General features: G+C 61.3%; 52 protein-coding genes (2 of these 52 running past the window's edge). 27 read left to right on the top strand and 25 right to left on the bottom strand.

Features of this window, described 5'->3' with window-relative positions; genetic code table 11:
- Positions 1-654 carry the 3' portion of an NAD(+) diphosphatase gene (gene nudC / locus IGB42_RS16525; RefSeq protein WP_159673675.1) on the top strand. It extends 171 nt beyond the left edge of the window, so the window shows 654 of its 825 coding nt (coding positions 172-825); its start codon lies beyond the left edge, outside the window; its stop codon occupies positions 652-654.
- Between the two features lie 24 nt (positions 655-678).
- On the opposite strand, the gene IGB42_RS16520 is transcribed toward nudC, so the two are convergent.
- Positions 679-1,137 (bottom strand): nuclear transport factor 2 family protein, encoded by a 459-nt coding sequence (locus IGB42_RS16520; protein ID WP_159673673.1) that lies wholly within the window; start codon positions 1,135-1,137, stop codon positions 679-681.
- The gene (locus IGB42_RS16515) at positions 1,134-1,535 is read right to left on the bottom strand and encodes a nuclear transport factor 2 family protein (protein ID WP_159673671.1); all 402 of its coding nucleotides are present in this window, start codon (positions 1,533-1,535) and stop codon (positions 1,134-1,136) included. The genes IGB42_RS16520 and IGB42_RS16515 overlap by 4 nt, the downstream gene beginning before the upstream one ends.
- Before the next feature lie 164 nt (positions 1,536-1,699).
- On the opposite strand from IGB42_RS16515, the gene IGB42_RS16510 reads away from it, so the two are divergent.
- Complete coding sequence (locus tag IGB42_RS16510; protein WP_159673669.1) at positions 1,700-2,656, top strand: LysR family transcriptional regulator; 957 nt, start codon at positions 1,700-1,702, stop codon at positions 2,654-2,656.
- A gap of 125 nt (positions 2,657-2,781) precedes the next feature.
- On the opposite strand, the gene IGB42_RS16505 is transcribed toward IGB42_RS16510, so the two are convergent.
- Positions 2,782-3,975, bottom strand: coding sequence for a benzoate/H(+) symporter BenE family transporter (locus tag IGB42_RS16505; RefSeq protein WP_159673667.1), 1,194 nt, complete (start codon positions 3,973-3,975; stop codon positions 2,782-2,784).
- 289 nt (positions 3,976-4,264) lie between these two features.
- Between IGB42_RS16505 and IGB42_RS16500 the strand changes: the two genes are divergently transcribed.
- The 4 genes from IGB42_RS16500 (at position 4,265) to IGB42_RS22570 (ending at position 7,612) form a co-directional block, all read left to right on the top strand.
- Complete coding sequence (locus tag IGB42_RS16500; RefSeq protein WP_159673665.1) at positions 4,265-5,173, top strand: DMT family transporter; 909 nt, start codon at positions 4,265-4,267, stop codon at positions 5,171-5,173.
- 119 nt (positions 5,174-5,292) lie between these two features.
- On the top strand, positions 5,293-5,421 hold the full coding sequence (locus IGB42_RS22460; RefSeq protein ID WP_255461507.1) for a hypothetical protein: 129 nt from the start codon (positions 5,293-5,295) through the stop codon (positions 5,419-5,421).
- A gap of 21 nt (positions 5,422-5,442) precedes the next feature.
- The gene (locus IGB42_RS22575) at positions 5,443-6,960 is read left to right on the top strand and encodes a methyl-accepting chemotaxis protein (RefSeq protein ID WP_304505766.1); all 1,518 of its coding nucleotides are present in this window, start codon (positions 5,443-5,445) and stop codon (positions 6,958-6,960) included.
- 70 nt (positions 6,961-7,030) lie between these two features.
- On the top strand, positions 7,031-7,612 hold the full coding sequence (locus tag IGB42_RS22570; RefSeq protein ID WP_159673663.1) for a sugar O-acetyltransferase: 582 nt from the start codon (positions 7,031-7,033) through the stop codon (positions 7,610-7,612).
- 34 nt (positions 7,613-7,646) lie between these two features.
- Here IGB42_RS22570 and IGB42_RS16485 read toward each other — a convergent pair whose 3' ends face one another.
- Entirely contained in the window at positions 7,647-8,729 is a 1,083-nt protein-coding gene (locus IGB42_RS16485) for an MCP four helix bundle domain-containing protein (RefSeq protein WP_159673661.1), read from the bottom strand.
- A 306-nt stretch (positions 8,730-9,035) separates the two neighbouring features.
- Here IGB42_RS16485 and purE point away from each other — a divergent pair, with 306 nt between their 5' ends.
- From purE to IGB42_RS16460, 5 genes are all read left to right on the top strand, one after another.
- Positions 9,036-9,521, top strand: a complete 486-nt coding sequence (gene purE / locus IGB42_RS16480) for a 5-(carboxyamino)imidazole ribonucleotide mutase (protein WP_159673659.1) — start codon at positions 9,036-9,038, stop codon at positions 9,519-9,521.
- A 33-nt stretch (positions 9,522-9,554) separates the two neighbouring features.
- Positions 9,555-9,818, top strand: a complete 264-nt coding sequence (locus IGB42_RS16475; protein ID WP_159673657.1) for a hypothetical protein — start codon at positions 9,555-9,557, stop codon at positions 9,816-9,818.
- Entirely contained in the window at positions 9,818-10,960 is a 1,143-nt protein-coding gene (locus IGB42_RS16470; RefSeq protein WP_174764226.1) for a 5-(carboxyamino)imidazole ribonucleotide synthase, read from the top strand. Before IGB42_RS16475 ends, IGB42_RS16470 begins: the two co-directional genes overlap by 1 nt.
- Before the next feature lie 18 nt (positions 10,961-10,978).
- Complete coding sequence (locus IGB42_RS16465; protein WP_159673655.1) at positions 10,979-11,677, top strand: DNA alkylation repair protein; 699 nt, start codon at positions 10,979-10,981, stop codon at positions 11,675-11,677.
- A 79-nt stretch (positions 11,678-11,756) separates the two neighbouring features.
- The gene (locus tag IGB42_RS16460; RefSeq protein ID WP_159673653.1) at positions 11,757-12,482 is read left to right on the top strand and encodes a GNAT family N-acetyltransferase; all 726 of its coding nucleotides are present in this window, start codon (positions 11,757-11,759) and stop codon (positions 12,480-12,482) included.
- A gap of 79 nt (positions 12,483-12,561) precedes the next feature.
- Here IGB42_RS16460 and IGB42_RS16455 read toward each other — a convergent pair whose 3' ends face one another.
- Together IGB42_RS16455 and IGB42_RS16450 are read right to left on the bottom strand one after the other, a co-directional pair.
- Complete coding sequence (locus IGB42_RS16455; RefSeq protein WP_159673651.1) at positions 12,562-15,138, bottom strand: hypothetical protein; 2,577 nt, start codon at positions 15,136-15,138, stop codon at positions 12,562-12,564.
- Between the two features lie 269 nt (positions 15,139-15,407).
- Complete coding sequence (locus IGB42_RS16450; protein WP_159673649.1) at positions 15,408-15,746, bottom strand: DUF2185 domain-containing protein; 339 nt, start codon at positions 15,744-15,746, stop codon at positions 15,408-15,410.
- 117 nt (positions 15,747-15,863) lie between these two features.
- Here IGB42_RS16450 and IGB42_RS16445 point away from each other — a divergent pair, with 117 nt between their 5' ends.
- Positions 15,864-16,742, top strand: a complete 879-nt coding sequence (locus tag IGB42_RS16445; protein ID WP_159673647.1) for a phosphoribosylaminoimidazolesuccinocarboxamide synthase — start codon at positions 15,864-15,866, stop codon at positions 16,740-16,742.
- 84 nt (positions 16,743-16,826) lie between these two features.
- Here the strand turns inward: IGB42_RS16445 and IGB42_RS16440 are convergent, their stop codons facing one another.
- Complete coding sequence (locus IGB42_RS16440; RefSeq protein WP_159673645.1) at positions 16,827-18,053, bottom strand: GGDEF domain-containing protein; 1,227 nt, start codon at positions 18,051-18,053, stop codon at positions 16,827-16,829.
- A gap of 229 nt (positions 18,054-18,282) precedes the next feature.
- On the opposite strand from IGB42_RS16440, the gene IGB42_RS16435 reads away from it, so the two are divergent.
- The gene (locus tag IGB42_RS16435) at positions 18,283-19,224 is read left to right on the top strand and encodes a carbohydrate kinase family protein (protein WP_159673643.1); all 942 of its coding nucleotides are present in this window, start codon (positions 18,283-18,285) and stop codon (positions 19,222-19,224) included.
- A gap of 122 nt (positions 19,225-19,346) precedes the next feature.
- Positions 19,347-19,961, top strand: coding sequence for a hemolysin III family protein (locus IGB42_RS16430; RefSeq protein WP_159673641.1), 615 nt, complete (start codon positions 19,347-19,349; stop codon positions 19,959-19,961).
- A 1-nt stretch (position 19,962) separates the two neighbouring features.
- Here IGB42_RS16430 and IGB42_RS16425 read toward each other — a convergent pair whose 3' ends face one another.
- From IGB42_RS16425 to IGB42_RS16390, 8 genes are all read right to left on the bottom strand, one after another.
- Entirely contained in the window at positions 19,963-20,760 is a 798-nt protein-coding gene (locus tag IGB42_RS16425; RefSeq protein WP_159673639.1) for a sulfite exporter TauE/SafE family protein, read from the bottom strand.
- A complete protein-coding gene (locus IGB42_RS16420; protein WP_236822617.1) occupies positions 20,757-21,740 on the bottom strand; it encodes a bile acid:sodium symporter family protein in 984 nt (327 codons plus the stop codon). The genes IGB42_RS16425 and IGB42_RS16420 overlap by 4 nt, the downstream gene beginning before the upstream one ends.
- A gap of 121 nt (positions 21,741-21,861) precedes the next feature.
- The gene (locus IGB42_RS16415) at positions 21,862-22,326 is read right to left on the bottom strand and encodes an EVE domain-containing protein (protein ID WP_159673637.1); all 465 of its coding nucleotides are present in this window, start codon (positions 22,324-22,326) and stop codon (positions 21,862-21,864) included.
- Complete coding sequence (locus tag IGB42_RS16410; RefSeq protein WP_255461506.1) at positions 22,323-22,628, bottom strand: YkgJ family cysteine cluster protein; 306 nt, start codon at positions 22,626-22,628, stop codon at positions 22,323-22,325. Before IGB42_RS16410 ends, IGB42_RS16415 begins: the two co-directional genes overlap by 4 nt.
- 173 nt (positions 22,629-22,801) lie before the next feature.
- A complete protein-coding gene (locus tag IGB42_RS16405; RefSeq protein WP_159673633.1) occupies positions 22,802-23,566 on the bottom strand; it encodes a TSUP family transporter in 765 nt (254 codons plus the stop codon).
- Between the two features lie 614 nt (positions 23,567-24,180).
- Positions 24,181-24,738, bottom strand: coding sequence for a YbhB/YbcL family Raf kinase inhibitor-like protein (locus tag IGB42_RS16400; RefSeq protein ID WP_159673631.1), 558 nt, complete (start codon positions 24,736-24,738; stop codon positions 24,181-24,183).
- Positions 24,739-24,943: 205 nt separating this feature from the next.
- On the bottom strand, positions 24,944-25,792 hold the full coding sequence (locus IGB42_RS16395) for a helix-turn-helix transcriptional regulator (protein WP_159673629.1): 849 nt from the start codon (positions 25,790-25,792) through the stop codon (positions 24,944-24,946).
- Positions 25,789-27,033, bottom strand: coding sequence for an Hsp70 family protein (locus IGB42_RS16390; protein ID WP_159673627.1), 1,245 nt, complete (start codon positions 27,031-27,033; stop codon positions 25,789-25,791). Before IGB42_RS16390 ends, IGB42_RS16395 begins: the two co-directional genes overlap by 4 nt.
- 254 nt (positions 27,034-27,287) lie before the next feature.
- Here IGB42_RS16390 and IGB42_RS16385 point away from each other — a divergent pair, with 254 nt between their 5' ends.
- From IGB42_RS16385 to IGB42_RS16375, 3 genes are read left to right on the top strand one after another with little or no spacing between them, the layout of a single operon-like run.
- Complete coding sequence (locus IGB42_RS16385) at positions 27,288-28,250, top strand: HlyD family secretion protein (protein ID WP_159673625.1); 963 nt, start codon at positions 27,288-27,290, stop codon at positions 28,248-28,250.
- A complete protein-coding gene (locus IGB42_RS16380; RefSeq protein WP_159673623.1) occupies positions 28,247-29,185 on the top strand; it encodes an ABC transporter ATP-binding protein in 939 nt (312 codons plus the stop codon). Before IGB42_RS16385 ends, IGB42_RS16380 begins: the two co-directional genes overlap by 4 nt.
- A complete protein-coding gene (locus IGB42_RS16375; protein ID WP_236822615.1) occupies positions 29,182-30,324 on the top strand; it encodes an ABC transporter permease in 1,143 nt (380 codons plus the stop codon). The genes IGB42_RS16380 and IGB42_RS16375 overlap by 4 nt, the downstream gene beginning before the upstream one ends.
- Here the strand turns inward: IGB42_RS16375 and IGB42_RS16370 are convergent.
- Together IGB42_RS16370 and IGB42_RS16365 are read right to left on the bottom strand one after the other, a co-directional pair.
- A complete protein-coding gene (locus IGB42_RS16370; RefSeq protein ID WP_159673621.1) occupies positions 30,303-31,001 on the bottom strand; it encodes a hypothetical protein in 699 nt (232 codons plus the stop codon). The genes IGB42_RS16375 and IGB42_RS16370 overlap by 22 nt on opposite strands.
- Before the next feature lie 84 nt (positions 31,002-31,085).
- Positions 31,086-31,265, bottom strand: a complete 180-nt coding sequence (locus IGB42_RS16365; RefSeq protein ID WP_159673619.1) for a hypothetical protein — start codon at positions 31,263-31,265, stop codon at positions 31,086-31,088.
- 314 nt (positions 31,266-31,579) lie between these two features.
- Between IGB42_RS16365 and IGB42_RS16360 the strand changes: the two genes are divergently transcribed.
- Together IGB42_RS16360 and IGB42_RS16355 are read left to right on the top strand one after the other, a co-directional pair.
- The gene (locus IGB42_RS16360; RefSeq protein WP_159673617.1) at positions 31,580-33,706 is read left to right on the top strand and encodes a multicopper oxidase family protein; all 2,127 of its coding nucleotides are present in this window, start codon (positions 31,580-31,582) and stop codon (positions 33,704-33,706) included.
- 131 nt (positions 33,707-33,837) lie between these two features.
- Positions 33,838-34,608, top strand: a complete 771-nt coding sequence (locus IGB42_RS16355; protein ID WP_159673615.1) for a DJ-1/PfpI family protein — start codon at positions 33,838-33,840, stop codon at positions 34,606-34,608.
- A gap of 57 nt (positions 34,609-34,665) precedes the next feature.
- Here the strand turns inward: IGB42_RS16355 and IGB42_RS16350 are convergent, their stop codons facing one another.
- The 6 genes from IGB42_RS16350 to rpmH all read right to left on the bottom strand — a co-directional run bounded on the left by IGB42_RS16350 (position 34,666) and on the right by rpmH (position 40,811).
- Entirely contained in the window at positions 34,666-36,657 is a 1,992-nt protein-coding gene (locus IGB42_RS16350) for a diguanylate cyclase domain-containing protein (protein ID WP_159673613.1), read from the bottom strand.
- A gap of 166 nt (positions 36,658-36,823) precedes the next feature.
- Entirely contained in the window at positions 36,824-38,158 is a 1,335-nt protein-coding gene (gene mnmE, locus IGB42_RS16345) for a tRNA uridine-5-carboxymethylaminomethyl(34) synthesis GTPase MnmE (RefSeq protein WP_159673773.1), read from the bottom strand.
- 145 nt (positions 38,159-38,303) lie between these two features.
- On the bottom strand, positions 38,304-40,073 hold the full coding sequence (gene yidC, locus IGB42_RS16340; protein ID WP_159673611.1) for a membrane protein insertase YidC: 1,770 nt from the start codon (positions 40,071-40,073) through the stop codon (positions 38,304-38,306).
- Positions 40,074-40,096: 23 nt separating this feature from the next.
- Positions 40,097-40,306, bottom strand: a complete 210-nt coding sequence (yidD, locus tag IGB42_RS16335; protein WP_159673609.1) for a membrane protein insertion efficiency factor YidD — start codon at positions 40,304-40,306, stop codon at positions 40,097-40,099.
- Positions 40,291-40,656 carry a ribonuclease P protein component gene (gene rnpA, locus IGB42_RS16330; protein ID WP_159673607.1) on the bottom strand — a complete coding sequence of 122 codons (366 nt, stop codon included), beginning with the start codon at positions 40,654-40,656 and terminating at the stop codon, positions 40,291-40,293. The genes yidD and rnpA overlap by 16 nt, the downstream gene beginning before the upstream one ends.
- Before the next feature lie 20 nt (positions 40,657-40,676).
- Complete coding sequence (gene rpmH / locus IGB42_RS16325; RefSeq protein ID WP_159673605.1) at positions 40,677-40,811, bottom strand: 50S ribosomal protein L34; 135 nt, start codon at positions 40,809-40,811, stop codon at positions 40,677-40,679.
- Between the two features lie 258 nt (positions 40,812-41,069).
- Between rpmH and dnaA the strand changes: the two genes are divergently transcribed.
- The 8 genes from dnaA to IGB42_RS16285 all read left to right on the top strand — a co-directional run bounded on the left by dnaA (position 41,070) and on the right by IGB42_RS16285 (position 53,730).
- Complete coding sequence (gene dnaA, locus IGB42_RS16320) at positions 41,070-42,470, top strand: chromosomal replication initiator protein DnaA (protein WP_159673603.1); 1,401 nt, start codon at positions 41,070-41,072, stop codon at positions 42,468-42,470.
- A 223-nt stretch (positions 42,471-42,693) separates the two neighbouring features.
- Entirely contained in the window at positions 42,694-43,800 is a 1,107-nt protein-coding gene (gene dnaN / locus IGB42_RS16315; RefSeq protein ID WP_159673601.1) for a DNA polymerase III subunit beta, read from the top strand.
- A 62-nt stretch (positions 43,801-43,862) separates the two neighbouring features.
- Positions 43,863-46,286, top strand: a complete 2,424-nt coding sequence (gene gyrB / locus IGB42_RS16310; protein ID WP_159673599.1) for a DNA topoisomerase (ATP-hydrolyzing) subunit B — start codon at positions 43,863-43,865, stop codon at positions 46,284-46,286.
- Positions 46,287-46,936: 650 nt separating this feature from the next.
- Positions 46,937-48,337 (top strand): DEAD/DEAH box helicase, encoded by a 1,401-nt coding sequence (locus IGB42_RS16305; protein WP_159673596.1) that lies wholly within the window; start codon positions 46,937-46,939, stop codon positions 48,335-48,337.
- An 8-nt stretch (positions 48,338-48,345) separates the two neighbouring features.
- Positions 48,346-50,109: an ATP-binding protein gene (locus IGB42_RS16300; protein WP_159673594.1), complete on the top strand. Its 1,764-nt coding sequence runs from the start codon at positions 48,346-48,348 to the stop codon at positions 50,107-50,109.
- A 125-nt stretch (positions 50,110-50,234) separates the two neighbouring features.
- Positions 50,235-51,194 (top strand): hypothetical protein, encoded by a 960-nt coding sequence (locus tag IGB42_RS16295; protein WP_159673591.1) that lies wholly within the window; start codon positions 50,235-50,237, stop codon positions 51,192-51,194.
- 268 nt (positions 51,195-51,462) lie between these two features.
- Positions 51,463-52,824, top strand: a complete 1,362-nt coding sequence (locus IGB42_RS16290; protein ID WP_159673588.1) for a DUF262 domain-containing protein — start codon at positions 51,463-51,465, stop codon at positions 52,822-52,824.
- A gap of 18 nt (positions 52,825-52,842) precedes the next feature.
- Positions 52,843-53,730, top strand: coding sequence for a protein kinase (locus IGB42_RS16285; protein WP_159673586.1), 888 nt, complete (start codon positions 52,843-52,845; stop codon positions 53,728-53,730).
- A 5-nt stretch (positions 53,731-53,735) separates the two neighbouring features.
- Here the strand turns inward: IGB42_RS16285 and IGB42_RS16280 are convergent, their stop codons facing one another.
- Together IGB42_RS16280 and IGB42_RS16275 are read right to left on the bottom strand one after the other, a co-directional pair.
- Complete coding sequence (locus IGB42_RS16280; protein ID WP_159673583.1) at positions 53,736-54,578, bottom strand: phosphoadenosine phosphosulfate reductase family protein; 843 nt, start codon at positions 54,576-54,578, stop codon at positions 53,736-53,738.
- Positions 54,571-57,671 carry the 3' portion of an ATP-binding protein gene (locus IGB42_RS16275; protein ID WP_159673581.1) on the bottom strand. Its footprint extends 235 nt past the window's final position, so only the last 3,101 of its 3,336 coding nucleotides appear in the window; its start codon lies off the right edge, out of view; its stop codon occupies positions 54,571-54,573. The genes IGB42_RS16280 and IGB42_RS16275 overlap by 8 nt, the downstream gene beginning before the upstream one ends.

The raw sequence follows: 57,671 nt of genomic DNA, 5'->3' as shown, positions 1-57,671 counted from the left end.
CTCGATGGTGTGCCGTGCCGCTTGCTGGGCTGGGCCACCGGGGTTGCGGCCGGCGATCACCTGCAGGCCATCAACCTGCGCGCGGTGCATGGCATGATCAGCGACGAACACTTTGCGGTGGCGGTACGCGCCAAGCAGTTGCTGCACTGGGATCGTGATCACCGCCACTGCGGGCGCTGCGGCACCGCTACGCGGATCGAGAACGGCGAAATGGCCAAGGTATGCCCGGCCTGCGCGCACCGTATGTACCCGCGCATCTCGCCGGCGATGATGGTGCTGATCAAGCGCGGCAACGCGCTGCTGCTGGGCCGCTCGCCCCATTTCCGCCCGGGCATGTACAGCGCGCTGGCCGGTTTTGTGGAGCCCGGCGAATCGGTGGAAGATTGCGTGCATCGCGAAGTGCTGGAGGAAGTGGGGCTGAAGGTGACCAACCTGCGCTGGTTCCAGAGCCAGTCGTGGCCATTTCCACACTCGCTGATGCTGGCGTTCTTTGCCGATTACGTATCGGGCGAGATCGTGCCGCAACCGGGCGAGATCGAAGATGCACAGTGGTTTACTGCCGATGCATTGCCGGGGCTGCCCTCCGGTGCCAGCATTGCGTGGCGATTGATCCACGCAGGGCTGGCCGAGCTGGCGGCGGAAAACGCTGGCTGAGCGGCGTTTTCTGCCCCTTGCGGCCTAATGCGCGTGCAGCTCCCACACCACGTTGACGATTTTCCAGCTGCCATTGATGCGCGCCAGCGCCAGGTAATCCACCCAGTCCTGCGCCACCAGCTTTACCGCCGCCATATCGCCGCTGACATCCAGCACGGTGACATCCGCGCGGCGCAGTGAGGGCTCGCGTGTTGCCCCGGTACCTTTGCCGGTGTAGTAGATCAGGCCATCAGCGCCCATTTCATCGATGCGCGTGCTGTTGGTCGCTTGCACCAGGTTGCGCTTGGCCAGCTCGGGGGCCAGTGCATTGCGCATGCGCGTGGCGTTGCCGTCGTACCAGCCGTCGATATAGTCATGCGCAACGGCATCCAGTGCCTTGCAATCAGCGGGGGCGCACGGGGCGGCCTGTGCGCTTTGCGCGCCCAGCACCAGCGTGCTTGCCAGCCATAGCGTGGGGATGAGCCGGTTCACGGTAGCGTTCATGGCTGCGCCCCCTGCAGGATGTTGATGATTTTCCATTGCCCGGCCACGCGGCCCAGCTGCAGGTATTCGGTGCCCCGCGTGCCACGCACGCTGGCAAATGCCACGTTGTGATAGACATCAAGTACGGCAATATCCGTTGCAGCGTTGCTGGCCGATTTGTTGCCGGCCACTGCCGCCGTGAGCGCTGTTGCATCCGCACTTTGCAAGCTGCCTGCCCGCAGTTTGCGCTGCACCGTTTGCGCATGCACGGTGCCGGCCACTTTGGCGGCATCCGCAGTTTGCCAGCCTGTTGCGTAATCACTGGCGACCTGCCGCACCGCTGCGGTGTCGTCCACCATGCCGGCCAACCCCGGCGGGGCAAGCAGCACGCTTGCCCAGATCATCCATGCCTGTTTCATTGCCGCTCCTTCCGGGCTGCGAAGGCAACCCTGCTGTGGCGCATTCTGGAAGGCCCGGCATGCCTTTGCCATGCCGCGGCAGGCATGCAGGTCATGCGTGCGCGGCATGACTGCGCAGCGGTTTATTCGCCTACCATGAATGGATGCGCATACCGGAGGCAAGCATGCAGAACGCGGCGCTAAGCCAGATCGATTTCAACCTGCTGCTGGTGCTCGATCAGTTGCTGCGCCATGGCAGCGTGACTGCGGCGGCCGATGCAGCGGGGGTAACACAATCTGCAATGAGCCGTTCGCTGGCGCGGCTGCGCGCCATTTTCAACGATCCCCTGTTCGTCCGCAGCGGCAACCGCATGGTGCCCACCGCCAGGACCGAGGGCCTGCGCGCGCCGCTCAAGCAGGTGCTGGGGCAGATCAACGCGATGCTGGCACCGGTGGCCTTCAATCCGCAGCAGGCCTGCGGGCATTTCCGGCTGGCAGTCACCAGCAACGCGATCTGCTCGCTGCTGCCCGAAGCCTTGATCCGGCTGGAGCAGCAGGCGCCGGGGCTGACGCTGGAAGTATCCGGCTGGAACCCGTCCACCTTGCAGGACATCGGCGACAACGGTGCCGATCTGGCGTTTGGCGTTGCGCCCGCTGCGCCGCCGGGTGTATTCCAGCGGCTGGTGTTCCGCGATGAGTTTGCTTGCGCGGTGCGGCAGGGTCACCCCTTGCTTGAACACGGCGGCCTGACGTTTGCCAATTACTGCAGCTGGCCGCACGCGGAGCTGTCGATGGGCAGCGATATGCGCGGCCGTATCGACGATGCACTGGCGGCAAGCGGCCGCCAGCGGCGCGTGGGCTTGCTGACGCCGCAATTCTGGGTGGCGCTGGAAGTAGTATCGCGCACCGACCTGATCATCACCGCACCCGCGCACCTGCTCAGCCACTACCAGCCCCATATGGGCTTCGTGATCCTGCCTGCGCCCGGTATCCGGCTGCCGGCACTCAGCTATTCGCTGTTCTGGCATGCACGCCACCAGCACGACTTGCGCCACGCCTGGATACGCCGCTCGCTGTGCGAGCTGTTCCGCGAGCGCATGGGCGAAAAAGCGGTGGATGCCGTCGAGGTGATGGCGGGCTAGGCACGGTGGGCATCACGCAGCGATGCTGACGAGGTGCGGCCGACGATGTGTGGCCGACGAGGTGCGGTACGCCCCGCACTCACACGCCCCCGCACAATGCGCCCCGCAGCGCTTTGTTAACCGCGCTAAGCGGCCTGCCGGCGATACTGCAGCACCACGGTGGCAAGGCCGCCGGCAAGCAGCCCCCAGAATGCCGCGCCGATCCCGAACAGCGTCAGCCCGGATGCGGTAACCAGGAAGGTGATCAGTGCCGGCTCGCGCTGGTGTTCATCGCGCACTGCGGCCAGCAGGCCACCGCCGATGGTGTTGATCAGCGCAAAGCCGGCCACCGCCAGCACCAGTTCCTTGGGAAAGGCGGCGAACAGCGCACCCACGGTGGCCCCGAATATGCCCACCAGCAAGTAGAACACCCCGGCGGATACGGCGGCCAGATAGCGTTTTTTGGCATCTTCGTGCGCTTCCGGCCCCATGCAGATGGCGGCGGTAATGGCGGCAAGATTGAGTGCAAACGCGCCGAATGGCGCCAGCAGCAGGTTGATCACGCCGGTGGTGCCGATCACCGGCGAAATGGGCGGGTGGTAACAGGATGCGCGCAGCACCGCCACGCCGGGGATATTCTGCGATGCCATGGTCACCACGAACAGCGGCAGCGCCACGCCGATCAGCGCATGCCAGGACAACGCCGGCACAGTGAATACGGGCGTGGCCAGCGCGAAATGCACGCCAGAAAGATGCAGCTGCCCCTGCAGCGCAGCGACGACGATACCGGTGGCCAGCACGCCGACGATGGCATAGCGCGGCAGCAGCCGGCGCAGCAGCAGATACATCGCCAGCATGGCGCCTACCATCACGAACTGCGTTTGCAGTGCGCCGAATGCGCCCATGCCGAAACGCAGCAGCACGCCGGCCAGCATGGCGGAGGCCATCCCCAGCGGCACCCGTGCCATCGCTCGCTCGAACACGCCGGAGAACCCGGCCAGCGCGATCAGCAGCGCGGACACCATGAAGGCGCCAACCGCCTCGGCCATCGGCACGCCCGCCACGCTGGTCACCAGCATGGCCGCCCCCGGCGTGGACCACGCGGTGACAATGGGCACCTTGTAGCGCAGCGACAGCCCGATACAGCTCAGCCCCATGGCGAGTCCCAATGCCCACATCCACGATGCCACTTCGGCCGGGCTGGCACCCAGCGCCTGCGCCGCCTGGAAAACGATCACCGCCGAGCTGGTAAAGCCCACCAGCACGGTAACAAAGCCCGCCACCACGGCAGAAAAGGGAAATACGCGCATCACCAGCTTCCGTTCGATTATCGCTTTCATTCTGGGCGGCAAACGCGCCACCGCACAGTTACAGCGGCTTGCCCGTGCAGGCAGCACACCGTGCAGGGCTGTACGTGACGTTACGCAGTGGCCGCCCCCGCAAGCTTGACGCAAAGCACGCCAGCGCGTTACGTTTGTTGCATGACCTGCGCCAATGCACTCCACGCCAAATCCGTCTGGTGGCTAAAAGCCCATCAGCGGTAGCGTGCGCGCACGCCACCGCAATGCTGCGGTGGTATCGAGCAAACCAGCCTTCCATCGCGGCCCGCCCAATCATCAGGAGCCGTGCATGACATCCGCCCCACCCGCCCCCGAACCGCGTAGCAACGAACAGATCGGCGTGATCTTCGCCATCCTGGCCGCCAGTGGTTTTGCCACCAAGGCCGTGTTCGTCAAACTGGCGTATCGCCACGGCGTGGATGCGATCACGCTGCTGACGTTGCGCCTGCTATGCAGCCTGGTGGTACTGGGTGCCTTGCGTCTGCTGTGGCGGCGCCCGGCTGCAACGCCGGTGGCGCAGCGCGATTATGCGTGGCTGCTGTTGCTGGGGTTTCTGGGCTATTACCTGTCGAGCATCACCGATTTCATCGGCCTGCAAACGGTCAGTGCCAGCCTGGAGCGGCTGGTGCTGTACCTCTACCCCACGCTGACGGTGCTGTTCTCCGCGGTGTACCTGCGCACGCGCATCACGCGGCGCACCACGCTGGCACTGGTCATCACCTATGTGGGCATAGCGCTGGTGGTGTGGCCGGGCCTGCATAACGCGCATGCCGATCTGCAGGGGTTGCTGTGGGTGTTCGGCAGCAACGTGGCGTTTGCGCTTTACCTCACGCTGAGCCCGCCGCTGATCGCCCGCGTGGGGTCGATGCGCTTTACCGAAATGGCACTGACGGTATCGGCCGGCGTGATGCTGGCGCATTTCCTGATTGCGCGGCCCATCGCTGACCTGATCCAGCCGTGGCCGGTGTATGCATACGCCAGCGTGATGGCAATGATTTCCACCGTACTGCCCATCTACCTGATGAGCATGGCGATGGCACGCATCGGCGCTGGCCGCACTGCGGTGGTGGGCAGCTTTGGCCCCATCATCACCATCGTGCTCAGCATGGGCATCCTGGATGAACATCTGAGCGTGGTGCAATGGCTGGGTGCGGCGGTGGTGTTTGCCGGCGTCACTCTGGTCAGCCGCAAATCGTGAAGATGCCCGGCCCATGGCAGCATCTGCGTGCTGCGGGCCGGGGTGTGACAAGCAGATTGAGATCACAACGCTTGTCAGCTATAGCTAAGCAATAGTCAATCCGGCCCTTTTCATCACCCATGGAAACAGCAGCATCCACCGCGTTGGCCCGCTGGGGTTTTGCCCTTTGGCTGGCCTATCTGCTTGCCGCTCTCGCCGTCCTTGCCTGGCAGGATGCGCTGCTGGGGCTGATTTGCGGCACGCGCTGATTCCCCTCTTCCGGCAGGCTTATGGCATCCACTTCATCGTTTGACGAGATTCTGCAACAGCGCACGCGCGAAGCGGCCGCGCAGGCAGACCGCACCATGCTGCAGGTGCTGGGCGGGCTGCTGGTGGTATCGCTGGGGCTGGCCGCCTGGCACGGCACCTGGCTGTCGGCGTTGCTGATCGGCCTGCCGGCACTGGTGGGGCCGTTGCTGCTGTACCAGGCACAGCCGGGGGGCCTGCTGGTGCGCCTAGCCAGCAGCGCCGCGCTGATGGCGTTTGCCGCGCTGCAGATCCACCAGAGCCACGGCATGCTGGAATTTCACTTTTCCATTTTCTGTCTGCTGGCCTTTTTGCTGTATTACCGCGACTGGCGGCCCATCGTGTTTGCTGCCGCGCTGATCGCCGTGCACCACGTGGCATTCAGCCTGCTGCAGGCCGCGCAGATGCCGGTGTTTGCCTTCCCCGCCGGGCAGAACAGCCTGGGGCTGGTGGTGATCCACGCAGTGTTCGTGGTGGTGGAAGCCGGCGTGCTGTGCCTGCTGGCCACGCGCATGGGCAGCGAGCGCCAAGTTTCATACCTGGTGGCCGCGCAGGCCGAATTGATCAGCCAGGGCGACCTGGCCACGCGGGTGGCGCATCAGGGCAGTGGCAGCCGGCTGCTGGCGCTGGTCGTTGGCATGCAGGATCAGTTGAGCAAGCTGATCCGCGACATTTCCGCCAACAGCAACCAGATCGACAAGGATTGCGGCGAGCTGAGCCGGCTGGCCGGCGATGCGGCAGCCAATTCGGCACGGCGTGTGGCCGGCGTCACGCAAAGTGCCAGCGATACGCAGCAACTGGCTGCGCATATCAACCAGTTGGCCGGGCATGCCGATGCGGCTGCCGCACTGGCCGGCCATTCGGCCGACGAAGCCGCCAGCGGCAACCAGATCGTTGCCAGCTCTGCGGGCGAAATGCAATCCATCGTCACCCAACTGGCCGATACCTCGGGCCGGGTGGAAAGCCTGATCGAGCAGACGGGGCGCATTGCCGGCATCGTCGGTGTAATCCGCGAGATTGCCGATCAGACCAACCTGCTGGCGCTCAACGCCGCCATCGAAGCGGCGCGGGCCGGCGAGCAGGGCCGTGGCTTTGCGGTGGTCGCCGATGAAGTGCGCAAGCTGGCCGAGCGTACCGGCCAGGCCACCGGCGAAATCCAGGGCATGATCAACGACATGCAAAGCAGCAAGACCATTGCGCTGGAAGGCATGCAGGCGGTGATCAAGCGTGCCGATCATGGATTGCAGCTGGCGGGGGATGCCGGCAGTGCCATCGTGGGCGTGAGCAATGCCACGCGCGATGCCGCGCGCCAGGTCACCGAGATGGCCAGCGCCTTGCGCGATGAGGCAGAAAACAGCAGCCGCATCGAAGCGGCATTGCAGGCACTGGTGCAGGCCGCGCATACCGGTAACGAGATCACCCAGCGTACTGCCGAGCTTGCCGATGACCTCAAGCAGGTGGCTGCCAGCGTGCGCAGCGGCCTGGGGCAATTCCGGCTGTGAATACCCGGCATGCGTGCAATGCCGTGTCATCCTGCGGTAACCTCGCAAGGCGTAATCCGGGAGAAACAGCATGGAATATCATGAAGGCGTGATCCGTTTCAGCTTCGACGACATCAAGCAGGGCGGCGGCAACAACTGGCAGGCCGAACGCGAGTTGCTCAATCGGTTCAATCACGAGGAAATGAGTCGCGAAGAACGCCAGGCAATGCTGAAACAGATGTTTGCCGAAGCCGAGGATGCGTGGGTGACCGCACCGCTGGGCCTGGCTGGCGGGCAGAAAATCCGCCTGGGCCGCCGGGTATTCATCAACAGCAATGTGGTACTGGGCGGTGGCGCCCCCATCACCATCGGCGAGCACACGCTGATCGGCCCCAATGTGCAGATCATGACCGCCACCCACCCGGTAGACCCGACCGAGCGCCAGCGCTGGGCATTCTGGGCGGCGCCCATCACCATTGGCCAGAACGTGTGGATCGGCGCTTCGTCCATCATCTGCGCCGGGGTGACCATTGGCGACCATAGCGTGATCGGCGCAGGCAGCGTAGTGACCAAGGATATACCAGCCTGTGTGCTGGCCGCCGGCAACCCGTGCAAGGTGATCCGCGAGCTGGACCCGCCCGACATGGCCACGTTGTACGAGCTCAATACCTGAGCAGAGCAGACCTGATCGCAGCTGCCGTAGCCACCTAGACAGCCTCGGCCACCAGCCCGGCTGCCTCGTGCACCGGCTCGTGCGGGCGCGCGGGTTCCGGCGGCAGCGGTACTGCGGCGAATTCAGCACGCTCGATGAAGCCCAGCGCTTCGAGTTCGCGCAGTTGCGGCCACGCGGTTTCGCCGAAGACTTCGATCAGTGTCGACAGCGGGCGCTGGCCATCCACCAGCACCAGCAACTGCCGCGTGCGCCCGTCCACCAGTTTGTCGCGGCCGCTGATCGCTGCGGCACCCGCCACAGTCTTGCGGTAACGCCAGTCATCCATCATGCGGTCACGCATCGCCAGCAGCGAATCCATCATGCTGCCCGCGGGGAACGCATTGCGCCGCATGGCAAGGCGCAGGCGCCCGGCAGCAAGGTCAGCAGCCAGGCTGACGGCAGCATCCAGATCGAGGCCGATATCGCGCACCACGGCGCGGGTACTGCGCCATGCGGTCAGCAAGGCGATCAACGCGGTGGCCGCCCCCAGCAGGATCAGCCAGTAGCGGGCCGCCGCCACGCTGGCCGTGCTTTGCTGTACCGCATGCGCGGCCATGGCAGTGCGCTCGGCCAGCATGTGATCCAGCACCGTGAACACGCCGGCACGCTGCTGGCGCAGTTCGATATTCACTTCGGTAGTGGCGCCGTAGCGGTCCTGGATATCGAGCATGTCGCGGATTTGCATCACTTCCGCGTTGTAGCCAGCCAGTGCCTGCAACAGCTGCGCCTTGGCCTGCGCGGTTTCCACGCCACCCAGTTGCTGGCCCAATTGCGCGATGCTGCGGTGCGCAGCATCCACCTGCCTGGCAAGCGCTTGTGCCTTGGCCGGCTGGTCGGCCAGCAGCAATCGCAGCAGATAGCCCTCCTCGGCCAGGATGGCTTCCTTGAGCCGGTGCACGGTTTCGAGCTGGCGGTTGTTTTCGACCACCACGTTGCGCAGCTGGTCTTCCAACTCGCCCATCTGGTGCCAGCTGTAGCCGGTAATCACCGCCAGCAATGCAATCACCGCGGCAAAACCCAGCCCCAGCCGTTGCCCCATGGTCAGCCGCAAGATGGCCATCGCAAACCCCGGATTCATTTAGACGTTCGGAGCTTAATCACCCTCGGTGACACGGCGATTGCAGCAGAATGACAAACGCATGCAGCATGCTGGCAAGCTGGAGCGGGCAAAAAAAAGCCGGGCTAAGCCCGGCTGCAAGCGAGATAGATGGAAACAAAACGTCTTGTCACCCGTAGAGCGACAACAGCTTGATCATCGCGCAGGATTTAACATCAGTCAATGCTAATGTTCTAATTTTCCGGCACAGCCCGTCGGGCGGTCGTCAACGCGCTTTATAGAGCGGCAATTTCTTCGGTAAAATCAACGCTTTTTGGGGTGGTACGCATGATTCAGGTCGGCGTGGTAATGGGCAGCAACAGTGACTGGGATGTCATGCGGCACGCTGCAGAGCAGCTGCAAGCCTACGGTATCGCGTTCGAGTGCAAGGTCGTCTCCGCACACCGTACGCCGGATCTGCTGTTCGAATACGCGGAAACCGCCGCCAGCCGTGGCATCCAGGCCATCATTGCCGGTGCCGGTGGCGCCGCCCACCTGCCGGGCATGCTGGCCGCCAAGACCACCGTGCCGGTGCTGGGCGTACCGGTGCCAAGCAAATACCTGCGTGGCGAGGATTCGCTGCTGTCCATCGTGCAGATGCCCAAGGGCATTCCGGTTGCCACCTTTGCCATTGGCGAAGCCGGTGCCGCCAATGCCGCGCTGTTTGCGGTGGCCATGCTGGCCAACGGCAATGCGGAGCTGGCCGGCAAGCTGGCAGACTTCCGCGAGCGCCAGAAGCAGACCGTGCTGGCGATGGAACTGCCGCCGGTTTGATGCGGCCACCGGCAATCATGCTGAACACCCGTCATGGATGAACTGGAGCGCTGGCAACGCATCGGGCGCGCCGGCTTCTGGCGCTGCCTGCTGGTGCGGGGCGCGCTGGGCTGGGGGCTGCCATTCTGCCTGCTGTACGGCGCGGTGCCCGTGATGCTGAACGACCCCGGCCCGTACTGGCAGCATGTGCTGGCCGGCTGGCCACTGGGGCTGGCAGCCGGCCTGTTCTACGGACTGGGATTATGGGGTTATGCGCAACTGCAACTGGTGCGCGCCCGACACACAAAGGAAGACTGATGGCTGTGAAGCCGATTTTGCCGCCTGCAATGCTGGGCATACTGGGCGGCGGCCAGCTGGGCCGCATGTTCGCCACCGCAGCCAAGACCATGGGCTACCGCGTGACGGTGCTCGACCCGGACCAGAGCGCGCCTGCCGCCGATTTTGCCGATGTGCATATCGCCAGGCCGTATACCGATCCGGATGCACTGGCCGAGCTGGCACGCACGTGTGCTGCCATCACCACCGAGTTTGAAAACGTCAACGCCGACAGCATGCGCTGGCTGGCCGCGCAGGGTGTGCCGGTCAGCCCGTCCGGCGATTGCGTGGCGATCGCACAAGACCGCGTGAGCGAAAAGAACTTCATCCGCAACGCCGGCCTTGCTACCGCGCCGTTCCTGGCCGTGAGCAACGCGGGCGATCTGGAAGGCGATATCAGCGCCTACCTGCCCGGCATCCTCAAGACCGCCAGGCTCGGTTACGACGGCAAGGGCCAGGTACGGGTAAAGACTGCGGAAGAGGCACGCCTGGCGCTGTCCGACCTGAAGCACCAGCCCTGTGTGCTGGAAAAAATGATGCCGCTGGTGGCGGAGGTTTCCGCCATCGTCGCGCGGACCAGCAAGACCGAGATTGCCTGTTTTCCGGTCGCGGAAAACGAGCACGCCAACGGCATCCTCGATGTATCCATCGTACCGGCGCGCGTGGATGCGGCCATTGCCGCACGTGCACGGCAGATGGCGATGCAACTGGCAGAAAAGCTCGATTACGTCGGCGTGCTGGCGGTGGAGTTCTTCGTGCTGGAAGATGATGAGCTCGTGATCAACGAAATGGCGCCGCGCCCGCACAACAGCGGCCACTACACGCTCGATGCCACGCTCACCAGCCAGTTCGAACAGCAGGTGCGTACCATGTGCCACCTGTACCCGGGCAAGACCGATCTGCTGCGCCCGACAGTGATGGTGAACCTGCTGGGCGATGTATGGGGTGAACACGGCGGCGAGCCACGCTGGGATGTATTGCTGACCGCGCCCAACGTGAAGCTGCACCTGTACGGCAAGAAAGAAGCCCGTGCCGGCCGCAAGATGGGCCACTTCAACGTGCTGGCTGCCAGCGCGGATGAAGCGCTGGAGCAGGCCGACGCCATCAAGGACACGCTGCGCTAGCCGCAGCCCGGCACGGCAATGACGGCAACGCCAGCCCTGCTCACCCCGCACGGTTTCGTTGCTGCATTGCAAGCCGGCCTGGCCGCGCATGCGAACCCCGCACATGCAGTGGCGATGGCCGCGTATATACGCGGCCAGTTTGCGTTTGCCGGCGTGAAAGCACCGCAACGCCGCTTGATCTCCACACCGCTGATCCGCGCCGCGCGGGTGCAGTTTGCCGCCAGCGATTACCTGCACACCGCAGAGCTGCTCTGGCAGCTGCCGGAGCGCGAATACCAGATTGCCGCGGTGGATCTGCTGGCAGACCGCCCGGCGCTGCTGGGTGCGGCCGCGCTACCGGTGATCGAACAACTGATCACTGCCAAGGCGTGGTGGGATAGCGTGGACGGGCTGGCCGGCAGCGTGGTGGGCCCGCTGGTGGGCACCCACCCCGACCTGATCGCCATCATGGATGGCTGGGCCGCAGGCGAGCGGCTGTGGGACAAGCGCACCGCCATCCTGCATCAGTTGGGCTACAAGCACGCCACCGACAGCGAGCGGTTGTTCCGCTATTGCACGGACAACGCCGCACATCCCGATTTCTTCATCCGCAAAGCCATCGGCTGGGCGCTGCGCCAGTACGCGCGCACCGATGCAGCTGCGGTACGCAGCTTTCTGGAACGGGAGCGCCATAGCTTGTCACCGTTGTCGCTGCGCGAAGCGGCCAAGCATCTGTAACGCTGCCACGCCGTGCTGACTGCCACTGGGCGAAGTAGCTGACTGCGCGCATTGTCATGGCATATCCATGGAGCGCAAGATGCTGGCAGAAACCAACGAATTCGGACAACCCATTGGCCCGCTGGTCGAGAACTGGGTACCCCCATTGCACCCGCCACGTACGGTGCTGATGGGCTACGGCTGTCGGCTGGAGCCGCTCGATCCTGCCATGCATGCGCGGCCGCTGTTCGATGCCTATGCCACCGACAGTACCGGCACGCTCTGGACCTACCTGCCCAATGGCCCCTGGCCTGAATACGCGCCCTTCCATGCCTGGCTGGCAGAAATCGCCCCGCTGAACGATCCGCAGATGTATGCCATCGTCGATGCCACCAGCGGACTGCCGCTGGGCATGGCCGGCTACCTGCGCATCGCGCCGGCAGCGGGCAGTATCGAGGTGGGCTACCTCAGCTACGCGCCGGCACTGCAGCGCAACCGCCTTGCCACAGCCGCCATGGTGCTGATGATGGAAAATGCGTTCGCGCTGGGCTACCGCCGCTACGAGTGGAAATGCAATGCGCTGAACCAGCCATCGCGCAATGCGGCCGAACGGCTGGGCTTCCTGTTTGAGGGCACCTTCCGCCAGGCCACGGTGAGCAAGGGCCGCTCACGCGATACCGCGTGGTTTTCCATCATCGACGGCGAATGGCCCACACTGCAGGCCGCATACCGGCAATGGCTGGCACCGGAAAATTTCGATACGGCTGGCAGCCAGCGTACGGCGTTGTCCGTGCTGACGCAGGCGGCACTGGCGCTATCGCGATAGCAACTCATCACAATCCGATTCTGGCCTGAGTAAGGTCACATCCCACAAAAAAACCGCGGGATGACGAGATCGCACTTTATCACTCTTTTGGCAGCGTACACGTTTGCTCCATCGAGCCAGCAAGACGGCAGGCCAGCGCTCTGTTATGGCGCTCGGCAGCAACACCGCTCAGGCTATGCACCAGCCCTTGACTGTCCTCCTGGATGATGGAATCCCAGTCTTCTGCAGGCAACCAGTCAAGCAAGCCCATCCAGACCTCCATCCGTTTGTCTTCTGTCTCCACCGCTTGCCAAGCAGGAGACTGCAACGCCCCGTGCAGCAATACAGGGTCTTTCAATAACCAGGCAACGCGGCGACGTTTTTCAGATATGGGCAGGTCAGAGGTGTTGAGCGCGGCCAGCGCATCGATCAGCCAACTGCCAAACACCCCATCGGCCTGTAGTTCAGTCAGCTTGCCGGTATCTCCATCGAGTGCCGCTTGAACGAAGGCTTGATGCTCGACAGGCCAGTATTGATTGGCAAATTCATTCACGTTCATCGTATGGCTCAGGCGGGGGCCGACATCAGCGATGGGGGCACTCACACATTCGGACAGAACAAGGTCGCCGCATTGGATCTGCAATGCCTGCATTGCAGGGTGGGTCAGTGGGAGCGCCTTCAGCGTTTTTGGCGTATCCGGCTGGAGCAACACCGCTGGCGTCAGACCACAGCCACCCGTGGCGATCTGGCCGCCCAGCCAGTAATACGCACCGCTGCTGATATCCTGAATCGCGATCAGATCGCCGGGATAAGGCAGCCCGTTCTCCTGATGTCGCACTTCGATCTGATCACCGTTCAGACTCAACATGGCGATCGCATAGTCGCCATCAACGCAGGGCGTGAAATGCCGCAGGCCATGAAAACCGTCTTCATCAATGAAATCCCTACCGCCACTACTGCCACCCCAAACCAGCAGTGAGCATTCAGCTTGGCCGGGGGAAGTAACTTGAACCACTGCGTCAATGTCGAACACCTGTTCATGACGGTCGCGGCCCAGTTCGGGCATGTCAGCCAGCATACGTCGCCATGCCGGTGTCGGACGAAAATTGCACGTTTGGCTCACGGCGACAAAGCGGTGCGGGCCAACCGCAGGCGGTGGAGTCACCCAGCCTCGCTGTAACAAGAGCTGGCGTGTGGCATCGGATGCGCTCAACCAGCTTCCCGCTTCGATGCGGTACGGATGGCTGGGACCATCTGCTGCAGATGTAAACGGCAGCACCTTGCCGTAGAGATATGACTCAACGATACGGTAATACCCGTCTTGCAACGGCGCGAATAGCAACTCGTAGCTACGCTGCTGCCATTCAGGCCGCTGGGCCAGCAGTACAGGCCAGAATTCGTTGATCACGGCGACATCGTTACGGTCAAACCAATGACGCAACTCCTCGCTATCCGGCCGATACCCCAATTTGAGCAGTGTGAACCGATGCTGCTGCGGTACGAACATCCATAGTTTGCCCTGCACGCTTGGCGGCAGCGGCGTGTGCAAACCAGCCAGCAATTTGCCCCAAGCTGAGGCAACATTATCTTGCTTGTGTTCATCTCCGTAAAACCATGTCGCACCAGATTGCATGCTGGCATTGAGAATGGCTTCGGGGTTGGCCAGCATGGGCTTGCCCCAGCGCATCATGACCGTTGCCTGGTCAGATGCTGGCAAGCGTGTATACCAAGCCCACCAGCGAGCCAACGTATCGGCATCGTGGAAGGCAGCGCCCAACGCGCCAGCAGGCAGGTGCTCGAGCACGCGATATGCAACGGGTCTTGGTGCCATCAAAGCAGCGCGCACCACACGCCCCGCAAAGGCGACTTCGCCAAATGGCCGGCGCAGATGCTGGCGGAACAACAAGTCCACCTCGTCCGGCATGCGAGCATTGGCAATTAGCTCAGGCATTAGCGGCTGTGGCAATCGAGCATCGACCACTTCTGCATCGTCTCGTCGCGGCTTGTCCCGCAATGCGGCATCTGGATCAGGCGAGGTCAAAACGCGCAGTACCCAGAGATTGCCTGCGAGCAAGGCGGCCGTCTTAAGGGTTTGGCGTTGCTGCTCCCCAGCCGGCAGCGGCACTCGCACCCGCGCCAGCTTGCCCGCACCCTGCTTCCACGGTAGCGACAGTGCGGCGTGCCAGGCGAGAGACGTGCCAGATCGCAAGGCATCACGCATACCGGGCATCGTAACCAGGCGCTGAAACACCTTGTCCCGCCGGAACACAAGCGCCAGCTCAAGCGCATCGTGCTCGCCTTCCTTGAGCGGATCAGCACCATTTGCCAGCAGCCATAACGCCGTGTCGTTCATACCAGCACGTATGGCATGGTGCAACAGCGTACCGCCATGCGCCAGCACGTTCAGATCAGCCCCCTGCTGCCGCTGTTGATCCAGCCAGTCGATCAGCGTCGCTTCATCGTGTTCGTCGAGCGGCGCAAAATCCTCTGGCACCGCATGCCCCCAGCCATCGCTATCGGGCGGCACGGTTTGCGGGTACGACAGCAGCGCCGCGACTGCCGCCGCCGTGGCCTGCTGATCATCCGCCCGGGCCAGGTTGCCGGAGAACGACAAAATCACTGCCAGCAGGATACAGAGCAGGCGGGTAACCGGGCTGGAGCTGGCAATCAGGCGCATGAGGCAATTCCGTGGGTGCGCCAAGGGCATGGGCCGGCGACTCATACACCTTAGCTCAATCACCGCGCATCGCCGCAGGCACCGATGACCCGCAGGCGCCATCGCTGCCTGCTCAATGATCAATGCAGGCAGCAGGCGATTGAATGAACGCCAGGCCGTTCCCGTTCCCGTTCCCGTTCCCGTTCCCGTTCACCGTGCCGCGGGAAAACCAGCCTGGCCAGATTGTTGCGACTACGAATCTGCAGCAATGGACGCCAGATGCGTGGCGCTCACTCCCAGTCTTCAACCTCGTAGAACTCATCGCCATCGGGCAGGCGCTCGAAGGCGCTGCCTACGGGCGAATCGAGCAACGCCACGATGGTGGGGTCGTAATTGGCCAGCGTGTTGGTTTTGTACACGCCCAGATACTTGGGGTTATCCATGTATTCGTCGCTTTCATCGCCGGCCAGAAAACGCCAGCCGCTGTCTTCCTTGTCTTCAGGTTCCTCACGGTACATGAAGCCCACCGGCGCGCCGTCGACCAGGATGCGATCGGTGGCAAAGCAATCCCCATAGCCCTCCACCAGCGGCTTGAGTTCATGCGGGGCGAGTTTGAAGTGCTTGGCCATGACGGTCTCCTGAATTGTGTGATCAGCCTGCCAACTCGCGGCGTGCAATGCAAGTCGAACCTTGGGCGGTCCCGTTATACAATTGCACGATTGAGCTACTTACCTGCAGGAGCCGCCATGTCCGGCCTGACCACCACCAATCTGACCAGCCTCAAGAAAATCTACTCCGGCAAGGTCCGTGACCTGTACGAAATCGACGACCAGCGCATGTTGATGATCGCCACCGATCGCCTGTCGGCGTTCGACGTGATCCTGGCCGAGCCGATCCCGGAAAAGGGCAAGATCCTGACCGCGATTTCCAATTTCTGGTTTGAAAAACTCAAGGACGTGGTGCCCAGCCACTTCACCGGTGATCAGCCGGAAGACGTGGTCAGCGCCGCAGACCGCCCGCAGGTGGAAGGCCGCGCCGTCGTGTGCAAGCGCCTGAAGCCGGTGCCGGTGGAAGCCATCGTGCGCGGCTATATCGCCGGTTCCGGCTGGAAGGAATACAAGGCGCAGGGCACCGTGTGCGGCATTGCGCTGCCGGCGGGCCTGAAGGAAGCAGACAAGCTGCCCGAGCCGATCTTCACGCCCAGCACCAAGGCAGCAGTAGGCGACCATGACGAGAACATCTCATACGCACAGTGCGAAGCCATCCTGGGTGCGGCGCTGGCTGCCAAGGTCAGCGCCACCGCAATTGCGCTGTACAAGAAGGCATCCGAATACGCAGCCACGCGCGGCATCATCATCGGTGACACCAAGTTCGAATTCGGCCTGGATGAGAACGGCACGCTGTGCCTGATGGATGAAGCGCTGACGCCCGATTCCAGCCGCTTCTGGCCGGCCGATCAATACCAGCCCGGCACTAATCCGCCCAGTTACGATAAACAGTTCGTGCGCGACTGGCTGGAAAGCACCGGCTGGAACAAAACCCCGCCAGCACCGGCACTACCGCTGGACGTGGCGGAAAAGACCGCCGCCAAGTATCGCGAGGCGCTGGAAAAGCTCACCGGCTGATCAGCCCGCCGTCAGTAACATGCCGCCCGGTTGGCGCCTGCCTGCTCCAATGGGCGCTGTTTGCGGGCATGAAAAAACCGGCGTTTACGCCGGTTTTTTTCTGAGCAGGCTGCCCATCTGGTCCCATTCCTCGGCCCAGTTCACCTCGATGCCGGGTAGCTTGTTGGGCTCGTTGTAGCCTTGCCGCGCACGCGGCGCAGCTGCTTCGACTTCCATGTTCAGCGTGGAAATCAATGCCGCGCCTGGGCCCTGCACCTGTACCAGCTGACGCGTGGCCACGCGGTACAGCGCTTCGAAATCACCGCCTTCGTGCGGATACATGGCAAGGCTGGCACTGGCGGAAACCGGAATCGACATCTCGCCGCAATCCACGCTCCACTCGCGCATCTGTTCGCGCACATCCACCAGCCACTGGCGGGCATCGTGGCCGTCTTCGCACGGGTACAGCACGCCGTAGGAATCGCCACCCACGCGGCCGATCACCGCGCGTTCGTTGTTCAGCATCATGCGCAGGTACTTCACGCCGTGCTGGATGACCAGATCACCGGCGGCATGGCCATAGCGCGCGTTGATGGCGCGGAAGCGGTCGTAATCGATCAGGATCAGCGCGTAGATGCCGTTCTGGCGATTGCCGCGCCGCAGCTCACGGTGCACTGCCTCTTCAAAGCCACGGCGGTTGAGCAGGCCGGTCAGTGCATCGAAGCGTGCCAGCCGGTTGATGCGGTTGCGCAGGCGCAATGAATGCAGTTGCGGCCACAGCAACGCGTGCAGCAGCAGGATTTGTGCCGGTGCACTCAACATCAGCGCCGTACCCAGGCCATCGCCGGTCAGCGGCAATGTCATCGCCACCAGCCAGTACACCGCATACGACAGCTGTACCGCAATCAGTGCCAACCGTGGCGTGCTTTCCTCGCCACCGGCGCGCAGCAGCGTCAGCACCCGCGCCAAGGTCAGCGGCAGGCTGACCACACCCAGGCAGATCAGCTGTGCAGCCGGGCCGAAACCGAAGAACGCCAGTGCAGCGGCTGCCAGCATGGCCAGCAACGGCGGGATGACCACCGGCAACGCATTCTGCTTGATCGCATAGTAATCACGGCCGGCGTAGAACAGCATGGCCTCGGTCAGCGCCCACGCGCCGATGGCCAGCCACAGCGGCGCAAACCCCGAAAGACCGGCGGCCAGCACCCCTGCCACTGCGCTCAGCGTCAGCATGGTCAGGCCCTGCTCGGGATGACTGGTGCTCAGCATTGCAAAGCTGACAAACGCCAGGACGGCCATCACGCAGGTAAGTACTGGTGCTATCTCGAACATGCGTTTTTGTTACACAGATTTACGAAGTGGAAACATTACCAGTGCAGTCATATAACTTTCATCCTATCCGTTCAGCCGGTGATTCTGGCCGATCAGCGGCGCTGCAACATGACAGAATGTGTAGCGAAAATCACAAAACCGGGGTAAATAGCCGCATCGGCTTTTTACTGCATGCCCGTTTGCGGCTTGCAATGCCCGTTTTCCACCATCTTAAACAGAGACTCAGCTCATGTCCGTCCTGATTTGCGGTTCGCTCGCCTACGACAACATCATGGTCTTTCCGGACCGCTTCAAGAACCACATCCTGCCGGACAAGATCCACATGCTGTCGGTGTCGTTCCTGGTGCCGGAAATGCGCCGCGAGTTTGGCGGCTGCGCGGGCAACACCGGTTATTCGCTGCAACTCTTGGGCGATGAACCGGTGATCTACGCCACCGCCGGCAGCGATTTCGCCCCGTACGCGGCGCACCTCGACCAGTTGGGCATCACCCGCGACGGCATCAAGGTGCTGGACGAGCACTTCACCGGCCAGTGCTTCATCACCACCGACCTCGACGACAACCAGATCGCCGCCTTCCACCCGGGCGCGATGAGCTTTGCACACTTCCAGCGCGTGGCCGACGCGCCGCGCGACATCAAGCTGGGCATCGTGATGCCGGACGGCAAGCAGGGCATGGTCGAGCATTCCGAACAGTTTGCCGCCGCCGGCATTCCGTTCATTTTCGATCCGGGCCAGGGCCTGCCGATGTTCGATGGCGCCGAGCTGCTGCGCCTGATCGACCTGGCCGATTACCTGACGCTGAATGATTACGAAGCCGAAATGGTGATGCAGAAGACCGGTCTGACGCTCGAGCAGCTGGCAGGCAGCGTAAAAGCGCTGGTGATCACGCTGGGCGCCGAGGGCGCGCAGATCCACGCGGGCGGCGTACGCCACGATATCCCGGCGGTGCCGGCCGCTGCGGTGATCGATCCCACCGGCTGCGGCGATGCATTCCGCGCCGGCCTGCTGTACGGCATTGCACGCGGCTGGAGCTGGCCGCAGACCGGCCGGCTGGCCAGCCTGCTGGGCTCGCTGAAAATTGCCCAGCGCGGCGCGCAGAACCATACCTTCACCCCCGAATCGATCCGCGCGCAATACGCGGCAGCATTCGGCGAAGCCTGGCCAGCCTGAGCGGGACGGGGATACCCGGCATGGCGGATGTGAATCTTATGCCATGCCAATTATTTCCTTCCGGCAAGGCGGGGGCAGCGGGTAGGCTGGGAGCTCGATAGTCTTGATGCAGGTAAAGCGGCATGTACCGCGGCGAACGCTTGAATACCCTCACCCACCTGATCGGCAGCGTACTGGCGCTGGTCGGGCTGGTATTGCTGATCGTGTACGCCAGCATGCACGGCGGCGCGCTGCGCATCGTCAGCGTGACCGTCTACGGCACCACGCTGTTCCTGCTCTACCTCACCTCCACGCTGTACCACTGGCTGCGTGGGCGCGGCAAGGCGGTATTCCAGCGGCTGGATCATTGCGCCATCTACCTGCTGATTGCCGGCAGCTATACGCCGTTTGCCCTCGTCACGCTGCATGGCGCGTGGGGCTGGACGCTGTTCGGCGTGAACTGGGCGCTGGCGGTGATCGGCATCGTGCAGGAAATCCTCATCGGCAAGAAAACACGCTTCTTCTCGCTGGCAATCTACGTGATCATGGGCTGGCTGATCCTGTTTGCCATGCAGCCACTGATTGCCGCGCTGCCCCCGGCGGGGCTGTGGTGGCTGGCCAGCGGCGGGCTGATCTACACGGTGGGGATCATCTTCTTCATTTTCGACGAGAAGATTCCACACGGGCACGGCATCTGGCACCTGTTCGTACTGGGTGGCAGCATTGCGCAGTTCATCAGCATATTTCGCTACGTGTAGATCACAGCAGCGAATAGAGCATCTTGCTGGACAGCAGGATCAGCAGGCCGGCAAAGCATTTCTTCAGCACCGGCACCGGCAAGCGGTGTGCGGCCGCAGCGCCCACTCTGGCGAGCGGAAAGCTGGCAACCACGATGCCGGCCAATGCCGGCAGGTAGACAAAGCCCGCACTGCCGGCCGGCAAGCCGGCCACGTTCCAGCCACTGACCACGTAGCCGATGCCGCCCGCCAGCGCGATGGGCAGGCCCAGCGCCGCAGACGTGCCAATCGCTTCTTTGAGCGGCACGTTGTGCCACAGCAGATAGGGCACCGACAGCGATCCGCCGCCTATGCCCACCCAGCTCGACAATGCACCGATCACCGTGCCCGCCACGCCGGTAGCCACTGCGCCCGGCAACTGCCGGTGCGCGCGCGGCTTGGCATCCAGCAACATCTGTGCGGCAATCACATAGGCAAACACCACGAAGAACCACTGCAGGCCGGTACTGCTGAACAGGCCGGCCATTTGCGCGCCGGCAAAGGTGCCGATGACGATGCCGGGTGCGATGGTCCTGAATGCCTGCCAGCGCACTGCGCCGCGGCCATGATGGGCTTTCAGGCTGGACACCGACGTGAACACGATGGTGGCCAGCGAGGTGCCCAGCGCCAGGTGCTGCAGATGCGGGCCGCCGATGCCCAGCGTGTGGAATACGAACAGCAGCCCGGGCACGATCACGAGGCCGCCACCCACGCCGAGCAAACCAGCCAGGAAACCCGCAACGCAGCCGAGCGCAATGCACGCGGCAATCGCCGTGATCACGCGCGGCCCTCCGCCCGCGCCGCGTAGCGCCGCGCCAGGACGGAGCACACCACCAGCTGCAACTGGTGATAGAACATGATGGGCAGCACGATCAGCCCCAGCCCCGGATGGCCGGCAAACAGCAGCTTGGCCATGGGGATGCCGCTGGCGAGGCTTTTCTTCGAGCCGCAGAACACGGCGGCCACTTCATCGGGCAGGCTGAAGCCCAGCGCACGGCTGATGCGCGTAGTACCGAACAGGATGGCCGCCAGGAGGATGCCCACCAGCACGAACACGGCGGCCAGCATCCACCATGCATAGTTGTGCCACAGCCCGGCGGCGGTGGAATCGCAGAACGACGAATACACGATCAGCACGATCACCGCGCGATCGAGCTTGCTGATCACCGGCTTGTTGCGGGCCAGCCAGTCGGCCAGCAAGGGGCGCAGCAGTTGGCCGAGCGCAAACGGCAGCAGCAGCTGCAACGCGATATCGAGCACCGCCTTGCCCAGCGGCATATGCGTGCTGCCGGTGCTGACCATCAGCCCGATCAGCAGCGGCGTGGCCAGCATGCCCACCAGGTTGGACAGCGAGGCATTGAAAATCGCCCCCGGCACGTTGCCGCGTCCCAGGCTGGTCATCGCCACCGACGAGGAAATGGTCGATGGCAACGCACACAGGTAGAAAATGCCCAGCACCAGATCAGGCGGCAGGATGCCCTGCACCGCCAGCACGAGGCAGATGCCGATCAGCGGGAAAACGACATAGGTGGTGGTCTGGATGAATGCATGCAGCCGCCAGTTGGATACGCCCGCCCGCATGCTCTGCCGCGATAGCGCCGCGCCATGCAGGAAGAACACCACCGATACGCCCAGCGTGGTGGCCACGCCCAGATGCAGCGGGCCGTCGCTGGTACCGATGGCCGGGTAGACGAGCGCCAGCGCCACCGCGCAAAGCATGGACAGCAAAAAGCCGTCGATTCTGAATGGAAGCTTCAACATAGCCGGCAAGCATAAAGGCTGGAACACATGCCGCCAAGTATGGCCAGCCCTGATGCAGCGCCGGCGAGGCGCCCCCGAACAGTACACCAGCGGGATTTTGTAACGGCTCTTCGCCCGGCTGTTAGCCCAGTAGCGACTGGATGAATGACCACTCGCTGGCCGTCACCGGCGTGATCGACAGCCGGTTGCCTTTTTTCAGCACCTGCATGCCGGCCAGCTCCGGGTAACGGCGCATTTCCTCCAGCGGCAGGATGCGCGTCTTGGCGATGAAGCGCACGTCCACTTGTTGCCAGCGCGGTTTTTCGACGGCGGATTTGGGATCGAAATACTTTGATTCCGCATCGAACTGCGTCGGATCCGGGTAGGCCAGCTTGCTGACCTCGGCAAAGCCGGCCACGCCGGGCTGCGCGCAGCTGGAGTGGTAGAACAGCACGCCATCGCCCACCTGCATGCCGTCGCGCATGAAGTTGCGCGCCTGGTAGTTGCGCACGCCATACCAGCCTATGTGGCCGGTGCGCTGCAGGTCATCGATGCTGACATCGTCGGGTTCGGATTTCATCAACCAGTATAGGTGCTGGGTGGTCATGCCTGCTCCCTCGGCAGCGACAGGATGGGGATGCGTTTGCGTTGCTCCAGGCAATCGTGGTCGCCCAGTTCGTACTCGCGGCAGATCAGCGGGCGCACGGTGTAGATCGAGCACATCATGGTCTTGCGATTGAGCGCCGCACACCAGCCGTCGTCCAGCCTGAGCATCACTTCGCCGCCCCATGCATCCTGTTCGATGAATTGCGGCGGCACGTCATCATCGCCTGCCATCAGCATCACTTCAAGCTGGCAGCAGCACGCACGGCAGCTACTACAGGACAGGGTATCGGTGGCTGGGCTCATGGCCGCAGTGTACGGCATGCATGCGCCAGCGCCCCGGGCAGCTAACAAACGGTGTGGGAGGGTGCGGCCGGCGAGGTGCGGCCGGCGAGGTGTGGCCGACAAGATGCGACCAGCGATAAACAACCTGACTTGGCCGGCTGCACAACGCAGCCAGCATGCGCTACCGGGCCCCCCTACCCCGCCAGCGTCTGCCAGATCAACCTGGCCAGCAGCACCAGCGCCAGTACGATGAACAAGCGCCGTATCCACAGGTTGCCGCCCTTGAGCGCCATGCGGCTGCCCACCTGCGCACCAGCGATATTGGCCACCGCCATCGGGATCGCGTAGCTGAAATACACCATGCCGGCCGGCACGAAGAATGCCAGCGCCGCCAGGTTGGTTGCCAGGTTCACCACCTTGGCCGAGGCGGACGCCCGCAGGAAATCGAAATGGAAAAACCGGATGAACAGGAAAATCAAAAAGGAACCGGTGCCGGGGCCGAAAAACCCGTCGTAGAAACCGATGGCCGCGCCAATGGCCAGCCCCACGTACAGATCGCGCCGCGTCAACGGCCGGCCGGCGTCTTCACTGCCGAAAGCCGGTTTGAACCACGTATACACCAGCATCACCAGCAGCAGGCCGATCACCAGCGGGCGCACTGACGACGCTGGCAGCAGGTGGATCACCCGCGCACCGGCATACGAGCCGCAAAATGCCGCCAGCGCCGACGGCAGCAGGATGTGCCAATCCAGCTTCACCTGCCGTGCATAGCGCACGGTGGCCGATGCAGTGCCCATGATGGCGGCAAACTTGTTGGTGCCCATCAGCGCGGCCGGAGTTTCGCGTGGAAACACCGCAAACAGCCCCGGCACCATGATCAGTCCGCCACCGCCCACGGCGGCATCGACAAGCCCGGCAGCAAAAGCCAGTGGCAACAACAGCAGGAGTTCGTGCGGCATGGGTATTCCGGCATTGATTTGCCGCCAGCATGCCGCGTAACGCGCAAGCCGGCCAGTCGGAGAAACACTCAGGTCAAGTGTTGGCAGACTGCCCAGCCCATCTCTGCCTGCGGTCCCGCTCGTCAGAACAGAAAAAAACCGGCTTGGCCGGTTGCTGATGCCGGATGCTCCGCAGATAACGACCTCGGAGGGCCGACAGCTTCAGGTGGCCCGAGTATCCAAGTCCAGAAAACGCGATTCGAGCCGCTGACGAGCGACAGCGAGGCTCCCTCGCGGCGGCGAGGGCGGGGGGTGTGGAATCGAACAGGTAGCTCGCCAGAACCGGTGAGAACCCGGCTTGGCAGGGTTCGCTGATGCCGGTTGATCAGCGATAATGGCGTCAGAGTAGCAACAGGCCCCGAAGTCCGTCATGTGCAAAGGCTTCCGTTCAACAGGACTCAATTCGTGCCACTGACGAGCGACAGCGCGGCTCCCTCGCGGCGGCGAGGGCGGGGGGTGTGGAATCGAACAGGTAGCGCCGATGTTTCATTCGCCAGAACCGGTGAGAACCCGGCTTGGCCGGGTTCCTGATGCCGATTACCCGACAGGTAACGGAGAAACGTGAAATCAGGCGCTCAACGCCCGTACAGCGCGGTCAGGCTGGCCTTGCCCAAAGTGTTGAAATGCAGGTTGAAGCCCACCTCTGCCGCAGAGCTCTCGGGTTTCACATCCAGCTTGGCAGTCTTGAGCGCATACACGGTGAAGATGTAGCGATGCGGCTTGTCGCCCTTGGGCGGGCAGGCGCCGCCAAAGCCGGGTTGGCCATAATCGGTACGGGTTTGCAGGCTGCCGGCAGGCAGGTCCGCTTTGCCGCTGCCCGCGCCATGCGCCAGGCCACTTGTATCGGCGGGGATGTTCACCACCACCCAGTGCCACCAGCCGCTGCCGGTGGGTGCGTCCGGGTCGTATACGGTGACGGCAAAACCCCTGGTGCCGGCCGGGGCGTTTGTCCAGCTGAGCGCGGGCGAGATATTGACGCCGCTGCAGCCAAAACCGGAAAACTCCTGCTGCACGTTCATGGTTTTGCCATCGGCAACATCCGGGCTGCTCAAGCTGAAATCAGCGGCATGCGCGCAGCCGGCAGCCAGAAAAGTCGCGGCGATGGCATGGCGGATGAATCGGGTCGGTTTCATGGTGGGGCTCCTGTGAAGTAACCCCTCCATGCTAAAAGCGCCGTGGCCGGCCTGTGGCCCCGTAACGCGCAGCGATGGCCCCATTCCGCTCAGCGCCTGTTAACCCCGCAGCCCGCCAGCAGCGGATATGCTCCGGCCAGAACCCGACCATGCCCGCCCCGGCCCAGCTGTCGTCCATTGGTAGCAGCAATCAGCGTTGCTTGCGTCAGATGCCCGGCTGAATGGCCGCCTGCCGGCTATCGCGCAATGCAGACGGCGTCAAGCCGAAGCGCTCGCGGAAACGCGCGGCAAACTTGGAGGCGGATTCATAACCACACGCCGCGGCCACATCGGCCACCGGCCGGTCGCCCATCTGCAGCAGGCCCAGCCCGTGGCTGAGCCGCACTTCATCGAGCAGCGCGCGGAAGCTGCTGCCTTCCGCCGCCAGTTGCCGGCGCAGCGTGGCAGCACTGCGGTGCAGCCGCTGCGCAACGTCATCACTGCGCCAGCCATAGGCCGGATCCAGCCGCAGCAGCACCCGCACCTGCTCGGCCAGCGGCGCAGCGCTGGGCTGGAACAGCAGATGCCCCTGCCCGGCCAGCAGCAGCGCCAGCAACAGGCCTGCCAGGTGATGGGAGAGCAAGGCATCGTCTGCCTGCGCCTGCCAGGCGGCCATCAGCGCCTGCCAGCCAGGCTCCAGCGCTACGCCAGCCTGCAGCACCAATCCGGGGGCATCATTGGCGGGGAGCTGCGCCAGCAGCGCGCCGTGCTGCACGCGGAACTGCCGCAGCAGATCAGGGCCCAGCTCGATGAACGCCGCCGCATAGCGGCCATTGCGTGCATCCGGCTCGTTGACGAGATCGATCTCGGCCCCCGCAGGCACGGCAATCAGTTGTGCCGGGCCGGCGTATTGCTCGCCATGGGCGCTGAACACGCGTTTGCCACCAGCCAGCACGCGCATCAGCGTGGGGCGTACGAAAGGCACGCGGCGTATGGTCTGCACCTGTGCCGCTGTCACCCCGGCAATGGCGCTGCCATCGGCCAGTTGGCGGGCGGCAGCCAGTGCGGCTGTCATGCAAAGCGCCGTGCGGCGTCGATGGCAAGGCCGGTGCCGATACTGCCGAAGCGGTCGCCTTCCACATGCCGCGCATTGGGCAGGCACGCGCCGATCTGGCTACGCAGCAAAGGCACGCCGGAAGCACCACCGGTAAAGTAAACGGTATCGACCTGGTCTGCGGTCACGCCGGCATTGCGCAGTACGTCGGTCACCGCGGTTTCGATGCGGCCGATCAGGCCACCGATGGCATTCTCGAACACGCTGCGTTGCAGCGTGTGCGTCAGCCCTTCTTCGATACGCTCCAGCACCAGCAAGTGCTCGCTGGTATCGGACAGCGCAATCTTGGCGGCCTCCGCCTGCGTGGCCAGCCAGTGCCCGGCGCGGCGCGCGATCAGCTTGAACAGCCGGTCGAGCTTTTCACGCTCCTGCGCATCGCGGAACAGGTCTTGCAGATCGCTCATCACGCGGCGCGTGTACACGAAGTTGATGGTGTGCCAGGTGGCCAGGTTGAAGTAGTAGCTCGACGGCATCTCGGCACCGCTTTTCAGCAGCGTCTTGTAGCCCAGCAAGGGCATCAGTGCGGACAGGCTCAGTGCACGGTCGAAGTCGGTACCGCCGATATGCACGCCGCCCCAGGCCAGGATGTCCGCATGGCGCTCCGCCGCCTTGGCGCGCTCCGGCGACAGGCGCAGCAGCGAAAAATCGGACGTACCGCCGCCGATGTCCACGATCAGCGTCAGCGTTTCGCGGTCCAGCGTCTGTTCGTAATCGAACGCGGCGGCGATGGGCTCGAACTGGAATTCGATATGCCTGAAGCCCGCATCGCGCGCGATGCCGGCCAGCGTATCCTGCGCCAGTTGATCGGCCTTGGGGTCGTCATCGACAAAATGCACCGGCCGGCCCAGCACTGCAGCATCGAACCCGATCCCTGCGCTGGTTTCAGCGCGGGCTTTCAGCTCGTTGATGAAGGTGGAGAGGATGGTCTGGAAGCTGAGCGACTGGCCGGCCACCTCCGTCTGCGCGCTCATCAGCCCGGTGCCGAGGATGCTTTTCAAGGAGCGCATCAAGCGCCCTTCATAGCCATCCATATATTCAGTAAGCGCAGCACGGCCGTAACTGACCGATTCTTCTTCGGCATTGAAGAACAACATCGATGGCAGCGTGGTCTTGCCATCTTCAAGCGCCAACAGGGTTGGCTGGCCGGGCCTTACCCAGCCTACCGTCGAGTTGGACGTACCGAAATCAACGCCACAAGCCATCGTCCACTCCAGAAAAAAGGGCGCGATTCTATCCGGAAGGGCCTGATCGGAACAGGTATTCCTCTGCCTGTACCGCCAAATGATCGCCCCGCCATCTGAATGTTCGCCCCTCATGATGCCAGCGGCGCGGCCATGCGTGTGCGCGGATGTTGAAACTACCATTCTCCTTCAATAAGGTGAGATGACATCATCGTTGTGGCGCACGCGCATCTGCCGCTGCGCCGCCATCCACCACCACCGGGGCGGAGCATGCCATGCGCTTGAAACAGCGGGCTTTTTCAGGCTTGTGCCTTGTTTGCAGTGTCTTGCTGGCCGCCTGCGGCAAGGCGCCGGATACGCACGTGCAAGGCTATGTGGAGGGCGAATTCGTCTACATGGGGTCATCGCAGGCCGGCAGGCTGACCACGCTGAACGTGGCGCGCGGGCAACAGCTGGCTGCGGGCGCCGCGCTGTTTGCACTGGATACCGATAACGAAGCTGCCGCGCAGCGCCAGGCACAGGGCGAACTGGCGGCGGCACAGGCGCAACTGGCCGACCTGCAGACCGGCCAGCGCGTGCCGGAGCTCGACGTGGCGCGCGCGCAACTGGCGGAAGCGCAGATCGATGCCAGGGTGGCCGCCAGCCAGCTGCAGCGGGATGAACTGCAAATGCCCGCCGGTGGCCTGTCGGCCGCGCTGCTCGATCAATCTCGCGCCCGTGCCGCTGCGGCGGCAGCCAGGGTGCGCCAGTTGCGCAGCGCACTCGTCGTTGCCGAATTGCCGGGCCGGCCGGCGCAATTGCGCGCACAGGCGGCGCAGGTGGCCGCGGCCAGTGCGGCGCTGGCGCAGGCAGACTGGAAGCTGCAGCAGAAAACCGTAACTGCCCCGGCAGCGGCACTGGTCACCGATACGCTGTACCGCCAGGGCGAATGGGTGGCGGCCGGCAACCCCATCGTGCGGCTGTTGCCGCCGCAGAACGTGAAAGTGCGCTTCTTCGTGCCGGAAACCCAGCTGGGCCGCTGGCGCAATGGCCAGCCAGTGCGGCTGCATTGCGACGGCTGCAGCAACGATATCGCGGCGACGGTCAGTTTCATCGCCACCGAAGCCGAGTTCACGCCGCCAGTGATCTACAGCGAGGAAAACCGCAGCAAGCTGGTGTTCATGCTGGAAGCACACCCGGCGCTGGCCGATGCCGGCAAATTGCACCCCGGCCAGCCGGTGGAAGTGACCCCGCGATGAGCGACAGCGGATACGCGATCGACGTACACGGGCTCAACAAGCATTTCGGCAGCAAGCACGTGGTGAAAGATCTGTCGCTGCAGGTGCGCAAGGGGGAGATTTTCGGCTTCCTGGGACCCAACGGCAGCGGCAAGACCACGTCGATCCGCATGATGTGCGGACTGCTGACGCCCGATTCCGGCACCGGCCAGTGCCTGGGGTACGAGCTGGTGCGCGACGCGGATGCCATCAAGCGCAATGTCGGCTACATGACGCAGAAATTCTCGTACTGGGATGACCTGACCATACGCGAGAACCTGGATTTCGTTGCCCGCATCTACCAGATGCCGAACCGGCGCGAGGTGGTGGACCGCACGCTGGAGAACCTGGGCCTGACCACGCGTGCCAGCCAGCTTACCGGATCATTGTCCGGCGGCTGGAAGCAGCGGCTGGCGCTGGCCGCCTGCATGCTGCACGAACCGCAGCTGTTGCTGCTGGATGAACCCACCGCCGGCGTGGACCCGAGCGCACGGCGCGATTTCTGGGAAGAGCTGCACCGGCTGGCCGCGCGCGGCATTTCGGTACTGGTTTCCACCCACTATATGGATGAGGCCGAGCGCTGCCACAAGCTGGCGTACATCGCATACGGCCAGTTGCTGGCGCAGGGCACGGCAGCCGAAGTGATCGCCGGGCAGGCGCTCAGCACCTGGGCGATCAGCGGCGACAATCTCAGCAGCCTGTCGCAGGCATTGCACGGGCTGCCGGGCGTGGCGCAAACAGTGGTGTTCGGCGGCGCATTGCACGTGAGCGGCAATGACGACGCACTGCTCGAAACCACGCTGCGCGAGGCTATCGCCGGCAAACCGCTGCAGATGACCCGTGTGGCCACCGGGCTGGAGGACGTGTTCATCTACATGATGAACCGGTCGAGCGACAACTTCGGGCCGCCCCCATGATGCGCTGGCCCGGGTTTTCAGTGGCACGCTGGTGGAGCATCGTGCTCAAGGAGTTCTTGCAGCTGCGGCGCGACCGCATCACCTTCGGCATGATCGTGGGCCTGCCCATCGTGCAGCTGGCGCTGTTCGGCTTTGCCATCAATACCGATCCGCGCCATCTGTCCACCGCGGTGATTGCCGCCGAGCACAGCGAATTCACCCGCAGCTACCTGGCAGCGCTGCGCAATTCCGATTATTTCGACATCGTCGCCACGCTGCCCGACGAAGCCGCCGGCCGGCAGGCACTGGCACAGGGCCGCGTGCAGTTCGTGATCAATATCCCCGCCGGCTTCACCCGCAAGCTGCTGCGCGGCGAGCGCCCCGCCCTGCTGGTGGAGGCCGATGCGACCGACCCTGCGGCCACCGGCATGGCGCTGGGGGCGTTGAACCTGATCGCGCAATCTGCCATGCGCAAGGACCTGACCGGGCCGCTGGCACGGCTGCAGGCCGGCCCGGCCGCATACGACATCACCGTGCACCGGCTGTACAACGCCGAGGGCAATACGCAATACAACGTGGTGCCCGGCCTGATGGGCGTGATCCTGACCATGACCATGGTGATGATGACCGGCCTTGCCATGACGCGCGAACGCGAGCGCGGCACCATGGAAAACCTGCTGGCTACCCCCGTGCGGCCCATCGAGGTGATGACGGGCAAGATCATTCCCTATGTCGCCATCGGCCTGATACAGGCCAGCATCATCCTGCTGGCGGCACGCTTCGTGTTCCATGTGCCGTTCATGGGCAGCATTGCCGCCATCTACATCGCCGCGCTGCTGTTCATTGCCGCCAACCTCACCGTGGGTATCACGCTGTCGTCGCTGGCACAGAACCAGCTGCAGGCGATGCAGCTGACCATGTTCTACTTCCTGCCCAACCTGCTGCTGTCCGGCTTCATGTTTCCGTTCCGCGGCATGCCGCAATGGGCGCAGTTCATTGGCAACCTGCTGCCACTCACGCATTTCAACCGGCTGATCCGCGGCATCCTGCTCAAGGGAAGCGGCCTTGCCGAGCTGTGGCCCAGCCTGTGGCCGCTGCTGCTGTTTACCTGCGTGGTGATGACGGTGGCGGTGAAGTTCTATCGCCGCACGCTGGATTGAGCCGCCGGCGCCGGCTGCCAGCGGCCCAACAACCGCGTGGCAACTGCAGCACGCAGCCACGCATAGGCCAGCATGCCGGTCAGCATCAGGCTGACCATGCCATTGGCGGTCCACGGCCAGCCCAGCATGGCAGCGATGGCCTTGCCTGCGTTCATCCACAACGCCATCACCAGCAGCATGCACGGAAACGCCACCAGCATGCCCAGCACGGCAGCAGACAGCGCCACACTGCGCTGTTCGCGCTGCGCCCGCGGCCGATATGGCACGCAGATCAGCAGCAGCATGGCCAGCATCGTCAGTGGAAACCAGCGCACATGCACCAGCAACGCCGGCACGCCCATGCCGGCCACGCTGCTGCATAGCGACAGCAGCGATGCGGGCGGCACGCGCATAAAATCCAGCACCATGCCGGCACTGACCGCCGCCATGCAAACCAGCATCGCCATATCGCCGCCATGGCAACGTGGCCAGCGCCTTGCCAGTGCTGCCGCCAGCGCGCAGGCCAGCGCACTGAATGCGCTCCACACCCAGCTGGTTGGCGCGCCATGCAGCCAGGCCGGCAGATCGCCGGCAACCAAGCCGGCCAGCGCAAACAGCGCCAGCCGTGCAAGCGGGTGGCGGGCAACGGGCAGGCTGCCCGCTGCAGCAGCGGATGGCTTAGCGTTGCGTGCAGACATCAAGCATCACCGCGAAGCAGGCCAGCCCGGAACCGCGCAGCCCCCCGAGGTAGCCAAACGCAGCGCGGCAGCGCCAACCCGGCATCAGGCCGGGTCATCCAGCACCGCGAACCACGTGCACACCACGCCGGCCGGCGATACGCCGCCCGAACCGCTGGCATGCGGGATGGTACGCACGATGGAGCCGGCCAATGCCGGGCGCTGGTTGATGCCGTTGGGCCACGCCGGGCTCAGGAGGCTGCCTGTTTCGGGGTTGAAGCTCATGGTCAGATCCTTGCGGTAGGCGGCGTGGCCCGTTGCCGGGGCGCTGGCCTGCCGGTGGAACCGGGACAAGCCATCACGGCGATTGATGACAGCTGGCGCTACGGCAACCGGCCGCCACACCCTTCGCGGCATGGCAGCACGTAAACCCGGCACTTGCTTTCTTATGACGAATGAATAATAGATATACCTGCGTCAGAAACAAGCCGAAAGCATTCAATTTTCCAAACAGCAATAGACAGCATCATCAGGCCGCTGGCGACATGCCTTCAATCGGGCATCGTCTGTGCCATTCCCGGCCTTCAGGAGAACCACCCATGACTATCCCTACGCTGCGGCATACCCGCTTGCTGTGCACGCTGGCCGTGCTGGCGGCCGGTGCCGCGCACGCGGCGGAAACGCCCATCGTCAGCAACCCGCCGCTGCTCAACGCCATCAATCCGGCTGCACCCAAATCCACCGAAAAGCTCAAGTTGATGGGGGTGAAGAAGCGCAACTTGCTGGCGCAGGCGCAAGTGGGCGAAGTGGCGCCGGGCGTGCCGCGCGAGGTGTTCTTCGACTTGGCCATCCGCTATGTGAACGGCTGGATACGCAACCCGTCGGTCGAAAAGGCCGGCCAGATCGCTTACGACAAGGTGCAGCTGCGCAGCTATGTGCAGGGCGATGGCAGCAAGGCCAAGCCACTGGCACCGCCCACCACCTGGGGCACGCCGGGGCAAACCGTATACGCCGCGCCGCAGATCGAGGCCTACCCGGGCCAGACCGTGCGCATCACGCTCAATAACGACCTGCCGCTGGACCCGAGCTGCACCGCGCAGGGTGGCAGCGCCAATACGCCGCATTGCTTCAACGGCACCAACCTGCACTCGCACGGCCTGTGGGTGAACCCGGCCGGCAACAGCGACAACGTGCTGCTGTCCATCAACCCCGGCGTGGGTTTCCAGTACGAATACAATATTCCGCCCACCCACCCGGCCGGCACGTTCTGGTACCACACGCACCAGCATGGCTCGACCGCGTTGCAGGTTTCCAGCGGCATGGCCGGCGCACTGGTGGTGCGCGGCACCCGCACCCCCACCCCTACCGAGAACGGCGATCTGGATACGCTGCTCAAGCCGTATGGCAGCACGGTATTTCCCGAGCGTGTGATGGTGTTCCAGCAAATCCAGTATGCGTGCCGCTTTACCGATGGGCCGATGAAAGGCCAGATCAAGACCTATGGCAATGACCCCCTGCCCGGCGAGCCGATCGACCCCAAGGACCAGCGCTACAAGTGCGACGATGGCGATGTCGGCCAGATCAGCGCCTACGACCAGTTCGGCCCCGGCACCTGGCAAGATTCCGGCCGCTATACCAGCATCAACGGCGTGGTGATGGGCACCCTGGCCAAGGCCAAGGCCGGCGTGGTGGAACGCTGGCGCATGATCCATGCCGGCGTGCGCGATACCATCGCGTTCAAGATCCGCCGCCGCGCGCCCGACGCCCCCACGCTGAGCGGGCTGAAAGCGGAAGACACCGACGACTACGTGAAGAAATACTGCACCGGCCCCGAGCTGGACCTGCCGCTGGTGGCCGCGGACGGCCTCACCTTGGCCCGGGCGATGAGCAAGAAAACCACCGTGTTCCAGCCCGGCTACCGCTGGGATGCACTGGTGGTGTTCCCGCAGGCAGGGGATTACTGCGTGATCAACGATGTGGAAGTGACTGCCACCATCGACCGCTCCGCCCCGTCGGCCCGCTTGCTGGGCCTGGTGCAGGTGGAAGCGGGCAGCACGCCGGCCATCGCCAACACCACGCAATACCTGCAGCAGAAGCTGGTGGAAGCGGCCAATGCCAACATGCCGGCCAATGTGCGCCAGAAGGTGGTGGGCGAACTGCAGAACAAACTGCAGCTGACCAGCTTTGTGCCGCATGAAACCATTGCCGACGACGAAGTGACCGGCACACAGACGCTGGCGTTCAATATCGATGTGTCGTCGGTACCCGGTGCCGCGTTCTTCCAGGTGGACGGCAAGCCGTACGACGGCACGCGCATCGACCGCGTGCTGAAGCTGGGCGGCGTGGATGAATGGACACTGACCTCGCACTTCGTCAGCCACCCGTTCCACATCCATGTGAACCCGTTCCAGGTGGTGAAGATTCTTGACCCGAATGGCGTGGATGTCAGCGCGGAAAACGCCATGGATGGCGAGGATGAACAATACCCGGGCCTGAAAGGCGTGTGGAAAGACACGCTGTGGATCAAGAACCTCTACCCGAGCAAGGAAGCGCCCACCATGAAGCAGGGCATGTACACCGTGGTGGTACGCACCCGCTACGAGCGCTATGTGGGTGATTTCGTACTGCATTGCCACATCCTCGATCACGAGGACCAGGGCATGATGCAGAACATCCGCATCGCGCTGCCGGATGGTCAGGGCGGCACCGCACAAGCGCACCACTAACAAGCGCTCATACCTCCGCTGGCGGCGTTGCCCGGCGTACCTTGCCGGCCATGTTGCAGCGGGCAATACAGACCGCCCCGGATCGCACACCGCTCCGGGGCGTTTCCACCTCTCAACCGGCAGGAACCGTGATGAGCCCGACCCAACCCTACCTGATCGGCATTGCCGTGTACGACGGCGTCGATCTGCTCGATGTCTCCGTACCGTATGAACTCTTCAACTGGATGGCACAGCTGGAGCCCGGCATCAACCCGGCAGCGCCTGCGCGTGAAGTGCGGCTGGTATCGCTCGATGGTGCATCGGTAAAAACCCGCGACAAACTCACGCTGGGCGGCGATCTGCCCGGCCTGTGCGTGGACGATGTGTTCGATCTGCTGTGGATACCCGGTGGCGACCCGGACCGGCTGCAAACGCTGATGCGCGATCAGGCCACCATGCAGTTGCTGTGGCAGGCGGGCAGCAGCACGCAGTACACGGCAACCGTATGCGAAGGCGCGCTGCTGGCGGCCGCCGCAGGCTTGCTGGATGGCTACAACGCCACCACGCACTGGGCGTTCATCGCCTGCCTGAAACTGTTTCCGGCCATCAATGTGGCGCCGGAATGGCCGCGCTACGTGATCGACCGCAACCGCATCAGCGGCGGCGGCATTTCATCCGGGCTGGATGAAGCACTGGCGCTGATCGCGCTCATTGCCGGCGATACCGTCGCGCGCAACGTACAGCTGATGGTGCAGTACAACCCCAAGCCGCCGTTCAACGACGGCGATCCATCGGTGGCCCGGCCACCCATCTACACCCCGGGTGAAGACAGCAGCTGCGATATCACCGGCATGGCAGCCACCATCGCCAGCGTGCTGGCCGGTGGGCAGGGGGACATCGCACTGGTTTGCGGCAAGGTCTAGCGCACCGTACCGCCAGCCATGGCGGCAGCAGGTGCGCGGGCAGCCGGCGCAAGGGGCCTAGATGATGGCCGTCTCGTCGCCGGCATACGCATAGCGGTTCTTGCCGGCGCGCTTGGCCGCATAGAGCGCATCGTCTGCCTGCGCCAGCAGCACATCGGCGGAGGCGCCGCTGTGCGGTGCATACAGGCTGATGCCGATGCTGGTGGTCACATGCACGGTCACTTCCGGCAAGGTGAACGGCAGCTTCATCTGCGCGATGATCTTCTGCGCCACCACCGCGGCATCCTGGCCGCCATCGCCCAGCCCTTCCAGCAGCACCACGAACTCGTCGCCACCCAGCCGGCATACCACATCGCATTGGCGCACGCTGCTGATGATGCGGCTGGAAAACTGCCGCAACAGCACATCGCCGGCATCGTGGCCATGCTGGTCGTTCACCGCCTTGAAGCCATCCAGATCGAGGAACATCAGTGCCAGTTCACGGTTGATGCGGTTGGCGCGCGCCAGCCCCTGCGTAACCGCCATGGTGAACGCACGGCGGTTGGGCAGGCCTGTCAGCATGTCGTGATCGGCCATATGGCGCAGCCGTTCTTCCTCGCGCTTGCGCTCGCTGATATCACGCAGGAAAGCGCTGAACAGATAGGTGGGGCCGCTGCGGATCGCGGTGATCGACATCTCGATGGGGATTTCGCCACGCGCCAGCGTCTGGCTCACCAGCTCCATGCGTTGCGACAAGGCCTGCCCTTCCACTGCTTGCAGGAATTGCGCCAGCGCGCCCGCATAGGCATCGCGCAATGCGACAGGGATCAGCACATCGGCCAGCGGCCGGCCCAGTACCTCGGCACGCGTCCAGCCAAACGTCTGCTCGGCCTGGCGATTCCAGTCGGTAATCAGGCCGTCCAGATCCATGGAGAGGAATGCCTCGCCCGAGCTTTCGATGATCAGCCGCGTGCGCTCCTCGCTGGCACGGCGGCGTGCCACCTCCGCCTCCAGCGCGCGCAGCGCGGCAGTGCGTTCTTCCAGCAGCATCTGCTTGGTTTCAAAACTGAGCTGGTGACCCACCGCAGCGCCGATCAGGCCGGCCATCAGCTGCAGCGTATGCGTATCGGCAGGGGAAAACGCGAAGGGTTTATCCGCCAGGATTTTCAGCACGCCCACCACGATGCCGGATTCCACCAGCGGCGTCACCACCATGGACATGGCGTTGATCTTGCGGCACGCAGCCTTGTCCACGCGCGCGTCCAGCATGGTATCCGGGCTTTCCAGGATATTGCCGGTGCGCACGCACAGGCCGGACAGGCTGCCGGCAATCGCCAGCCGCAGGCCCACATAGGGCGCCACCACACCGCTGGCGGCGCGGTAGACCATTTCATCCCCATCGGCCAGCTCCACCACCGCGCCGGTGGCCGGGGTGAGCTTGAGCATGCGCTCCACCACGATGCGCATGAAATCATCCAGGTCGAGCTCGGCCTGCGCCAGCTGCGATTGCGTGGCGATCACTTCACCCAGGTGGGCGGTCTGCTGTTCGTATTTGTCGATGACGGCATCACGCTCACGCAATGTGCCCATCAGGTGGCGGTTGACCGCCGCCAGCTCGCGCGTTTCGTCCACGCCGCCGGTTGGCGGCATGATGCCGGGCTGGATGACCACCACTTCCGTACTGCTGGTGAACCACATCGCCACGGTGGCGGTTTCGTCGTATACCGGCATGCTGCGGCTGCGCACCCAGCGCCATGCCTGGCTGGCGGCATGCCAGCAACGGTACTCCAGCTCCAGCCCTTTGCCGCTTTGCCGTGCCTGCGCCCAGCCTGCGGTACAGCGTTCACGGTCATCGGCGTGCAGCGTGTGCAACCAGGCATCGTCCAGCCCGGCCTCGCGGGCGATGCCGGTGTAATCGAACCAGCTGGCATTGCAGTAATCGATACGGCCATCGGCACCACTCATCCACGCCGGCTGCGGCATCCCGTCGGCCAGCGATTGCATTCGCCGGTCGGATTTGTGCGGGGAAGCGCCGCCGTGGGCGGGGCGCAATGCCGTGGGTTGTGTCATGTCGGAGAAACGCTTACAAACGATGCTTACGGCGAGTATATGTCAGGAATTGCGATAGCCATGTTACGCATGCGACATAAGGTGGCTGCGTTTCCGACAGGCGGATAGAGCGTCATACAGCCGTACAGCCGCAGAAATCAACTGCGGGCTCCGGCGACGCTTTTGCTTACTTCCCGATACAGAAACGGCTGAAAATCACCCCCAGCAAATCATCCGGCGTGAACGCGCCGGTGATCTCGCTCAGTGCGTTCTGTGCCAGCCGCAGCTCCTCGGCAAACAGCTCGATCTGCACATACGCGGCATCAGCCGATAACAGGTTGGCTTGCGCGCGGCGGATGGCATCCAGGTGGCGCTCCCGCGCGATGAACACCCCGTCCTCGCTGCCCTGCCAGCCCACGCGCTCCAGCAGCTTGTGGCGCAGCTCGGCAATGCCGATGCCGCCCTTGGCCGACACATGCACTTCATCGGCGGCCACCTCGCCAGCCACCTCGCCGGTCAGGTCGATCTTGTTGAATACGCGCAGCACTGGCAGTGCAGCGGGCAGGCGCGCCAGGATATCGCTGTCATGCACGGTGACACCCTCGCGGCTATCGAGCAGCAGCAGCGCCAGGTCGGCTTTTTCCACCGCCGCCCAGGTGCGCTCGATGCCGATCTTTTCCACCACGTCATCGGTTTCGCGCAGGCCCGCAGTATCGATGATGTGCACCGGCACGCCGTCGAGCTGGATCAGCTCGCGCACGGTATCGCGGGTGGTGCCGGCAATGTCGGTGACGATGGCGATGTCCTCGCCGGCCAGTGCATTCATCAGGCTGGATTTGCCCACATTGGGCTGGCCGATCAGCACGATGTGCGCGCCCTCGCGCAGCAGCTTGCCCTGCGTGGCGGTGCCGAATACCTGCTGCAACTGCCGCTGCAGCCCATGCAGCTTGCCGCGAGCATCGGCCGCTTCGAGGAAATCGATGTCTTCCTCGGGGAAATCCAGCGTCGCCTCCACCAGCATGCGCAGGTTGATCAGCTGCTCGACCAGCGCATGCACCTCGCGCGAGAACGCGCCGTCCAGCGATTTGAGCGCCGAGCGCGCCGCCGCCTCCGATTGCGCATCGATCAGGTCGGCAATCGCCTCGGCCTGCGCCAGATCGAGCTTGCCGTTGAGGAACGCGCGCTTGCTGAATTCGCCCGGCTCCGCGTGGCGCGCGCCCAGCTCGGTGCAGCGCGCCAGCAACATCTTCAGCACCACCGGCCCGCCGTGCCCCTGCAGCTCCAGCACGTCTTCACCGGTAAACGAATTGGGACCGGGAAAGTACAGCGCGATGCCTTCGTCAATCACTTGGCCATCAGCCGCCTTGAAGCGTGCAAAGTGCGCGTGGCGCGGCGTGAGTGCGCGGCCGATCAGCCCGGCAAGCAGCGCATCCAGCCCGCGCCCGGAAACGCGGATCACCCCTACCCCACCCCGGCCCGGGGCAGTGGCAACAGCGGCAATGGTGGTGGGGGTATAGAGCATGGCGGGGTTACTCTGCGTGGGGCGTGGTGCCAGTTTGATGAGTCCGCCAGCGCGGCACAAGCGGCGCGGGGGAGAAGGCATGGCGGCTTCCGGCCGCCACAAATGCAAACGCCGCCCGGAGGCGGCGCTTTGCAGCAACTACTTCTTACTTCTTGGCCAGCGCGGCCTTGTCGGCCTTGGTGACCACCACCTTGTCGGCATTCTCGATCTGGCGGGTGATGAACCACTGCTGCAGGATGGACAGCGTGTTGTTCACCACGTAGTACAGCACGAGGCCAGCCGGGAAGAAGAAGAACAGCACGCTGAACACCAGCGGCATGATTTTCATCATCTTCGCCTGCATCGGGTCCGGCGGCGGCGGCGACAGGCTTTGCTGGATGAACATGGTGATGGTCATCAGCACCGGCAGCACAAAGTACGGGTCTTTGGCCGACAGGTCATGAATCCACAATGCCCACGGTGCCTGGCGCAGTTCGACCGCGGCAATCAGCGCCCAGTACAGCGCCATGAATACGGGGATCTGCACCAGCATCGGCAAGCAACCGCCCAGCGGGTTGACCTTCTCGGTCTTGTACATCTCCATCACTGCTTGCTGGAATTTCATGCGGTCTTCGCCATGACGCTCTTTCAGCTGTTCCATGCGCGGTGCCAGCTTGCGCATCTTGGCCATCGAGCGGTAGCTGGTGGAAGCCAGCGGGAAAAACACCAGCTTGATCAGCAAGGTCAGCAGGATGATCGCCCAGCCCCAGTTGGACACGATGTGCGCATGGATGAAATCGAGCACCGCGAACAGGGGTTTGGCAAAGATGGTGAAGATGCCGTAGTCCTTGATCAGGTCGAAGCCCGGTGCCACCGCATGCAGGATGCGGGTTTGCTGCGGGCCAACGAACAATTCGACACTGTTTTCATACTTGGCGCCCGGCGCAATCTTCGGCAGGCTTACCGAGATACCGGCCGAATACAGCCCGGTATCCAGGCGGCGTACTTCGTAATCACATGCCTGCGCACCGCAAATGGCGGGCTTGCCTTCCGGCGAGGCGATCCACGCGCTGGCGAAGTAGTGCTGGATCATTGCAACCCAGCCATCCTTGCCCGAACGCGGGTAGGCCGCATCGTTCTTGTCCAGATCCTTGAAGGCGATCTTCTTGAACTTGCTTTCATCGGTGTACACGGCCGGGCCGGTAAAGGCATTGGTGCCGCCAAAGCCGCTATGCTGGCCAACCGGTTCCTTGCCATCGCGCAGCAGGCGGTAGTAGGCCGATGCGGTCAGCGGCTGCGCGCTGCCGTTGACGATTTCGTACTTCACATCCACCACGTACTGATCACGCTTGAAGGTGTAGATCTTGGCAACCTTCACACCGGCCGGGCTGGTGGCTTCCAGGCGCACGTCCAGCGCGTTCTGGCCATCGGCCAGCTGATATTGCGTTTGCGCGGCGGTGAACACCGTCTTGTGCGAGGGCAGGCCCGGCACGTTGTCGGCACGGATGCCGGTTTGCGCCACGTAGATATGGTCACCGCTATCTTGCAGCAGCGTGAACGGCTTGTCCGGCTGTGCCGCCGGCTTGCCGCCGAACAGCGCCTTGAAGCTGTCCAGCGCGCCTGTATCCACCACTTCACCATGCTTGAGCAGCTTCACGCTGCGCAGGTCGGCGCCGTTGACGTCGATCTCGGCGTCCAGCAAATCCGTTTTCACGTGGATACGCTGGCCGTGCACCAGTGCACCAGCTTCTGCAGCCGCAGCCTGGCTACCGGCGGCGGCAGTGCCGTTGGCGCTCCCACTGGCAGAGCCGCTTGCAGTACTGCTGGCAGCCGGCGGGGTTTTCGGCTGCGGATAGTACTTGTCCATCACCTGTTGCCACAGGAACAGGATGCTGAACGAGATCGCAATAAAAACTATGAGACGCTTGATGTCCATGTATGGGCTCGAAGAATCGGGAGTCAGGGGACAGGGTCGTGACCGCAACCACCCCAGGGGTGGCACCGGCAGAGACGGCGAATTGTAAGCCACCCACCCCGTACCGCGCCATATTTGCCTAAGGCTTCAATGGCATAGTGCGAGCAGGACGGCGTAAAGCGGCAACGCGGCCCCAGCAGCGGGCTGATGGCCAGCTGGTAGAACCGCAGCAATGCAATCAGGACGGCGCGCATCGGCGGGCCGCCCGCTTCATCAGCGCAAGCAGGATTTCGCGGTTTTGCATGGCCGCAGCGCGGCCGTAACGCTCGCGCACGCGCACGACGAAATCAAAACCGCCGAACTCGGCAGCATGCAGGCGAAATGCTTCACGCGCGCTACGCTTGAGGTAATTGCGGACAACCGCCCGCTTGTCGGTTCGTTTGCCGACAACCAGGCCCAAGCGCGCATGCGCCAAGCCATTGGGGCGTGCCAGAACCTGGAAAGGCCCCTGGCTGCTGCTGACGCGCAAACTAAAAACGGATGAAAATTCATCCGTTTTTAGCAGGCGCAACGCCCGCGGAAATGCATAGCGGAGAGCGCCCATCGCGGGCGTTCGCGTCGTGATTACGCGGACAGTGTCGCGCGGCCCTTGGAGCGGCGTGCGTTCAGCACTGCACGGCCGCCTTTGGTGGCCATACGTGCGCGAAAGCCGTGGGTACGCTTACGACGGATAACGGAAGGCTGGAAAGTACGCTTCATGATGGATTCCTGACCAGAACTAAAGCAAGTAAACCACTGATTACACAACCAAAGAAACGCCGTGTCAATCTAAATCTGAATTATCGACCACCCATCAGTCCGGGCCGGGGCTGTGGATAAGTCGGCCCGGTACGGGTAGAATCCACCCTCATCCCACAACAACGTCAGCGTTTTGCAGCCCCGACCGCTTGCCCAGCAAGCCGCCGGTAGGGATTCTTTTTCCCGCAAAAACCCTGACTGAAACGCGATCCACACCACATGCCGCTACTGGAAAACTGCTGGTCACACTGCCTGGGCGAGCTTGAAAGGCGCTTGGGCGCGGACCAATTCCGCATCTGGATCAAGCCCTTGGTTGCAGAAACGGCCGACGACGGCCTCAACCTGATCGTGCCCAACCAGATCTTCCTGCAGTTCATCCGTGACCGCTACCTGGGCCTGATCGAAGAAGCTGCTGCCAGCTTCGGCCACGAACCCGCGCCGGCCATTGCGCTTAAAGTGAGCAACCACACCCGCAAGGCCCCGCCGCCGCCCAGTGCGCAGGCACCGCAAACACGCAGCAGCAGCCAGGATGCCGGCCCGGTAGTGCAATCGTCCGCCCCGGTGATGCCCAGCATCGTTACCGCCGGTGCCAACCACGAAACCACGCGCCTCAACCCCAACTTCACCTTCGAATCACTGGTAACCGGTAAAGCCAACCAACTGGCGCGCGCCGCCGCGCAGCAAGTGGCAGAGCACCCGGGCGTGAGTTACAACCCGCTGTTTGTATATGGTGGCGTGGGCCTTGGTAAAACGCACTTGATCCAGGCGATTGGTAATTTTGTACATCAGCGCAATCCCAAGGCGAAGATCCGCTACATCCACGCCGAGAAATACGTGGCCGACGTGGTGCGCGCCTACCAGCACAAGGCGTTTGACGAATTCAAGCGCTACTACCATTCGCTGGATCTATTGCTGATCGACGACATCCAGTTCTTCGTGGGCAAGGACAAGACGCAGGAAGAGTTTTTCTACCTGTTCAATACGCTGGTGGAAAGCCACAAGCAGATCGTACTGACGTCTGACCGCATTCCGCGCGAGATCGACGGCCTGCAAGAGCGGCTGACCTCGCGCTTCTCGTGGGGCCTCACGGTCGCCATCGAGCCGCCAGAGCTGGAAATGCGCGTGGCCATCTTGCTGAACAAGGCCGAGCGCGAGAACTTCAAGCTCGATGCCAACGTGGCGTTCTTCATTGCCAAGCACATCCGCAGCAACGTGCGCGAGCTGGAAGGCGCGCTGAAGCGCGTGCTGGCCTACGCGCGCTTCACCAATCAGGTGATCACGCTGGAAGCGGCCAAAGAGGCATTGAAAGACATCCTGGCATCCGGCAACCGGCAGATCTCGGTAGAAAACATCCAGAAGACGGTGGCGGATTTCTACAAGATCAAGGTGGCGGACATGCACTCGAAGAAGCGCACGCGGGATATTGCCCGCCCGCGCCAGATTGCCATGACGCTGACCAAAGAGCTGACGCAAATGAGCCTGCCCGCCATTGGCGATGCGTTTGGCGGCCGCGACCACACCACGGTGCTGTATGCGTGCCAGACCATAGAAGGCTTCCGCCAGAGCGATGCGGAAATTGCCCACCAGTACGGCGTGCTGCTGCAGATGTTGCGGAGCTGACAGCATACGGCGGCCAAGCCGCTGGCAGCGGGCAAGCGCAACGGCGCGCAAACCCTTGCCAGCCCAGCATGGGCGCCATATGGATCATGCTGCTGGCAGCGCCCATGCCGTCAGCTTGAAGCTGACGTCAGAGCAATGCCACAGCAGCGTAATGTAGTCTCGATAGCCCCTGCCTAATCAGGTAGAATTCAGCCGTTTAACTTCTTTCTGCGGATTCATCGACATGCAACTGCTGCAAGCCGAACGCGATGCACTTCTGAAGCCGCTCGCCACCGTCACCGGTATTGTCGAGCGCCGGCACACGCTGCCGATCCTCTCCAATGTGCTGATCCAGAAAAATGGCGGCCAGCTGAGCTTTACCGGTACCGATCTGGAAATCCAGATTGCCAGCCAGCAAACCGAAGGGTTCTCTGGCAGCGATTTTGCGATCACCGTATCCGCCAAGAAGTTTTCCGACATTTTGCGTGCCATCCCGGACAAAACCGTGGTGACACTGGAAGAGGCCGATAGCCGCCTGACCGTAAAGGCCGGCAAAAGCCGCTTCAACCTGCAAACCCTGCCTGCTGCAGACTTCCCCACGCTGGCAGTGGATACCAACCTGAAAGCCACCGTGCGCCTGTCGCAAGGCCAGCTGAAAGCGCTGCTGGGCCGCGTGCAATATGCCATGGCCCACCAGGACATCCGCTACTACCTGAACGGCCTGTTCCTCGTTACCGAAGGCAACCACCTGAAGCTGGTGGCCACCGACGGCCACCGCCTGGCGTTTGCATCGGCCGAGCTGGAAACCAGCTTCGACAAGAACGAAGTGATCTTGCCGCGCAAGACCATCCTGGAGCTATTCAAGCTGCTGCAGGAAGTGGACGACGAAGTCGCCATCGAGATTGCCGGCAACCAAGTGAAGTTTACCTTCGGCAATGTGGTGATCCACTCCAAGGTGGTGGATGGCAAGTTCCCCGATTACAACCGCGTGATTCCGCAGAACAACGACAAACTGCTGCTGATCGAGCGCACCACGCTGCTGGCATCCCTGCAGCGCGCGGCCATTCTTTCCAACGAGAAATTCCGCGGCGTGCGCCTGGTGCTGACCGACGGCGTGCTGAAAATCCTGTGCAACAACAACGAACAGGAAGAAGCGCAGGAAGAAGTGGAAGTCGATTACGCCGGCGCCCCGCTGGATATCGGCTTCAATATCCAGTACCTGCTGGACGTACTGACCAATAGCTCGGTCGAAAACCTGCACTTCGCCTTTGGCGACGTGAATTCTTCGGTCTTGGTGTCGATTCCGGATAACGAGAACTTCAAATACATCGTGATGCCGATGCGTATCTAAGCAGCCTCATCACGTCAGGCCTGGGCACACCAGGCCTTTTTGCATTTTCAGAGTACCCAGCAATGAGCGATCAGAACACCCCGCAACAACCCGCCAACCCGCAGGAATACGGTGCGGACAGCATCCGCATCCTGAAAGGGCTGGAAGCCGTACGCAAGCGCCCTGGCATGTATATCGGCGATACGCAGGACGGCACAGGCTTGCACCACATGGTGTTCGAAGTGCTGGATAACGCAATCGATGAAGCACTGGCCGGCCATTGCGACACCATCAAGGTGATCATCCACGCGGATAACTCCGTCAGCGTGGAAGACAACGGCCGCGGCATCCCCACCGCCATCAAGGAAGACGACGAATTCAAGCGCTCTGCCGCGGAAATCGTCATGACCGAACTGCATGCCGGCGGCAAGTTCGACCAGAACAGCTACAAGGTATCCGGCGGTTTGCACGGCGTGGGCGTATCGGTGGTGAACGCGCTGAGCGACTGGCTGCGCCTGACCATCCGCCGTGATGGCAAAGTGCACAGCATGGAGTTCCGCCAAGGCGTGGCGGTAGAGCCGCTGAAAGCCATCGGCAACAGCGACAAGCGCGGTACCGAGGTGCACTTTTTTGCCTCGATTGAAACCTTTGGCCTGATCGAATTCCACTTCGACATCCTGGCCAAGCGCATCCGCGAGCTTTCTTTCCTGAACAATGGCGTGAACATTGCGCTGATCGACCGCCGCCATGGCAAGGAAGAAAACTTCAACTACACCGGCGGCGTGAGCGGCTTTGTGGAGTACATGAACCGTAGCAAGACCGTACTGCACCCGCATATCTTCCATACCGTGGGCGAAAAAGACGGCATGACGGTGGAAGTGGCCATGCAGTGGAACGATTCCTACCAGGAATCCGTGCAGTGCTTTACCAACAACATCCCCCAGCGCGACGGCGGCAGCCACCTGACCGCGCTGCGCCAGGTAATGACGCGCACGCTGAACAACTACATTGAAGCCGGCGACTTTGCCAAAAAAGCCAAGGTGGAAACCACCGGCGACGACATGCGCGAAGGCCTGACCTGCGTGCTGAGCGTAAAGCTGCCAGACCCCAAGTTCAGCTCGCAAACCAAGGACAAACTGGTTTCCAGCGAAATTGGCCCGATCGTGAACGAAGTGATCAACAAGGCGCTGACCGAGTTCCTGCAAGAGCAGCCGATCGACGCCAAGATCATCTGTGGCAAGATCGTGGAAGCCGCCCGCGCGCGGGAAGCCGCCCGCAAGGCGCGCGAAATCACCCGCCGCAAGGGCGTGCTGGATGGCCTGGGCCTGCCCGGCAAGCTGGCGGACTGCCAGGAAAAAGACCCGGCGCTATCCGAAATCTACCTGGTGGAGGGTGACTCTGCCGGTGGCTCTGCCAAGCAGGGCCGTGATCGCAAATTCCAGGCCATCTTGCCGCTGCGCGGCAAGGTGCTGAACGTGGAACGCGCGCGGTTCGACAAGCTGATTTCATCCGAACAGATCACCACGCTGATCACCGCGCTGGGTTGCGGCATCGGCAAGGATGATTTCAACATCGAAAAACTGCGCTACCACCGCATCATCATCATGACCGATGCCGACGTGGATGGCAGCCACATCCGCACGTTGCTGCTGACCTTCTTCTACCGCCAGCTGCCAGAGCTGGTGGAACGCGGCTACATCTACATTGCCCAGCCGCCCCTGTTCAAGGTAACCCAGCGCAAGCAGGAAACCTACCTGAAAGACGAGCAGGAAATGAAGCAGTACCTGCTGAAGAGCGCCCTGAACGGCGCCGCGCTGCTGCCGGGCGCCGGCAAGCCCGCCATCGAATCCGATGCGCTGGATGCACTGGCGCGCCAGTACTTCGTGACTGAAGCCATCATCGAGCGCAACGGCCGCTTTATCGACCCGCTGGTGCTGAATGCGCTGCTGCGCCTGGACGCCCCGCTGGACCTGAGCAGCGAAGAAACTACCCGCGACAGCGCCGCCCGCCTGACCGCCGTGGTGGCAGACCCGATCTATACCTTTGAAAGCAACGGCAGCGGCGAAGGCCACGCCATCAAGATCACCCGCAGCCAGCACGGCGTAACGCATATCCAGCATATCGACGACGCCTTTGTACGCTCTGGCGACTACGCCCAGCTGATCAACACCGCCAAACTGCTGGTGGGCCTGATCGAGCCGGATGCGCAAATCAAGCGCGGCGAACAGGTGCAGGGCGTGAAGCACTTCAAGGAAGCGCTGGATTGGCTGCTGAACGAAGTACGCCGCAGCATCAGCATTCAGCGCTATAAAGGCCTGGGTGAAATGAACGCCGAACAGCTATGGGAAACCACCATGGACGTAACCGTGCGCCGCCTGCTGAAGGTAAACATCGACGACGCGATTACCGCGGATGAGATCTTTACCACGCTGATGGGTGACCAGGTGGAACCGCGTAGGCACTTCATTGAGCAGAATGCGTTGATTGCTCGGAATATTGATGCTTGAGGTTGTAGGATCCGATTGAAGTCTGGATTTTTCCCAAATCTCTAGATTTTTGAGATTCGTTTTGAGGCCTCCCCCTTGCGGGAGGCCTTTTATTTTTTGGCCTCACCAAATCAAACAGCTTCACAACTCAAGGCGACACAGGACAGCCATCGTATATTCCTATGCAACTAGGGTCGCCAGCGTAGCTAATTCTGAGTAAACTTCAAGACACGTAAGCTTTTGATAGGAAATCTTGGTGCCTTTCTGACGAAACATATGAAGACATCTACGCAGTCAAAAACTTGCAGTTCAATTTTTAGCACTGCTTTAGGCCAGCACTAATGCCGTACTAGGGATGAGATAGATTGCTACTGCAGTAAAGATAACTTCCATTGATAATCCGCCAAGGCCAGAAAATGGCGCCACCACCTGAATCCCAAGAAACCCCATCAACCGCAGGACCGATGAGAGAAGGCACAAGAAGCCGACTCTCAGAGCACCTGGCCAGAAACGAGGCGTCCGCATTAATAAGTCTGCTAGGGGCCTCAACCGTTGATTTACTCCGCAAACAAGGCCCCGAGGCAACCACCTCGGAGGGGTTGGCCTACTTTATCGAGAGCGTGCATGGCAAGCTCGGCGCATTAAGAACAAAGGAGATCAGGAACCTCTTATTGTCCAAGCTAGAAAAATCAGAAGCTATCGAGCTTTGCCAAATGCTTCAACTGCCTGTGATAACGGCTCTACAAACACTGCGTAGCATTGACTTCGACGCTGTGCCCGGCAACTTGGGGCCCTTGGGAAGATGGTATGGTGTGGTGAATGACGATTGCGGGGCACCGCTTCAGGTGTCCGAGGGCTCCCATAAAGCGGTTGCCACCCACAAGCTCAGCTCACGCCAACTTCACGCATTTCGAGAGCTGCGACGAGCCATCTCCCGCACGCCTTGCTCCGTTCTACTGCACATGCCGTTCGGTGCCGGAAAGCTTCGGCTCGTAGCCACCGCAGTGATAGATTTCTACCGTTCGGAAGCAGATGATAGATCGGTTATCTGGCTGGCTCCAGGTGCAGCCATGTGTGAAGAAGCTTTTAGTGAGTTGAAGGAGGTGTGGCAACAATTGGGTTCGCGCGACATAACCATCCTTCAACTCTATGGCAACCACCCAACACGCGACCTAGACCAACTAGGTGGGGCGATAGCAGTCGTCGACATCCTCCAACTTAGCCAAGAGAGTCCCGCGCTCGAAACCCTCGGATCCATCACATCGGTGGTTGTCTTGGCAGACGCGGAAAATATCGCTCACCCTGCAGGGGCCAATATCATTAGAAAAATGTCGGTAAGTGGCACATTGAGCGTTGTAGGAATATTGGCCACATCTGGCGCAGCCATTCCTCCAGGACCTGCCCGGGACTCTTTAAAGGGTGCATTTCTAGGCGGGTACATATCGGTCTCGGAGGAGAACGAACTACAGCAGCTTCGCAAGGCGGGCAACTTCGCTGACATCGAAACCACAGTCGTACCCCTTACGACGTCATCAGTCTTAAGTACCTCCACAAACATCCTGCCCCCAGCCATCAGCGACGACTCGCTGGATTTCGATCAGATGTATGTGAATGAGCTCGCGACCCACGTTGAACGCAATCAGAGCCTCTTGGAAATCTTGAAGAAGGAATCTACAGGCAGGGGGCGAATTGTCTATTACGCGACAACAGCGGCAAATGCGAGGCTGTTCGCCGGCCTCCTACCGGTTCTAGGCGTGAAGGCAAGGTCCGTTACCGCAGAGGAATCCCCAGAAGAACGCACGCTTGCCCTTCAGAAATTTGTGGCTAGAGATGACGAGCGGATTTTGTGCGTGCATGGATTCCTGCTCTCAGGTGACTCGGTTCCCAATATTTCCGTATGTGTGATGGCGTCACCCAGCAAATCTCGAGCGGTGTTCCTTTCCACAATCGGGCGGCTTGTCCAAGCCCGTGATCCCAATCTTCCAACTCTCAGACTCATTGTGGCATCCGACTCACAAGCCGATACCGGCTGGGTGACGTCAATAAACACATGGTCGACGCTGGATATGTAGGAGACCCCATGTCTTTTCCCGTCATTCCCCAAAATCTGTCCATCTCAGCGATGCGGAGCTCAGGTTATCGAGATACCGCGCACGCGCTAGCTGAGCTTATTGACAACGCCATTCAAGCAGGAGAAGACTCCGAAATTCGCACAGAGATCGAGGTCATCTGCCTTGACGAAACTTCGGCCGAAGGACGACGCCAAACATCTCGGATCGCAGTCTACGACAACGCCTGCGGCATGGACCCTGACTTACTCAGAAAAGCCCTTCAGTTCGGTAACGGCTCGCGCCTCGATAAAGCTCACCACAGGGGAATTGGTAAGTTTGGTATGGGTTTACCAAACTCCTCAATCTCTCAATGCAAAAGAGTGGATGTCTGGACATGGCGAGAAGGATTAGTTCATCACGCGTATTTGGATGTGCAAGAAATCCAAGACGGCAAGATGGCAGATGTTCCCGAGCCACAGCCCTCTGAGATTCCCTCAGAGTGGATGTCATTGATCGCCGGCAATATCCAAGAGCACGGTACATTGGTCGTTTGGAGCAAACTAGACCGTATCTCTTGGAAGCAAAGTACGACTTTATTACGGCATACCGAGTTCATTAGCGGACGTGTTTACCGGCACTTCATCAATGAAAAAACTGTACGAATTCGGCTTGCCGCCTATGAGAACAGAACCAGAGCAGCCGTGTACGAAAGCTTTGTTCGGCCTAATGATCCTCTCTATTTAATGCCAGGAACAAATGCTCCCGAACCCTTTAATCAGGAGCCGGCCTTCGTGCCCTTCGGGCAACCTCTGATTCTACACGTTGCTTGCGGCGGTGTAGAACATCCCGTGACCATCATTGCGTCAATCTGCAAGCCAGAGGCTCGGCTCCTTGGAGGGGGAAAAGCAATTGGCCAGCACGCACAAAAGAATCAAGGCATTTCGGTCGTAAGATCAAGACGAGAGTTGGAACTCAACCACAGCTTCACTATCTCTTATGACACACGCGAGAGATGGTGGGGGATTGAGGTGCAATTTGATCCAGGCCTAGATGATGTTTTTGGTGTCACCAACAACAAGCAGTTTGCAACAGGATTCACACGTCTGAGTATGGAGGAAGACGCGGAAGCAGAGGGTCTCAAACTGAAGGATTATCACGAAAGACTCCAGGCAGATCATGACCCACGGCTCGCCATGTATCGCATCAGTCGCGAGATCGAGAAGCTACTGGACTCCATGCGGGCGCAAGTGAAAAAGATGCGAGAGGGTGGACGCAATCAGGCCGCGACGGAGAGAACCGAGAGCGAGGCTGAACAAGCAGCCACAGACTCAGTGGCAAGACGCAGAGAGCGGGTTGGAGATACGGGGAGAAGTGACAAAGATGAACATGCACCTGCCAGTGAACGCACATCAGCACTGACGGCCGGGATCGTTCAAGACGGGGTGGGGGAGGACAAAGCCCAAGCTCTTGCCGTGAACTATGTTACGAAGAAAATCAAATTCCGTTTTAGACACGCCGATGTATCTGGTTTCAATGTCTTTGATGTATCTACTACCGGGGGCGTCATCTTAGTCACCCTGAACACTCGCCACCCAGTGCACGCACGCATCTTCGAAGCCCTTCAAGGGGAGGAAGGGCCGGAAGCTCACTATGCCAGGCAAGTCTTGTCACTTGTTGCAGCGTGGGCCCGAATGGAGGATGAAGCACCGAGCGACAAACAACGGAGAACCCTTGAAGAAATCCGTTTTGATTGGGGTCGAATGGCCATGGACTTCTTTGAGGTCGAAAACTAACAGTGAGCGGACGCGACGCAATCCGCGGATTCGCGGTACAAACTCTCATCTGTCTCCTTGACTCACTGTGGGCAGGCAAACAATGGATAACCGTAACGCTTGAGCCGGCCTCTCAGAATGATAAGGTGGACATCAAATGGGAGTACGCCGATGGTTCAACTTGCGCTCAGCAGGTGAAATCTTCCAAGAACCAGATTGGAAAAGGTGATGTGGTCGCTTGGTGCAAAGAGCTCAAGGAATCGCATGCGGCAGACAAATACCAACTGATGCTAGCGGGGCCGATTGCTGCTGCCGTTTTAGATGACTCTCCCTTCGATGACGTTGAGGTGCCCACCCCCACGTCAGTGGACACATTAGCTCTGCTCGACCAAGCCATTACGAAAGTGGATCGTTACCTGACCGCACAGTCCATCGCCCCAATTCCTCTCCCCCTGCGCGAGTCGTTGGTTTACGAACTCGTAGCTCGCATGCTGCAAGCCTCGATACACGGAAAGTGTATGTCTCGCGCGGAATTCGATGGATGGTTGCTCAGTGGGATCACGGCGGCATATCCACATGCGGTCAGCCAGCGCTTAACCGCGAACTGTGAGGTTCTCTGGAGTGTGTTAGAAATAGCAGCGCCGGTACGGGCCTCGGACCGAGCCTTCGAGTTAATACTTCCCCTCACGGTCATTAACGGCGGTGCGTCAACAGCGGTTGTGGAAATGTTTCTACTGCGTGTGTGGTCTACCACAAGAGAAATGCGCTACCGCCCCGACTCTATCGTTCCCGAAAGGGCAGAAAAGGAATATGACACACGACTTAGGCTCGGGAGGCCATTCGGAGATTTCGCAATTCCCCCTCAATCCTCAGTCGAACAAGTTGTGATGTTCGCTCCAATTCAACAGCCAGGGTATGAGGTGGGGGAGTGGCAGTTGGGTGATTATCAAATCGAGCTGTTCGTGAAGTACGCCGCCCATAGCGCGCTCCGTTCAGTTAAGAAGACAACTATCACCATCAGAGAAAACGAGTTCTCCGTGCTGACGTCAAATCAGACCCGGTTCATCACTGTTTCCAACTTGGACGAATATTTGAAACTACTCTGAACTATTTTTATAGTCCTGCAATAGGGATCGTTACTTTGATCTACAAAATGCACATCGCCAATACCATCGGAGTAGGTATCAGGAAAGCGCGTTAGAAATCACGACCAACAAACCGGGCGCAAAGCCACTATTGAGTTCGTAGGTAATTGGCCGCCAAATTTAATGGCTAATCAGGGTCTGGTTTTCCCACAAGTCTGCGCGCCCCGACTACGACATCGAAGCTACAGTGGCCGTTGTAGCTACTACCAAAATTATTAGGAGAGAGCGAATGGCCAAGAAATGGCAGTCGAGCCCTCACACGATCGCTGACATCCGAGAGTGGAACGAGAATGGAACTTTGCTTCTGCAGCCAGACTATCAGCGACGTGAGGTCTGGGGCGATGCTGCGCGCGTGATGCTGATCGACAGCATCCTCAATGAAATTCCGATGCCTAAAATCTTCGTGTCCAAGGCCATCAAGGACATGAGGACATATCGCAGCGTGATCGATGGCCAGCAGCGGATCACGACGATCCTCTCCTTCTTGAATGACGCTTTCCAATTGGAGGCGCCATACTGCGGACCTCATGAAGGCAGGTACTTCGCGACGCTACCAGAGGGAGTCCGCGACGACTTCTTGCTGTATTCGATTGATTTCAATGAGGCCTCCGGTCTGTCGCCCGAGGAGTTACGGGAGGTCTACTCCCGCGTCAACAAGTACTTGGTGCCGCTCAATAGGCAAGAACTACGCAAGGCAGATTTTCCCGGCGAGTTCTTGAAAATCTCTGAGGAACTGGCCAACCTAGATGCGCTCGATGACATGGGTCTTTTCAATGCCACGGCGCGGCGACGTTCCCTTGACGTTGAATACGTGAGCGAGTTGTTGGCTGCGCAGCTTCGGGGCATCAGTGACAAGAAGGATGCCATTGACGAGTGCTGCCGGGACTACGCAGTTTGGCCACTGGCGGAGTCCACTGCTGCGCGCGCTGAGTTTGAGGGGGCCATCTCAGACATTTCGAAGATCTTCGACTCGACTTACCCGATGAAAAAGACCCGCTGGAAGCAGAAGGCGGACTTCTACTCGTTCTTCTGCGCCGTCCTTACCCTCCGACGATCCGGGCTAGCCTTACCAACAGACTTGAGCTTCTTGCGGCAAGACTTGACGCTATTGGACAGCCGCATTGCTCCCACATCGGAAGTGTCGATCCTCAGTAAATACGCGGTCTATTGTGTTTCCCAAGCGAACTCGTCATCGAGCCGGAATTGGCGCATGGCATTCATCAGGGCGATCTTGCGAGGCACGTATGCTGGCTCTATCCACGAGCGGGAACAACGCAACATCCTCTCAGAGACCGCAAGTGACATTCGGTTCGCGATCGATCCGAATTTCAATGGCGACGGATGCCCCCCTGCGAAAGGCTTCGTTTGCGAAGGATGCGGGAGATACGACGAGGGAGAAACGAGCCTAGGCCGGTCGATCCTTTACTGGCCAGCAGGAAGCTCAGTATTCCAGCTTTCGAATGCGAAGTGGGCGCATTCCGCGTGCAAAGACGACCTGAATGCCGTGACCATCATCGAAGGAACGGAGATACCGGGCGTTATCGAAGACGACTACGAGCACGACGATGAAGAAATCGATGGCGACGAATAAGTCGATAAAGGCCCAGCCATGAGCCAAATCGAACTCTTTAGGAATCCCAGCAGCGGCTACACGATCGATGACCGCATCACAGGAGATGATGGCAAGGTTTACATCGTCGGCGAGCGTATCGCGGCGGGAGGCAATGCCGTCGTTCATGAGTGCAATGAGAGGCTCTCAGGAGACAGTTACGCAGTGAAGTTTCAACTTGAGTTGCGGCAGCGTCGCCGTGAGCGGTTCCAGCGCGAGGTCGAGCTGCTTCGCGGCTTCGATGACCCGCACATCATTCGATTTGTCGCCACCGGCGTTGCCTCAGGGCCGAGGATGGAGCGGACCATGCGGCGCGGCCGGGTCGTGTCGCAGCGACATGGCGAGGTCGAAGACGTGCCCTTCGTCATCCTCATGAAGGCATCCGAAGACTTGGGCAAGCACGCCAAGACTCCTCATAAAATTCCGCCTGCGACCTACCTCGCACAGTTCCTCGGTCTCTCCAAGGCGTTGGTGAAAATCAACGAGAAGGCTCTGCACCGAGACATCAAGCCCGAGAACATTTTGGTTGTTGGCAATGCGTGGGCAATCAGTGACTTTGGCCTGTGCGATCTGCATGAGGGAGGACCTGACCTATCACGCATGGACGAGAGGATCGGCCCTGCGCAGTGGATGTCGCCTGAGGCGTTCAACAAGAATTTAGGCTGCTCAGATGCGATCGGCCAAACATCGGATGTTTTCCAGTTGGCTTCCGTTTTCTGGTATGCCACGAGTGGCAGGCATCCAACTGGCATCGTCCGCGATACAGACTGGCGAGGTCCTGCGGAGCTCTATCCCGTCATGGAAAGGGCGCTGTTGCACAACAACCTGAACCGTTATCGGACCAGTGCAGAATTCAATGCCGCGCTGGAGGCAGCGATCATCAGATAGCGTGTCTACTTGTGGCAAACGGCGCAGGAGCCATTGCCTTCGTCCACACCGTAAACATCATCAATATCCTCGGGAGAGGACTTAACGGGCCGTAGCGGATTAATAGGGATCGCCTTGCGCATCCGGACTCGACGGATCTCGTATTCGGACTCGATCTCCGCGACACGCTCCGGCTTCTCCATATCAGAGAGCGACTCGCCCTTAGACCAAGTAAAGGGTGAGCCGTGCTCCAAAGCATCCTTCTCCAAAGCCTTGGCAGCCTCGTAGGCTTCTGGATGCCTCTCTCTAAGACGCACCCATTCGATTTTTTGCTGGAAAAAACAGAAGGTGCAACCGCTACGTGAGCGCCACTCGTAATATTTCGGGTAGCCGACTCCGGAGTTTTCCAAGATATCGATGACGCCAGCTTTGTCGATGCCAGCCTCGCGGAAGGGCAGCTTAACAAACAGGTTTTCAGCCTTAGCTGCATAACCTTCGCGGTAATCCTCATCGGCTCGAATGGCAACATATGAGGTGACCGTGTCGCCGGCAGCCAGCATAGGTCTAACCCACTCCTCGAATGGCGCTAGCTTCAACTGCCGGGTACACCAACGCGAATTAGGATTGGGTAAGAAATGATTGTACTGACGCAACCAGAAGTTGAAAGTCCGTTTGGGATTGAGCCGAGCGATCGTTTTTCCAAGGAAGCCTTCCAGCTTCCCAAGGAACTCCTCAACCTCGGGAAGCTCCTCACCGGTGTCGGTAAAGAAGTATTCGATGTCTAGCTCAGGGTGGCGGTCGCGCATGTAGACAGCCAGTGCGGCACTGTCTTTCCCACCGGAGATACCGAGAACGTGCCGCTCAGTCATCTGTAGCCTCCTTATCGATAGACGCTAACTTCATCCCCACCTTGGCCAGGATCGCTAGTAGGACTTCTGTTTCTAACCCTTCAGCATCCAGCATTGAAGCGATCTGGTCGGCTTTGGTCTCCACCATCTCATGGTAGCGATCAGATATCGCGAACGACCGCGAAATTGTCTTTGTATCCGCCCCTGCTCCGATGACAACGGCAATAGCTTCACTGTGTGCTTGACGCCCCTGAACCGCCACGAATGCTTCTGCCTCGCGGAAACGCCGAGCGAATTTGGCTAGCTCCAAAATTGCAGCGTTAATGTGGCGGTCGACCCAATCTCGTGGCGGCTTTTCAGCCGCCAAACTCAGAATGCCCTCAAGTGAAGCCCTGCTGCCGTCGAAGTTGGCCAAGCGTGTCGCAAATGCATCAAGGCGTAGATCACCCGAAATACCCGATACGGATTTAGCTCGCTCACGCAGAGCAGCAAGATCATCACGACTTGTATCGAGTGCTTCGAACATCTTGGCCTCGACTTCGGCCAGCATCTTGTCATAGGCACCTGCAAGCTCTTGCAGCGGCGCACGCAAGGCCTTGACGTAGGCCTTGCCATTGGGAACATTCAACAATGAAGCCAAATCTACAAACAAAACCTTGTGGGGGTCGCTGGCCTTTAACAGCAGGTCACGTATGTCCTTGGCTGTTTGTCCCAGCCGAGCAGTCCTTCGCGACCACTCCGGCAGATTGAACACCATCGCCACTAGCCCACGAGCAGCCTCAAGGGGGTCTGCCGCTTCGGTTTTCTCTCCGACTTCGGCCAAGAGCTTGGAGATACCTTGAAGGATGTGGCTCTTATCTTCATCAATCGTGACCCAGCGCAATGAGAAGCGACGGGGATCCTGCAAGCACTCGTCAATGTCGAAATCGGTGAGCCTCGGAATAAACATGCCGTCCTTGTAAACGGCGACGTTGGCCTTATGAGCCAACAAAAAAGCAGCAAAGACGACAGGTTGCACCCCCAGCTTTACACCGAAAGGCGGCAGGCTCCACAGCGCGTAGATCTCATTTGCTCCAATCCGAGCATTGGCATTCGAAAACAGGGATCTCGTCGCATTCCATAGATCTTCAAATCCTGCCGCAGAACCGTCGCCTGGCGGCGTGAAACGCCATGCACCAGAGGCGCCTTTACGATACAAACCCGTACTGTTCAGCAAAGTCTCGTAAAGTCCACGTTCAGCGGGAAATCCCTCGAAGCCCAGTACCTCCTGACCCTCAGCATTAATCATTGCATGCAGCAACTCACGTCGAGCTTTTACGCTGTTGCTCGACACGCTATCTCGGTTTACCAACTCGCTCCAAATGGGTGGCGAACTAATGAACAACTCACTTGCAAGGCGTGAGGCAATTGGAGAGAGCTTTGAGCCCTGCACAACAATCTCATCCGATCCATCCTGCCACTGTGCCTGCGATGCCGCAGTTTGGAGTTGATACTCCAAATTGGTTCGAGTGGCGACCAGTCGCGCATGTACTTCGCGCCGGGCCACAGAATCTCCGGTAATTTCGTGACTGTCTTTTACTTGCTCCAAAGCGACCAGCTCAGCAGAAAGCTCGGCGATGCGAGCATGATTGGAAGGAATGCCAACTATCACTGGCCATGGGCGAAGTTTGGAGCAAGCCCGAGCGCGCAGCTGCGATGCCTGCTGACTCTCTCCTTTGCCAGGCAATGCAAGGATGAACGCACCAAACTCGCCGTTCTTGGGCTGGAACTTGGCTGCGATCTTCTCCGCCTCCTCGATACTGCATAGCGAGAGTTCCATCCAACGCATGGTGCCAGTCTGATGGTAATGCCGTTTGGCTACCACAGGATGCAGGCTCATAAGCTGGGCTAGACGGCCATAATCGATACCCGAAGATGCAGCCATAGCTTGTGTAATAGCCGCATCAATATTGAAATCGCTGCCCTCAAATACCGACCAGGCGCCGGTATAGCTCTTGTAGAGAACAACTTTCAGCGAGCGCAGTTTTTGAAGTGCGGCATCGAGCTCTTCTCTCTCTTGATCAAGGAAGAGCGAGCCAAGAACGAAGGCATCGGCGGCCAAGCCTGATCCGTTGCGGAACAGGTCAATGACTGCGATGTTCTTAATAAGCGCCACCAAAAGTGAGTCGCCGGTTTTGGCCTCTGCGCGCTCGACCGCTTCAACTGCTTGGGACCAGCGATGCCCATCGGCAGAAGCAAGAATTGCCGGTTCCAGGTTCGAACGCAGGTAGTCCCAATAGTCACTCGGGCGGTACCAACTTGCTTCACTCTTAAGCGTCGAATTCAAATATGAGTGGAAGCCATGAGGCTCCACCGAAGACAAGAACCCAAACGTGCTACGCTCGTTCTGCCCGAACTGCCGCTTGGAGATTGGCCCTAACAGGGCAGCCATGGCCGGATGCAATGGCCAGCAAGCCTCCAATGCCGTGGCAAAGTTTGTCCCGACAGCAGGCCGGCGAGACCGGATTGCATCCGCGATGATCTTGGATGCGTCTCGCATCTCAAGCGGGCGCTCGTCCGTTTCGATTGCGCGGCCAATCAGTTCGACAACTTCATCGCTTGCGGCCACGAAGGGCAAGTCGGCATAACGCCCTTGCACCTTTGCCCAATCGTCACGAGTATCGATACCCAAGCGGGCCGAATACTGCGCGAAAGACTGATGTAGCACGCCAATGACCACAAGCCGTCCTTCAGAACGCGCTGCGGCTTCGGCCAGCTCTTGGAAGAAATAGACATCATCTCCCAAGCCAAGGGCCGAGGCCTCCAAGAATTTGCCCATCTCATCAATCAACACTAGCACGCCGTCATGTGGGCGGCTCTTGGCCTGCTCAAGCAATTCAGCGATGAGACGTTGCGCACTGAGCTCTTTAGAGTTATCGATCGCCTTGCCCTGCGCACGACATAATGCGGCAGAGAGTTCAGTAACGACGCTACTTCGGCGCCCCACCGTCGGGACGATCAACCAGCCCGTCTGGACCGGGAAAGCGGTATCAAAAGTTGACTTGGAATCCAGTCGCAGGACTTGGCGGGCCTTCGCGCGAAGGTCTTCGTCGGGATGCAACGCGCTCGCCAAGC

The organism is Andreprevotia sp. IGB-42 (genome assembly GCF_009848685.1).
GTDB lineage: Bacteria > Pseudomonadota > Gammaproteobacteria > Burkholderiales > Chitinibacteraceae > Andreprevotia.
This window is presented reverse-complemented; position numbering and strand designations above follow the sequence as displayed.

Coding starts and splice junctions, on each gene's coding strand:
- IGB42_RS16395 (WP_159673629.1), bottom strand. CDS start 25,792: ATGACAGCCGCACTGGCTGCCGCCCGCCAACTGGCCGATGGCAGCGCC.
- IGB42_RS16380 (WP_159673623.1), top strand. CDS start 28,247: ATGAGCGACAGCGGATACGCGATCGACGTACACGGGCTCAACAAGCAT.
- IGB42_RS16505 (WP_159673667.1), bottom strand. CDS start 3,975: ATGAAAGCGATAATCGAACGGAAGCTGGTGATGCGCGTATTTCCCTTT.
- IGB42_RS16300 (WP_159673594.1), top strand. CDS start 48,346: ATGTCTTTTCCCGTCATTCCCCAAAATCTGTCCATCTCAGCGATGCGG.
- dnaA (WP_159673603.1), top strand. CDS start 41,070: ATGCCGCTACTGGAAAACTGCTGGTCACACTGCCTGGGCGAGCTTGAA.
- IGB42_RS16520 (WP_159673673.1), bottom strand. CDS start 1,137: ATGAACGCTACCGTGAACCGGCTCATCCCCACGCTATGGCTGGCAAGC.
- IGB42_RS16460 (WP_159673653.1), top strand. CDS start 11,757: ATGCTGGCAGAAACCAACGAATTCGGACAACCCATTGGCCCGCTGGTC.
- IGB42_RS16400 (WP_159673631.1), bottom strand. CDS start 24,738: ATGAAACCGACCCGATTCATCCGCCATGCCATCGCCGCGACTTTTCTG.
- IGB42_RS16375 (WP_236822615.1), top strand. CDS start 29,182: ATGATGCGCTGGCCCGGGTTTTCAGTGGCACGCTGGTGGAGCATCGTG.
- IGB42_RS16420 (WP_236822617.1), bottom strand. CDS start 21,740: ATGTTGAAGCTTCCATTCAGAATCGACGGCTTTTTGCTGTCCATGCTT.
- IGB42_RS16385 (WP_159673625.1), top strand. CDS start 27,288: ATGCGCTTGAAACAGCGGGCTTTTTCAGGCTTGTGCCTTGTTTGCAGT.
- IGB42_RS22570 (WP_159673663.1), top strand. CDS start 7,031: ATGGAATATCATGAAGGCGTGATCCGTTTCAGCTTCGACGACATCAAG.
- IGB42_RS16465 (WP_159673655.1), top strand. CDS start 10,979: ATGACGGCAACGCCAGCCCTGCTCACCCCGCACGGTTTCGTTGCTGCA.
- IGB42_RS16450 (WP_159673649.1), bottom strand. CDS start 15,746: ATGGCCAAGCACTTCAAACTCGCCCCGCATGAACTCAAGCCGCTGGTG.
- IGB42_RS16280 (WP_159673583.1), bottom strand. CDS start 54,578: ATGACTGAGCGGCACGTTCTCGGTATCTCCGGTGGGAAAGACAGTGCC.
- IGB42_RS16510 (WP_159673669.1), top strand. CDS start 1,700: ATGCAGAACGCGGCGCTAAGCCAGATCGATTTCAACCTGCTGCTGGTG.
- IGB42_RS16370 (WP_159673621.1), bottom strand. CDS start 31,001: ATGTCTGCACGCAACGCTAAGCCATCCGCTGCTGCAGCGGGCAGCCTG.
- gyrB (WP_159673599.1), top strand. CDS start 43,863: ATGAGCGATCAGAACACCCCGCAACAACCCGCCAACCCGCAGGAATAC.
- IGB42_RS16405 (WP_159673633.1), bottom strand. CDS start 23,566: ATGCCGCACGAACTCCTGCTGTTGTTGCCACTGGCTTTTGCTGCCGGG.
- IGB42_RS16410 (WP_255461506.1), bottom strand. CDS start 22,628: ATGAGCCCAGCCACCGATACCCTGTCCTGTAGTAGCTGCCGTGCGTGC.
- IGB42_RS16440 (WP_159673645.1), bottom strand. CDS start 18,053: ATGTTCGAGATAGCACCAGTACTTACCTGCGTGATGGCCGTCCTGGCG.
- IGB42_RS16455 (WP_159673651.1), bottom strand. CDS start 15,138: ATGCGCCTGATTGCCAGCTCCAGCCCGGTTACCCGCCTGCTCTGTATC.
- IGB42_RS16430 (WP_159673641.1), top strand. CDS start 19,347: ATGTACCGCGGCGAACGCTTGAATACCCTCACCCACCTGATCGGCAGC.
- IGB42_RS22460 (WP_255461507.1), top strand. CDS start 5,293: ATGGAAACAGCAGCATCCACCGCGTTGGCCCGCTGGGGTTTTGCCCTT.
- IGB42_RS16390 (WP_159673627.1), bottom strand. CDS start 27,033: ATGGCTTGTGGCGTTGATTTCGGTACGTCCAACTCGACGGTAGGCTGG.
- IGB42_RS16500 (WP_159673665.1), top strand. CDS start 4,265: ATGACATCCGCCCCACCCGCCCCCGAACCGCGTAGCAACGAACAGATC.
- IGB42_RS16360 (WP_159673617.1), top strand. CDS start 31,580: ATGACTATCCCTACGCTGCGGCATACCCGCTTGCTGTGCACGCTGGCC.
- IGB42_RS16355 (WP_159673615.1), top strand. CDS start 33,838: ATGAGCCCGACCCAACCCTACCTGATCGGCATTGCCGTGTACGACGGC.
- IGB42_RS16365 (WP_159673619.1), bottom strand. CDS start 31,265: ATGAGCTTCAACCCCGAAACAGGCAGCCTCCTGAGCCCGGCGTGGCCC.
- IGB42_RS16485 (WP_159673661.1), bottom strand. CDS start 8,729: ATGAATCCGGGGTTTGCGATGGCCATCTTGCGGCTGACCATGGGGCAA.
- IGB42_RS16470 (WP_174764226.1), top strand. CDS start 9,818: ATGGCTGTGAAGCCGATTTTGCCGCCTGCAATGCTGGGCATACTGGGC.
- rpmH (WP_159673605.1), bottom strand. CDS start 40,811: ATGAAGCGTACTTTCCAGCCTTCCGTTATCCGTCGTAAGCGTACCCAC.
- IGB42_RS16435 (WP_159673643.1), top strand. CDS start 18,283: ATGTCCGTCCTGATTTGCGGTTCGCTCGCCTACGACAACATCATGGTC.
- yidD (WP_159673609.1), bottom strand. CDS start 40,306: ATGCGCGCCGTCCTGATTGCATTGCTGCGGTTCTACCAGCTGGCCATC.
- IGB42_RS16475 (WP_159673657.1), top strand. CDS start 9,555: ATGGATGAACTGGAGCGCTGGCAACGCATCGGGCGCGCCGGCTTCTGG.
- IGB42_RS16290 (WP_159673588.1), top strand. CDS start 51,463: ATGGCCAAGAAATGGCAGTCGAGCCCTCACACGATCGCTGACATCCGA.
- purE (WP_159673659.1), top strand. CDS start 9,036: ATGATTCAGGTCGGCGTGGTAATGGGCAGCAACAGTGACTGGGATGTC.
- mnmE (WP_159673773.1), bottom strand. CDS start 38,158: ATGCTCTATACCCCCACCACCATTGCCGCTGTTGCCACTGCCCCGGGC.
- IGB42_RS16350 (WP_159673613.1), bottom strand. CDS start 36,657: ATGACACAACCCACGGCATTGCGCCCCGCCCACGGCGGCGCTTCCCCG.
- IGB42_RS16285 (WP_159673586.1), top strand. CDS start 52,843: ATGAGCCAAATCGAACTCTTTAGGAATCCCAGCAGCGGCTACACGATC.
- IGB42_RS16445 (WP_159673647.1), top strand. CDS start 15,864: ATGTCCGGCCTGACCACCACCAATCTGACCAGCCTCAAGAAAATCTAC.
- yidC (WP_159673611.1), bottom strand. CDS start 40,073: ATGGACATCAAGCGTCTCATAGTTTTTATTGCGATCTCGTTCAGCATC.
- IGB42_RS16415 (WP_159673637.1), bottom strand. CDS start 22,326: ATGACCACCCAGCACCTATACTGGTTGATGAAATCCGAACCCGACGAT.
- dnaN (WP_159673601.1), top strand. CDS start 42,694: ATGCAACTGCTGCAAGCCGAACGCGATGCACTTCTGAAGCCGCTCGCC.
- IGB42_RS16515 (WP_159673671.1), bottom strand. CDS start 1,535: ATGAAACAGGCATGGATGATCTGGGCAAGCGTGCTGCTTGCCCCGCCG.
- rnpA (WP_159673607.1), bottom strand. CDS start 40,656: ATGGGCGCTCTCCGCTATGCATTTCCGCGGGCGTTGCGCCTGCTAAAA.
- IGB42_RS22575 (WP_304505766.1), top strand. CDS start 5,443: ATGGCATCCACTTCATCGTTTGACGAGATTCTGCAACAGCGCACGCGC.